Raw genomic sequence first — 56,364 nt, 5'->3', positions numbered from 1 at the left:
GCCTCGGTGCGGTGCAACAACCAAGCCAAAGCTGGGCCACTCACTTTAGGCGCCAAACGGCTACGAACCTCGGCGTGGTAGGCGTTGAGCCAGTCGACTTCGTCTTGTCTGAGCTGGTCTCGCTGCACGCAACGGGTGTCGATCGGACACAAGGTCAGGGTTTCAAACTCCAAAAACTCACCAAACTCGGAGGTTCCGGCTGACACATTGCACACCAGATTTTCGATTCGTATTCCCCAGCGACCCGGACGATAAAGCCCAGGCTCGTTCGAAGTGATCATTCCTGGCTGCATGGCGGTCTGTGGTCCGGGCGACGCGCGATATGAGATCACTTGCGGCCCCTCATGCACGTTGAGGTAGTACCCGACCCCATGCCCTGTTCCATGGCCATACTCGGCGAGTCGCGCCCACAGCGGCGCGCGAGCCACAGCATCTATCATGGGCGATGCCACGCCGCGCGGGAACTTGAGCTTGGACAGAGCGATCATGGCTTGTAAAACAGCCGTGTAGTCGTCTTTCTGGGCTGCGCTTGGTTGCCCCACGGGCACCACACGCGTGATGTCTGTGGTTCCGCCAACATACTGACCCCCTGAGTCAATCAACAGCAGTCCGTCACCCGCAATCTGGGCAAAAGACTCGAGGGTGGCCCGGTAATGCGGCATGGCGCCATTGGCGTTGTAGGCCGCAATCGTGCCAAAACTCCGCGACACAAACCCCGCTTGCTGGCTGCGAAGCGCCAGTAATTGTTCATCAATCATGAGTTCATTGAGGGGGGAGGTATCGCAACATGCGATCGCGTCTTCTAGCCAAGCAAAAAATGCACACAGCGCGACACCATCATCCTCCATCACACGCCTCACGTGACCGAGTTCAAATGCCGTTTTCTGTGATTTGAAAAAAGTACTTGGATTGATCGCCCGCACCAACTGGCAAGACACGCGATCAACCAAGGCGCAGGTCGTGCGGGCAGGGTCAAACAACAAATGTGCACTTGCCTCAAGCTCGGACAGTGCCAGAGCTGCCTCTTGATAAGGCCGAACCTCAATCCCTTGCTGCGCCAGCGTCTGCGTCAGTGCTGCATCAATTTTTTCAGGCAACACAAAGAGAAATACCCGATCAGGCCCGACCAACACATGCGCCAGAAAAACCGGATTAAAACTGACATCTGCACCGCGCAAATTCAGCAACCAGGCAATATCGTCTAGGGTTGAAACGAGATGCCATTGTGCACCGCGCTCAACCATCTCAGCACGTACCCGCGCGAGCTTTTCCTGTCTCGACTGACCCGCGATACTCACGGACAACTCGCGCACCGCCGCAGTCGGCAAGGCAGGACGATCATGCCAACATTGTCCAGGCAGATCCAAAGACAAATCAAGCCTGACCGAACGTGGCGCTAGTTGCTCTTGTAAGGATTCACGCGCGGCTAAACCGAGCGCGCGACCATCCACTGCCACGACGCCCCCTTGAGGGACGTGCGCGCCAAGCCAAGCGGCATGCGCGGGATCAGTGGCGACGCCGATTTTCATCAGAGTCACACCCGAACCCACCAACTCCGCCTCAGCCTGCACCCAATAACGACTATCGACCCAAATTCCGGCAAAGTCCTGTGTCACGACGACCGTACCCACAGAACCCGTAAAACCAGTCAACCAATACCTGATTTGCCAGTATGCAGGAAGGTATTCGGATAGATGAGGGTCGGCCGAGGGGATCAGACAAGCATCGACACTGGCCTGTCGCATCGCGTCGCGCAAGGCGGATAAAGGGTTGTCCTGCGAATGCGTGGGTGAAGTCATGACGCAGGCTTACCCTTTGAACGTCGAGACATCGAGTTTGGCGGAGGTCTTGGACTTGATCTCATCGACGGTCACTCCAGGTGCGAGCTCAAGCAAATTGAGGCCATTGGGTGTCACTTCCATCACGCCTAGGTCGGTGATCACCATGTCGATCACACCCACGCCGGTCAGTGGCAAGGTGCACTTGGGCAGCAGCTTCAAATCAGTCGTACCGTCTTTTTTGGTCGCGACATGCTCCATCAGCACAATGACGCGCTTGACACCCGCGACCAAATCCATCGCGCCGCCCATACCTTTGACCATTTTTCCAGGAATCATCCAATTCGCCAGATCGCCGGTCTCAGAGACCTGCATCGCACCCAAGATCGCAAGATTAATCTTGCCTGCGCGGATCATGCCAAATGATTCTGCGGAGGAAAAAATGGCTGAGCCCGGTAGCGTGGTCACGGTCTGTTTACCCGCATTAATCAAATCAGGATCCACTTCACTGTCAAGCGGATGAGGCCCAATCCCAAGCAAACCATTTTCAGACTGAAGCCAGACTTCGATATCGTCTGGCACATGATTGGCCACCATAGTGGGTAAGCCGATTCCTAAGTTGACGTAAAAACCGTCTTTTAATTCGCGCGCTGCACGCGCGGCCATTTCATCACGAGTCCATGCCATCTTTGTTCTCCTTAGCTTGCCGCGCGAACAATACGTTGCTCAATACGCTTTTCAGGCGTTGCATTGATCACAATGCGATGCACGTAAATGCCGGGTAAATGAATGTTTTCGGGTTCGAGTTCGCCGTTCTCAACGATACGTTCGACCTCGACGACAGTGAGTTTTCCAGCCATCGCGACCGGCGGATTAAAGTTGCGCGCAGTCTTACTAAACATCAGGTTGCCGCTGCGGTCTGCCACTTCGGCTTTAACCAAGGACACTTCGGGCACCAGGGCGCGCTCCATGATGTACTGTTGTCCGTCAAACTCCCGGACCTCTTTGCCCTCAGCGACGATCGTGCCGACGCCGGTTTTAGTAAAAAAGGCAGGGATTCCAGAGCCGCCTGCGCGCAAGCGCTCTGCCAGCGTACCTTGAGGTGTGAACTCAAGTTCAAGCTCACCTGCCAGGTATTGACGCTCAAATTCTTTGTTCTCGCCGACATAAGACGCAATCATGCGACGCACTTGGCGGGACTCGAGCAAAATCCCCAAACCAAAGCCATCCACACCCGCGTTATTACTGATACAGGTCAAATTTTGGACCCCGAGATCCTTGACTGCGGCAATTAAGGCCTCCGGAATCCCACACAGTCCGAAACCACCAACAGCGATGGTCTGTCCATCTTTCAAAATACCGTTTAGCGCGTCTTTTGCACTCGGATACAGCTTGTTCATCAGAACGACTCCTTGAAGGTCACCTACATTCGATTATCGACGATTTATAGAGCTTGCCAACGCCTGTAAGACATCCACAGGCCAGGGGTGCCCACGGTTTAATTCAAAATCCATCCAAACCATGATCGACTTACCCTGGGCGCAGAGCTCAAGCCCATCGGGATGTATCACGGACAGGTCCACAGCATGTTCCATGCTAGAGCGGCCAATGCGCTCCACGCGATGACTCACCCGAATCAAAGCAGGATACGTAATCGGTTTTTTAAAATCACAAGCGCAATGCACCACGACGGGACTAAACCGAGCGCTTTGTTGAACCTTGCCATCGTAGAACATCCTAATCCGCCCCTCTTCCATATAGCGAAAATAATTGGCGTTGTTAAGATGATTGAGCGCATCGGCGTCTGCCCAGCGCATCGGCAGGTCAAAATCAAAAATATCGCCCACCTCGAGCGTACGGCTCAATCCATCGGGTTGCACCAAAGTCTTCTCCATAAAAACAGCGAAAGGGTGCGTTCGCGCCTTTGCAAGACTAACAGCCCCGAAACGCCTCACGCGTGCAATACAATCCTCACAATCAAATATCATACTTGGAAGCAGGGAGACTCTCATGTCCGAACGTGAATCGATGGAATACGACGTTGTCGTCGTGGGTGGCGGTCCTGGAGGACTGGCGACAGCCATCCGGCTTAAACAGCTTGCTGCTGAGCGCAATCACGAGATTTCCGTCTGTGTGCTCGAAAAAGGCAGTGAAATTGGCGCCCATATTTTATCTGGGGCCATCATGGATCCCAAGGCACTCACTGAATTGCTGCCCGACTGGAAATCTACGGGTGCCCCGCTCAATACAGCGGTGACCGAGGACGAATTCCTCTTTTTGTCCCCCACAGGATCACAAAAAACGCCTAACTGGCTGCTGCCAGAGTGTTTTCAAAACCACGGTAACTATATCGTCAGTCTGGGCAGCGTCGCCCGCTGGATGGGCGAGCAAGCCGAAGCCCTTGGCGTCGAGATCTTCCCTGGCTTTGCCGCGGCCGAGGTCCTGTATGACGACAAAGGGGCAGTGCGAGGCGTCGCTACCGGTGACATGGGCGTGGGTCGCGATGGTCAACCCACCGACCAATACCAGCGCGGTATGGAGCTCCATGCCAAATACACGATCTTCGCCGAAGGCGCGCGCGGTCAGCTCGGCCGCCAGCTGATCGAAAAATTCAAGCTTGACCAGAACCGCGACCCGCAAAGCTATGGGATTGGTATCAAAGAACTATGGGAAGTCGAACCCTCCAAGTCGCGCCCAGGACTGGTGGTGCATACCGCCGGCTGGCCGCTAGATGCGGATACCTATGGCGGCTCCTTCCTGTATCACCTCAAGGATAATCTGGTCGCGGTCGGCATGGTGGTCGGTCTGGACTATGCCAACCCTTGGATTTCGCCCTTTGAGGAATTCCAGCGTTATAAAACACACCCTGCTATCCGCGGCACCTTCGAGGGGGGCAAACGGATCGCCTATGGCGCGCGCGCCATTACCGCAGGTGGTTTATTGTCCTTGCCCAAGCTGGTGTTCCCAGGTGGCGCACTCGTCGGCTGCGAAGCAGGTTTCCTGAATGCGTCACGTATCAAAGGCAGTCACGCCGCGATCAAGTCCGGCATGATGGCCGCCGAAGCCGCCTTTGACGCCTTGGTCGCCCAACGCAGCCACGACGAGCTACCCGCCTACCCCGCCGCGTTTGAGAACTCATGGCTGCATACCGAGCTCAATAAGGCTCGCAACTTTAAGCAGTGGTTCAAAAAAGGCCGTTCGATTGGCACGTTGATGACCGGTATCGAACAATGGCTGCTCAAGGGCAACATGCCCTGGACGATCCATCGCGACAAGCCTGACCACGCCTGCCTCAAGCCTGCCGCCGACTGCGTCAAGATCGACTATCCAAAACCCGATGGTGTGCTGACCTTCGATCGCTTAAGCTCGGTGTTTATCTCCAACACCAATCACGAGGAAAATCAGCCGATTCATTTGACGCTCAAAGATGCATCAGTTCCTGTGTCCATCAACTTGGCTAAGTTTGCTGGTCCAGAGGCACGCTACTGCCCGGCAGGGGTCTACGAATACGTCAAGGATGATCAGGGCGCGGATCGTTTGCAAATCAATGCGCAAAATTGCGTACATTGCAAAACCTGCGACATTAAGGACCCTACACAAAACATCATCTGGGTCACACCACAAGGTGGTGAGGGTCCGGTTTACACCGGCATGTAATTTCCACAGGAAACAAAGATCATGACAACACGTCCTCAAGCTACACCCACCACACAGATCGATAACGACCGCGTGATCGTCACTGAGTGGCGCTTCGCTCCTGGTGCCGAGACAGGCTGGCACACCCATGGCCACGATTATGTGGTGGTCCCCACGACCAACGGCCTGCTTCATCTCGAAACACCCGACGGCCACAAAGAGTTTCCCTTGGTGCTTGGTAAGTCCTATACCCGTGGCGCCGGCGTCAACCACAACGTGATCAACGCCAGCGACCACGAAGTTGTCTTTGTCGAGATCGAAATACGCTAAATCTTCTCTCAACCCCTTTTTCGGAAACAATGACATGCTCGATCCACAAGCCAAGGCCCTGATTGATCTCGTTATTGAAAAAGGGATTCCCCCTGTTCACACAACCGAGCCTGTACAAGCCCGGATTTTTTACGCCGAGCGACGCTTTTTTAGCCAGCCCGATGCGCCAGAGGTTGCGCAGGCACTGGATATCCAAATTCCCGGTCCAGCGAGTACGATCACCGTGCGCCACTACCGGCCACTGGGCTCAGCGACGACGGCAACCTTGCCTGCCCTGGTTTATTACCATGGTGGCGGCCATGTGATCGGTGATCTCGAGACACACGATGTGCTGTGTCGCACACTCTCCAATCAAGCCCAATGCGCAGTATTTTCAGTCAACTATCGACTCGCCCCCGAGCACATTTTTCCTGCCGCCGCTGAAGACTGTATCGCCGCTACAAAATGGGTGCACGCCAATGCATCTTTGCTCAAGATCGATGCCGCGCGGATTGCGATCGGTGGCGATAGCGCGGGTGGCCAGCTCGCGGCGGTCGTCGCCCTGGCACTCAAGCAAGACGGTGCCTTCAAACCTGCTTTACAGCTGTTGATCTACCCGGTTACCGATGCGAGCTCCGAGCGCGAATCGATGCGCACCAATGGCCAGGGTTACTTGCTCACCCGAGATTCAATGCATTATTTTTATGGGCATTACATGCCTGAGGCATGGATGCGCCAAGACTGGCGCGCCTCGCCCATGTTGGCCAAAGACCACACAGACTTGCCACCCGCGCTTGTGCTCACCGCTGGGTATGATCCGTTGCGAGATGAGGGCTACGCCTACGCCGACAAGCTATCGTCAGCAGGCGTCCCCACGCAATATGTATGCTTTGAGCGTCAGATCCACGGTTTTGTGCCGTTAGGTCGGATCCTCGACGAAGCCAACACGGCCGTGAAGCTCTGCGCGCAGGCGCTTCGCGACCGTTTTTGAGCGTTTATTTTTTAAACGCAATCACTTCTTGGCGCTGCTCGCCCAGACCCTGGATACCCAACGTCATGACGTCGCCCGCCTTGAGGTAACGCGGCTTGGGCTTAACACCCATGCCGACACCCGGGGGCGTGCCCGTCGTGATGAGGTCACCTGGCATCAGGGTCATGAATTCACTGACATAGCTCACGATCGTGGCCACATCAAAAATCATGGTCTGCGTATTGCCCGTCTGAAAACGCTTACCGTTTACATCGAGCCACATATCGAGCGTTTGTGGATCTTTGATCTCGTCAGTGGTCACCAACCAGGGGCCAACTGGACCAAAGGTATCGCAACCCTTGCCCTTGTCCCAGGTGCCGCCTCGCTCGAGCTGATACTCGCGCTCGGAGACGTCATTGACCAGACAATAGCCTGCAACGTATTTCAGGGCGTCTTTCTTGCTGACGTAACGCGCTTTTTTACCAATCACAAACGCGAGCTCGACTTCCCAGTCTGACTTTTTAGAGTCTTTGGGCAACATCACCTTGTCATTGGGGCCCGACAAACTGGTGTCGGCTTTAAAGAAAATGATGGGTTCTTTTGGGCAAGGCATACCGGCTTCGGCAGCATGGTCTGAGTAGTTCAGACCGATCGCCAGAAACTTACCGACGTTGGCGATGGGTACGCCAAAGCGTGGCTTACCTTTGACCAGTGGCAATGTGCTCGTCTTGATTTTGGCGAGCTTGGCGAGTGCGGCTGAGGACAGTTGCTCGGTTGTGATGTCAGACACGACACCAGACAAGTCGCGTAACTTACCTTCTTTATCGATCAGGCCGGGCTTTTCTTTGCCTTTCGCGCCGTAACGTACGAGTTTCATTGCTTCTCCTTGGTTGAATGCTTTCGCAATTTAACAGCTAACGCGAAGCCAAATCAATCAACCAAGCAAAACCATCCCTCTCATACCGTCAGAAGTAGCGACCGCCCGCGCCGATCACAACTGTGATCAGACCGAGTACAAGATTCGTCAACAACAACATACGGATTTGTCCAAGCGCTTGCGCGCCCACCGGCCAATGCTTGTCCGCGACAGCCGCCTTGAGCTTTTTGAAAGGACTCGCATAGATGTAAGCAAAAATCACGGTCATGATCACAGCAATGAGCAACATGGCATGCACGTGCCCGCCAAGCTTAGCCTGCGCGCCCATGAGAGAAATCAGACCAAAGCCCGTCGCAAACAACACCACAATGGAGACTTTGACCCAAATAAAAAATCGCTTAAACACACCACATAAAAGCGTCAAGCGCTCTGGGGGTTGAAGCACCTCAGCCGCGGTTGGACGCAGAGCACTGTGCGCGAAAAACATTCCGCCCACCCAAATTAACGCAGCCAACAAATGCAGCACAATCAAAATCGCAATTGACATGGTGATCTCCAGAGTAGTCGTACCGCAGTCTACCCCTCATTTGATTTGTGCAACAAAAAAGGGCCTCTTTCGAGACCCTTTAAACCTACACCTCATGTGGCTATTCGGTGTTTATACCGGCGTGGACAACTGATCCAAAATCGCAGGATTTTCCAAAGTAGAGACATCCTGCGTGACCTTTTCTCCCTTTGCCACCACGCGAAGCAAGCGACGCATTATTTTGCCTGAACGCGTCTTGGGTAGGTTGTCACCAAAACGGATTTCTTTTGGTTTGGCGATCGGTCCGATTTCCTTAGCGACCCAGTTGCGTAACTCTTTGCCAAGCGCGATCGCCTCCTCACCTTCGGGACGCGTGCGTTTCAGCACAACAAACGCCACGACAGCTTCGCCAGTTGTGTCATCAGGACGTCCCACGACTGCGGCCTCTGCCACCATCGGATGCGCGACCAAGGCTGACTCGACCTCCATCGTACCGAGTCGGTGTCCTGACACGTTTAACACATCATCAATCCGACCCATGATCCAGAAACAGCCATCCTTGTCGCACTGGGCACCATCGCCCGCCAAGTAATAGCCGCCAAGTTCTGGCGGAAAATAGCTTTTGACAAAGCGGTCTGGATCTCCCCAGATGTTGCGGATCATTGACGGCCAGGGACGCTTGATCACCAGTAAACCACCCTGACCCGCCTCAACATCACCACCGACCTCGTCTACGATCGCAGCCGTAATGCCCGGTAAGCGCGTGGTGCATGAGCCAGGCTTGAGTGGTGTGGCGCCAGGCAGAGGCGTAATCATGTGTCCACCTGTCTCGGTTTGCCACCACGTATCGACAATCGGACAACGACTACCCCCGACATTGGTGTGGTACCACATCCAAGCTTCAGGATTGATGGGCTCACCGACTGAACCAATCAAACGTAGACTGTTTAAGTCGTAGGACTTTGGATGATGCGCTGCAGTGGCTTCAGAGGCCTTGATCAAAGAACGAATCGCCGTAGGTGCCGTGTAGAAAATCGTGGCTTTGTGATCCTGAATCATTTTCCAGAAACGACCCGCATCCGGATAGGTTGGCACACCTTCGAAAACAATCTGGGTCATACCAGCGGCCAACGGACCATAGGCGATATAGGTGTGACCTGTTACCCAGCCCACATCAGCGGTACACCAGAACACATCGTTCGCCTTGGCATCAAAGACCCACTGCATGGTCAATTTTGCCCAAAGCAAGTAGCCACCAGAGGAATGCTGCACACCCTTAGGTTTGCCCGTGGAGCCCGAGGTATACAAAATAAATAGCGGATGCTCGGCATTGACGGGGACGGCCGGACAGTCTTTTGCTTGGTTTTCCGACAACGCATGCATCCAAACATCACGCTTGGCGTCCCAGGCAATCTTGCCACCCGTGCGCTGATAGACAATGACATGTCGCACAGCCTCGCAATTGCCCATTCCAAGGGCCTCATCGACCGCCGGCTTGAGCGGGATCGCGCGGCCACCGCGCATTTGCTCGTCCGCAGTAATGACTAACGTGGCACCTACATCGGTGATACGTTCATGCAAACTCTTGGAGGAAAAACCACCAAATACGACCGAGTGCGTAATTCCGAGTCGGGCGCACGCCTGCATTGCGACAACAGCCTCGACCGACATAGGCAAATAAATAATAGAACGCTCACCAGCCTTGTAGCCGAGGGATTTCAAGCCATTTGCAAACTGACACACGCGTTCATACAGTTGCTGGTAAGTGACTTTTTGAACCTCGCCACTGTCAGACTCAAAAATGATCGCAACCTTGTTGGCATTGCCATTTTTCAGATTGACATCGAGACAGTTGGCAGAGACGTTGAGCTCGCCGTCGCCAAACCACTCATAGAACGGCGCGCGTGTCTCATCCAGCACCTTGGTAAAGGGCTTGTTCCAGTGCAGCTCCTCGCGCGCCAAGCGTCCCCAAAAACCCTCTGGATCCCGATCGGACTCCTCTAGCAATGCCGCATAACCCGCCGCCTGCGGGACATTGGCTTGTTTGGCAAAGTCTGCTGGAGGTGGAAAAACACGCGTCTCGACCAGTGTTGATTCAATTGAATTAGACATAAAAGGGAGTCTCCTCTTTTATCCGTTAGGAAGTGGGGGGGTTAAAAATACGTCTTCATTATGACCATTAAATCTTTAACGCAGCGATTCCGGCAGCGGCAATCTGCGCATCCTGATGGGACTGCACACCCGAGACGCCGACCGCACCGATCGTCACACCGTCTATCAAAATCGGCAACCCGCCCTCAAGCATGCCTTGTAACAACGGCGCGGACAAAAAGGACATGCGGCCCTGATTGATCATGTCTTCGTAAATTTTGGATTCACGGGCACCCATCGCAGCAGTATGCGCCTTTGCCGGCGCAATATAGGCCGAAATCGTATTGGCACCATCTAGACGCTGCATCCCGAGCATGTGGCCACCGTCATCTACCACTGCGATCGTCACAGCCCATTTGTTTTGATGGGCATGGGCCTTGGCAGCCTCGAGAATCAGTGAAACATCCGCATCGGTCAATACAACTTTGGTTTTCATAGTGAATCCTTAATTTGTTCAAGTGCACTGGGGTCTTCAATTGTGGTGAGGTCGCCTGGATCACGTCCTTCGCAAACGGCCACAATAGCTCGGCGGAGAACTTTACCAGAACGCGTTTTAGGCAGCACGGTGACAAAACGAACACGGGCAGGTCGTGCGACAGGACCCAACTGCTCGTCGACCAGCTTCATGATGTCGCCTTCGAGCTTCATATTCGCAGCAACATCGGCATAGAGGGAGGGGTCACGCAAGACCGCAAATCCAACAGCGACTTGCCCTTTAAGTTGATCCGCAATCCCCACGACGGCCGACTCGGCCACCGCGGGGTGACTATTAATGGACTCCTCGATTTCTCGGGTTCCTAAACGGTGCCCCGCCACATTAATCACGTCATCAGTGCGGCCCAAAATGAACCAATAGCCTTCTTTGTCGACCAGTCCCCAATCAAAGGTCGAATACACCTTACGTCCGGGAATGGAGGAAAAATAGGTCTCCACAAAGCGGGCATCATCGCCCCAAATCGTGGTCATGGCACCAGGCGGCAAAGGGGGAACAATCGCCACCACGCCCTTTTCATCGGGTCCCAGCTCTTCACCCGTTTGCTCATTTAGCACACGGACATCAAAACCATAGACGGGAAAAGACGGGCTACCGAACTTTGTCTGGACCTGTTCAATCCCAGGTTGAGCAGCCAAAATCGGCCAACCTGTCTCAGTCTGCCAGTAGTTGTCAATAATCGGTTTGCCCAAACCCTCCGCAATCCACTTGGCTGTCGGCTCGTCTAGAGGCTCGCCCGCCATATACAAAGCACGCAGGCTCGATAGATCATATTTTTTGAGCAGTGCAGGATCTTGCTTTTTCAAAACACGAATCGCGGTCGGAGCCGAAAACATCGTGTTGACTTTATACCGCTCGACCAGACTCCAGAGAATGCCTCCATCCGGGCGTACGGGTGTGCCCTCGTACAAAATCGTGGTTTGACCAGCTATCAACGGTCCATAGACAATATAGGAATGTCCCACCACCCAACCGATATCACTCGTACACAAATAGGTATCACCAGGCTTGCCATTAAAAATGCGTTGCATCGAAGACGCTAACGCGACTGCATAGCCACCCGTATCGCGTTGAACGCCCTTGGGCTTGCCAGTCGTCCCAGAGGTGTACAGCACGTAACTAGGCGAAGACGACTCCAGCCAAGTGACAGGCACCTCAACCCCGTCAAACTCCTGTCGCAAGGTGTCATAGTCCAGATCACGCCCTGCAACAGGCTCGAACGCAAACAGCCCGCGATTGACGACTATCACTTTCTCAGGTGGACGCGTCGACAAGGCGATTGCCCTGTCCATCAGGGGCTTGTAGGGTGTAACTTTGCCACCGCGCGAACCCGCATCCGCGCAAATAATGACCTTTGGAGCGGCATCGTCAATACGTTGTGCCAAATTCACCGAGGCAAAACCACCAAAGACGACGGAGTGAATCGCCCCTAAGCGCGCGCAGGCCAGCATCGCAAAAACCGCTGCGGGCACCATGGGCATATAAATAAGGACTCGATCGCCCTGGCCGACACCCTGAGCGACCAACATCGCAGCCATCGTATTCACTTCTTGGTAGATTTGGCGGCGGGTATAAGTTTGTTCTTGATCGACCTCGGTCGATACCCAGATCAAAGCAGGCTCGTCTGCCCGAGAGTCTAGCCATCGATCGACTGCGTTGAAACATAAATTGGTCTTTCCGCCCACATACCACTTGGCGAAAGGAGGGTTGGAAAAGTCTAAAACCTGCTCAAAGGGTGTTTCCCAATGGACAAGTTCGGCCTCTTTTGACCAAAATAGATCCCTATCATGTAGGGAATTGTGGTGGGTGCGTTTGATGGTCTGCATAACCGTCTCCGACTGCTTTTTTGGAATTTTGAGGCTTTTTGTACTACTATTCTGTCAGGTTTAGCTTTCACGAGCCTTTCCAGAACCTATTTTTTTTTGTGTGTTGAGTCAATATTTATCATTTATTCAACGAATTTTTTTCGTCTTTCGAGTGCACTAAAACGATGATATTCCCAACAACCGCAAGCGCAATGTCAAGAGTCGCCCTGCAGATGCTGCAAAGCACACGCATGGTTTTTGCTTGCTTGGGAGCGGTTTTATTAGTTGGTTGCGCAGGACAAGACGGCTCGGAAAACAGCAAGCGCGCGGGTACTGACTGGCGCAACTCCGCCGACCCAATTGGTGCCTTTGCCGTCGGACCTAAATACGTGGCTGGCTTGGGTGTGATCGATCATCCGCTGGCCAACCAAGCTCTTAATCAACTCGGGATTCGTTATCGTTGGGGTGGCAAATCCCCCGAAATGGGTTTTGACTGTAGTGGGCTGGTTGTGTACTCAGCTCAACGGTCCTTGGGTTTAAAACTGCCCCCGCGTTCTGATGATATCGCCAAGTTTGGTGACAAAATCAACAAAACAGACCTCCAGGTCGGTGATCTGGTCTTTTTTAATACTTTAGGCACGCGCTACTCGCATGTCGGTGTCTATTTAGGTCAAAACAAGTTTGTTCATTCTCCGACACGCGGTTCTGTTGTGCGCGTCGAAGACATGACACTGCGTTATTGGACGGCGCGTTACACTGGTGCTCGTCGCCTAGACCCGACGCTGATCGCAGCGCGCTGATCCCGCGCAATTACATAAGCCACACTGCTCGAGCGCCTGTTGCATCGCACACACGGATCGTCTGCATGCGACCACCCTCACCCCAGACTTTAGCGCTGCATTCCTAAACGTTTTCATGACGTTATGGCCTAAAAAATCCGTCAAAAGAATCACTATTTGCGTTCCACTGGGCAGCGCAAGAGTCTTTTTTTGATGTGCGGGATCCCGGCCACTAATGTGATGCGTAATCGAAATATTGTGTCCGCGCAGTAAGTTCGGGATATTTCCAAGGCGATCTGCCCCCACGATCACCGCGCTAAGCGTTGGATTCGCATACCCAAGACCTGTTTTGCGTACTGTGTTGCTGGGCGTCGAAACGCTTGCGTAAGAAGTATTGGGGATTGGAATCATGTCTGCTCCTAAAAATGGTGACAGACTAAATGATAATGATTCCTATTTAAATATCAAGCGTAATAATACTCATTCGTGTTTATTTTCAATAATATTTCGAACATGTACAGCATCTAACTCTGGGTTTAACATCGAAATAAACGTGTAAACATAATCACGTAAAAACACCCCGGACTTGAGCGCAACCTTGGTCGTTTGCTTGCCAAACAGGTGCCCGGCGGGCAGACTCACAAGATTTCCGTCACGCGCGGGCTCATAGGCCATACCGGCAATAATGCCGATACCCAAGCCAACATCTACATAGGTTTTAATCACGTCCGCATCGATCGCTTCGAGCACCACATCGGGACGGATACTGTGCGCCTCAAAGGCGCGGTCAATCGAGAGCCGCCCTGAAAAAGCTTTGTCATATGTCACGATCGGATAGCTCGCCAAATGCTCAAGCGAGAGCTCAAAGCCTTTTTTATGAGAAAGCTCAGCCAGAGGGTGATCAGGTTTGATGACGACAGAGTGTTCCCAAATGTAGCAAGGCATGGTCTCGAGTCCAGGCGTAAGTGCTAAAGACTCTGTGGCGACCGCGAGATCGGCCTGCCCGCTCAGAACCATTTGTGCGAGTTGCGGCGGACTGCCCTCGGCAAGCGAAAGATGTACTTTGGGAAACTGTTGGCGAAAAGCCGGGATCACTTTGGGCAATACATAGCGAGCCTGCGTATGCGTACACGCAATCACCAAACTTCCCTCGTCGCGCTTAGCAAACTCATCACTCACTTTTTTGAGATTGTCGATCTCTTGCATGATGCGCTCGACAACTTGCGCCACGGCCTTACCGGGCTTGGTTAAGCCCTTGATTCGCTTGCCATGACGCTCAAAAATCTGGACGCCAAGCTCATCCTCAAACTCAAGGATCGCTTTGGACACCCCAGGCTGTGAGGTAAACAAACTGCGAGCCGCCTCTGTGAGGTTGAAATCTCGGCGAATGGTTTCACGGACAAAACGAAACTGCTGCAAATTCATGTTGAATCTCCTATCAACACGATTATAAGTAATATAGAAAATATTCTAAATAACTTTTTTGAATAAGCTAGTATCTATTAGATGGTTTGTATACCACTACCTTTCTTCTGCAGCTGTAAACCCATACGCTGAATCCACCACACAGACAAAACATGCGAGATAATCTACGTATCCGAAAACTTAATCACCTCAAGCTTATCAACAGGCAGGACCTATGGACTTCAGCACGCACGTTACCGTCTCCCCCCATCAAATCAAAACCGCAGCACTCGCGATTGGTGTTTTCTCCGATGGCATTTTGAGCACCACTGCTGACATTATTGATCGCGCCAGCCAGGGCGCTGTTCGTGCGGTGGTAAAAAGCGAATTTCAAGGTCGTTCGGGCTCCACCCTTGTTTTGCGCGACCTGACTGGTGTGACCGCCGCACGTGTTGTCTTGGTGGGGCTCGGTAAGCAAGCTGACTACAGCGCGAAAACTCAAGCGAGCGCTGAACGCGCCTTTGCGAGCCTGTGCGTCCAAGCACGTCTAATCGAAGCCGTATCCAGCATCGCCGGCATCGCTTACGGCTCAAGCACGTCCAGAGACCGCGCCCGCATCGCAGCGAGCTCAGTCGGCGAAGCCACCTATTACTACGATGCGAGTTTCGGAAAACCGGATCTTGAGGCGCGCCCTAAGCTTAAAAAAATCTCCCTCCTCGTCGCCAAAACAGACCAAAGCGCGGCAAACGAAGGGCTCAAAGAAGGCGCAGCACTCGCTCAGGGCATGTCGCTCGCCCGCACGCTAGGCAATATGCCAGGCAACTTGTGTACCCCCACCTACTTGGGTGACACAGCTAAAAAACTAGGACGTGAATTCAAAAGCATCAAGGTCAGTGTGCTCGATCGTAAACAAATCGAAGCGCTCGGCATGGGCTCCTTTTTATCGGTTGCAAAAGGCTCCGCCGAAGCACCTCGCTTTATCGTGATGCACTACAAAGGCAAGGAAGCCACTAAAAAAGCTGGCAAAGTCACCAAAGACAAAGGCCCCGTCGTCCTCGTCGGAAAAGGCATTACGTTTGACTCCGGAGGGATCTCAATCAAGCCTGCTGGCACGATGGATGAAATGAAATTTGATATGTGTGGTGCAGCGAGTGTGCTGGGTACTTTCCGCGCGATCGCCGAGATCGAATTGGCGAGCGAGGTGATCGGACTCATCCCTGCTTGCGAAAATATGCCAAGCGGCACCGCCAACAAACCAGGCGATGTCGTCACCAGCATGTCCGGCCAGACCATCGAGATCCTCAATACAGATGCCGAAGGCCGCTTGGTATTGTGTGACGCGTTGACCTATGCCGAGCGTTACAAGCCCTCAGCCGTGATCGATATCGCGACCTTGACGGGTGCGTGCGTGGTCGCGTTGGGCGGCGTGAACTCAGGCCTATTCTCAACTGATGACAGCTTGGCTGACGCCTTGCTTGCCGCAGGCAAACAGGCGCTCGACCCCGTTTGGCGCATGCCTCTGGACGAGGCCTATCAAGAGCAACTCAAGTCAAACTTTGCAGACATGGCCAATATCGGTGGTCCCCCAGCCGGAGCAGTCACTGCGGCGTGCTTCTTGTCACGTTTTACCAAAGCCTACAGCTGGGCACATCTCGATATCGCTGGAACAGCTTGGCGCGGAGGCAAAGAAAAAGGCTCGACAGCTCGCCCCGTGCCTTTGCTCGTGCAATACCTCCTCAATCAGGCCTAAACCCTGAACATGGCGCGTATTCATTTCGCCTTCGGTGCCTCGGAACGCATCGCCCAAGCCTGCCAGACCACTCTAAAACAGTACCTGGCAGGTCAAAAAATGGTGGTGTACTGCAGCGATGTCGCCCGTTTGCGCCAATATGATCAAAAGCTTTGGGCCGTCGATGAAGCGGCTTTTGTTCCACATGTCTGGGCAGACGACCCTTTAGCGACCAAAACTCCCATCGTGCTGGTCGCCAAAGACTTAGCGCTCGCCCTCGAAGGTGTCTCCCCAGATACCTGGTTGCTCAACCTGGATGACAGCTGTCCACCCACCTGCGGGACGCTTGAGCGGGTCTTGGAGATTGTTTCGGAGCAACCCCAAGATAAAGAGGCTGCGCGACAACGTTGGCGGACCTACCAAACGGCGGGTCATGACCTCAAGTCTTTTTCGCTACAAAGTACAGCACACCCCTGAGACTAAAATATCCCTACTCTTTGCAAGAAATCTAGCCTTTCAGGGAACTGTAAGGTATGCTTTCGGTCATAGACTTTGGACTCAGTCAAGTTGATCGAGTCCTATTTTTGAAAGGAGCTTTAAATGAATGATCCGCGTCCCACACTATCACGCAGTCCCTACGAAACGGGTTCAGCCGAGGTTGTGCGCAACCGGGTTTTGCGCAACACCTATTGGCTGCTGGCGCTTTCACTGATTCCAACCGTCCTCGGCGCTGCTGTAGGCATGTATAGCGGTCTCAACCAAGTCATGGCTGCTAGCCCAGGCATCACAGCGATTGTTTTTCTCGCTGGCGCTTTCGGCTTGATGTTCGCGGTCGAGAAAAACAAGGATAACTCCTTAGGCGTTGGCCTGTTACTGCTCTTTACCTTCTTCATGGGTCTCATGCTCTCGCGCATGTTGGGCTTTGTCTTGGGAATGAGTAATGGCACTTCCTTGGTCATGTTCGCATTTGGCGGCACCGCAGTTGTATTCGGCACAATGGCCACACTCGCCACGTCCATCAAGCGCGATCTCTCTGGCCTGAGCAAGTTCATGTTCATCGGCGTCATCGTGCTGTTGCTCGCAAGCGTTGCAAACATCTTCTTGCAGATTCCTGCACTGATGTTAACGGTCTCCGTTCTGGCCATCGTGGTGTTTTCGGCCTTTATGCTGATCGATCTGCAGCGTGTCGTGAATGGCGGTGAGACGAACTATGTTTCAGCGACCTTGGCGATTTACCTCGACGTCTATAACGTCTTTGCAAACTTGCTTGCTATCCTTGGTATTTTTGGCGGCAGTCGCGACTAATTAAGCAGTCGCAGTCTGTTGTTGGGGCCCACTTCGGTGGGCCTTTTCTTTTTCTGTTTTGTTTTAAAGGGAGGCCTACGGTGTATCAAACCGATGCTGGGTCCGGGCCTTGCCCGGACTTCCCTGCGCCCAAGCTTGAGCACATCGCACAACGCCCAAACTCGCCCCAAGGGGCTCAGACAAGGGCGTTGTTCATGCGATGCGCTCTGCGTTGGGCTTGGCTGCGCTGACGGTTTGATACACCGTTGGCCTCCCTTTAAAACGAAGCGAAGATAAACCGAATACCAACCTTGAATACAAAGCAAAGACACATCTTCACCCGACCAATGCATTACTTCTTTTTATTTAAAAACGCAGCAAACGCCGCTTGCGCTTCTTCTGATTTCAAACGCTCATTGAAATGCGCCCATTCATAATCAAATGCAGCATGAATCTGTGGCCTTAGGCTGTGCTTGAGCATGCGCTTGGATGTTTGAAGCGCTTGGGGTGGGAGCGCGGCAAGCTCATTTGCAACGGCTTGTGCATCCTGCAGTGCCTGACCGTGTGCACTCAGAGCAGTGATGAAGTCCGCGTCCAAGGCCTCTTGTGCACTAAAGGGTCGGCCACGCAGCAACCAGTCCGTGGCACGACGCGACCCGACGATTTGCGCCATCAGCATGCTCGAAGCACCTTCGGGGCATAAACCAAGTGGCACAAAAGGAATTTTAAACGTGACATTTTCAGCCGCATAGATAAAGTCACAATGCTGCAGCAGCGTGACTCCAATACCAATCGCACTCCCTTCAACCGCCACCACAATCGGCAAATCACAATCCGCCAAACTACGAAGGAATTTAATCCCGGCACTATCCCCATCAGGCCGAGGCGCTTGAAAGTCTTTAAGGTCATTACCCGCAGTGAAATAGTTTTCAGCACCCGTTAAAACAATCGCCCGTACGTCCTTAGCCTGTCCAGCTCCCAAAATCTGTTCGGCAAGACCAAGATAAGTCGCAACATCCAAAGCGTTCCGACGCTCGGGGCGATTAATCGTCAGGGTCAACACCCCATTATTTTTTGCAACAAGCACAGTTTGAGTCATCGAAGGCATTCCCAATAAAAATAAACATGAACAATGATTGGACATCAGTAATCATTGACCACTAACAATAAATGAACATAAACAAGTTTGTAGCCCAAAACGCCACAATTTGAGGGCAAACAACTCTTGAGGGTCACTGAAGCGTCCCCACCTCAAAAGAGCCCCCCACAAGATCTCTTGACGCTGCCAACAACCTCATGCAAAGCTAACCCCCTACTTAGGAGAACTTCATGCTGACCTTAAAAACCGACGATGGTGTTGATCTAGTCTACGAAACCTATGGTTCGGGCACCCCAATTGTTTTTGTCCACGAATTTGCCGGACACAAAGAAAGCTGGGAACCCCAAGTGCGTCATTTCGCGCGTCAGTATCAAGTGATTACCTACAACGCACGCGGCTACCCTCCCTCCGCCGTACCACCCAATGTTTCTTCTTACTCACAAAATCGCGCCGTCGCAGACATTATTGCCGTAATGGATCATCTAAACATTCAAAAAGCACACATTGTCGGCTTATCGATGGGTGGCTTTGCCACATTGCATTTTGGTCTACAGCATCCCGACCGCGCCTTGTCCTTATGCGTCGCAGGCTGTGGTTATGGCGCCGAACTCGACCAGCAAGAGCAATTTAAAAAAGAAGCCGAAGCCAGCGCCGACATGCTGCTCAAGCAAGGCATGAAAGCCTTTGTGGACAAATATGCGCATGGACCAACCCGCATTCCTTTTGAACGCGCCGATCCGCATGGCTTTGCTGAATTTAAACAGCAGTTTTATGGGCACTCGGCCCTTGGCTCGGCCAACACTCAGCTCGGTGTACAACGTGAGCGCCCTTCGCTCTACAACCTTAAAGAAAAACTCGCCAAACTCACTGTACCCACACTGATTTTTAACGGTGACGAAGACTGGCCCTGCCTCGCGCCAGGTCTGATGCTCAAGCAAACGATTCCTTCAGCCGCCTTAGCGATTTTGCCCAATTGCGGTCATACGATGAACATCGAAATGCCCAATGAGTTCAACCATGTCTTAGGCAACTTCATTGGACATGCTGAAAGCGGTCGTTGGCCGATGCGCGACCCACGCGCAATGGTCACTTCGATCACTGGTATCAAGGATTAATGCCCTCCGTCATGACACTCACATTGGCTGAAAATTTTAGGGCTATTTTTTATACGCCCTTTTATTTACTCAAATCACTCGGTCTGGCCGAACAGGCCGGGCTAGAGCTGAGATGGTTGCCGCCGGGCTCGCCTGGCGGCGCGATTGATGCGATTAAAAACGGCACCGTAGATTTAACTTGGGGAGGACCCATGCGTGTGATGAAAGATCACGACACGACGCCCTCCAAAGGGCAATCCCTCTTGTGTTTTGGCGAAGTTGTCTCACGCGATCCCTTTTTTTTGCTCGGTAAAAAAAATCTTGGCCGCTTCGAACTTGCTCAGCTCAGGCAGCTTCGCTTGGCCCAAGTCTCAGAGGTCCCGACCCCTTGGCTATGCCTGCAGGCAGATCTGCGGGATCTGGGATTGAATGTTTCAGAAATTGAGGAAGCACTCACGCGCGGTTTGAGCATGCCCGAACAAATTCAGGCACTTAAAGCGGGCACAGTCGATGTCGCTCAACTCTTTGAGCCGCTCGCGAGCGAGTTATTAACCGACCCAGCTTATCAAATCCTTTATGCTGCTCATACACGCGGTCCTACGGTTTACACCACCTTGATTTGCTCTCGCGATGGGTGGAAAAAAAACCATGCTGCCTTTACCGCGCTGAGAGATATTTTGGGTGAGTTGCAGACATGGATGCACACACAGACGCCCGCCAAGATTGCAAGTCACGTACAAAGCTTCTTTCCAGAGCTCAGCGCTCAACAACTCGAAAGCGCGCTTGCACGTTATTTACACCATAATGTCTGGGCTCAGTCGCCAGAGATGTCCAAAGCAGGTTTTGACAGATTATCCTATAGCCTGCAGAGTGGTGGTTTCATTCGTACGCAGATTGACTTTGCCTCTTGCATCACACCTTTAGACACACATAATATCTAGCCTTTTCGGAGTCCTGCACATGAGTACTTTTCGCCTCATTCGATGGTTAGCCGCCTCGGTCGCCAGTCTTGGTTTGCTTCACAGCGCCGCCCAAGCGCAAACAACGGCACCCTATCCAAGTCGTCAACTCCAGTTAATCGTTCCCTTCCCCGCGGGCGGACCCACCGACATCGTGGCGCGGCTCTATGCACAACAACTGTCAAAACTTGCGGGACAGCCCGTCGTTGTTGAAAACACCGCGGGTGCTGCAGGGATGATTGGCACACAAAATGCCGTACGTGCCGAACCCAACGGCTACACCATTCTTTTTAGCACCGCCAGCACCAGCGTGATGAACGAAGTAGTACGTACAAAAGTACCCTATAACTTCCAGAAAGACTTTTCGATGATCGGTTTGATCGCCGATGCGCCTCACCTATTGGTGGTCGGACCCTCCGTTCCGGTTAACAACGTGGCCGAACTCATCGCACTCGCGAAAAAAGAACCCGGCAAACTGAGCTATTCCTCGGCAGGTACAGGCAGCATCGTACAGATGGGTGCCGAACTCTTTCGCACTCAAACCGGTACCGAACTCATGCACGTCCCCTACAAAGGTGGTGCACCCGCGACCTTGGCTGTTTTGCGTGGAGAAGTCACCCTCAACGTGAACGATCTGAGCACTTTTCAGGCTCAAATCGCCGAAGGCAAACTCAAGCCCTTGGCTGTTGCGCATACCAGCCGCCTGAAGCCCTTACCAAATGTGCCGACCTTTACAGAACTCGGCATGCCAGGGATTGTGTCAAGTTCTTGGTGGGGCATTGCTGTTCCCGTCAAAACACCTACTGCGATTCAAACAAAGTTACGCGAGTGGAATCAAAAAATTGTCACAAACCCAGAATATGTTGCCCGTCTGGCTGAAATGGCGTTCGAACCTATCAACATGACACCCGAACAAACAAAAGTCTTTATCGATGCCGAGATCAAAAAATGGCAAGCAGTCGCAAAAGCTGCCAACATTCAATTGGATTAATCATGACGGACACTTCTTCCATTTTGCGTGCTCTAGAGGCGCTAGATACCAATACGGTATCTGACGCACTCGACTTTATGGGCTTGCCTGGCGCAACCTTTGGTTTGAGGCCCTTATGGGATTGCCCTAAAATCGTCGGCCGTGCGGCGACGATTTTGTTGGGTCCCAAACAAGGCACAGCACCCACAGTGCATCTGATCACTCCCGTGATCACCAGCATCACGACCGGCGACAAAATCCTAGTGATCGCGGGCGGCCCCGAAGGTATTTCCTGCTGGGGAGATATTCTGGCAAACGCCTCAAAGATGAAAGGCATCAGGGGCTCTGTCATCGATGGCGTCAGTCGCGACATCGAAGGCAGCGAGTCTATCGGCTACCCCGTCTATGGACGGGGCGTGACAATGATCAGCGCACGCAATCGCATCATTCAGATCGACTCGGGCAACCCTGTACAAATGGCGGGCGTGACCGTTCATGAAAATGATTACGTGATTGCGGATCGCTGTGGCACCGTATTTGTCCCGGCAGCCAAAATCGAGGAAGTGATTGCTTTAGGTCAGCGCATTGCTGCCCGTCAGGACGGCATGGTGCAAGCCGTGCGAGCCGGACAGTCTGTCGAAGAAGTCATGCACGACAAAAAGTTCGAGGCTATCCGGCACGGCTAAACACCTCAAACGGTCAGGCCGACCGTCATCCCGCCGCAGACATACAACAGTTGGCCTGTCAAGAATCCTGCTTTGCGATCTAAAAACATACGGACCACGTGGGCGATTTCCTCAGGTTCGCCAAAGCGTCCCACAGGAATCGATTCTGCAATCTTTTTGGTTTGAGGCAAATCTGGCGGATTGTTAGCTAAAAAAAACTCTGTCGCAATGGGTCCCGGAGCAATCGTATTGACAGTAATGCCGTCGGCCGCTGTCTCTAAAGCCCAGGTGCGCGTCATCCCCGCCAAACCCGCCTTGGTACCCCCATAGATCGTCCGTCCGGACTTTCCGAGTGCGGCACGACTGCCAATATTGACAATGCGCCCAAACTTATTGGCGCGCATCGCCGGCAAGACGGCCTGCGTCATGATCAACGGTGCAATCATGTTGAGCGACATCATGTCCTCGATTTGCTCGACTGTGATGTCCTCGATCTTGCCGAGATGAATCATGCCGGCATTATTGACGAGGTTGAGGATGTCTTTTTTAGCAGCCCAATCAAACGCAGCCTCGCGGGCGCGTTTGGGGTCGCTGAGATCGACGGATTCGAAAATTTCCCCAGGCAACAACTGCGCAGGTGCAGTCCGACTGAAATTGATGACTTCGTAGCCATCTTCAATCAGTGACTGCACCACAGCGCGGCCAATTCCCCGGCTACCGCCGGTCACGAGTGCTGTGGTACCTGTCATTTTATTGCGCCTTAATGTCACGTTCTTTGATGAGCTTGCCCCACTTGGCACGCTCGGCCGCTTCGAATTTGGCCAAATCAGGTCCAAACAAGTTGCCAGGAACCGCCGCCAGACGCTCATACGCCTCAATGACTTTGGGTGACTTCAAGCCGACACGCGCAGCTTCGATCAACTTGTCCATCACAGGCTGTGGTGTGCCCTTTGGAGCGTAGATCGCAAACCAAGCTGTGACATCAAAACCTTTGACACCACCCTCTGCAAAGCTTGGCAAGCTTGGCATCATCGGCGTGCGCTCAAGAGAGGTCACCGCAATACCGCGGATGCGCGAACCATCTTTAATCTGAGCGATCGAGCCTGAAAGGTTGTCAAACAACAAATCAATCTGACCGCCGATCAAAGCAGGCATCGAGGCTGACACACCTTTGAAAGGCACATGAAGTAATTCAACACCCGCCATCGCCTCAAAATATGCACCTGTCAAATGCGGTGACGAACCGATACCGGGCGTGCCGTAGCTCAGTTTTTTATCTCCGGCGGCACGCGCAGCCGCGATCACATCTCCCAGGTTTTTCCATGGGGAAGTGGCAGACACCACCAAGACGTTCGGTGTGGTGGATACCAGGGCAATCGGGACTAAATCTGTCGCTGGATCAAATTGCATTTGGCTATAGATAAACTGATTGATTGCCTGCGTTCCAATCGTACCCAAGCCAATCGTGTAACCATCGGGCTTGCTGCGGGCGACTTGCGTCAAGCCGACATTACCAGCAGCCCCTGGCTTATTCTCAACAATCACGGTCTGCTTAAGCGTCGCTTCCATCGCCTGAGCGATAGAGCGTCCAAAAATGTCTGCGGCACCGGCAGTCGGGTAAGGCACAATCAAGGTCACGGGGCGCGTGGGGTAACTTTGCGCTTGGGCCACACCAAGCGTGGCAGCTCCCAATGCGAAAGCAGCCGTGATGGCGCGGATAACGAAACGCGTTGATTTCATAGTTTCTTGCTCCTTAAGATATGCGCTTTTGGTGAAGCGTTTGTCATTCATAATACTCAAATAAAAAGTGCGTAAATTAGTACTATAGTAATAGTTCAACAAGATCACTATAGCAGCACACAGTCGATCGCTGCATAAAGTCCATTTGAGGCAATCCATGTTTTTTTCTGAACGCATGGCCGCACTGGCCAAGAGCCATGGCCAGCACCCTGCACTGATTGACCAAGATGTCACCACGACCTTTGCTCAGTTGCATGCGCAGTCCTTGCAATTGGCGGGCAACCTCGCGCGACAAGGGATCGGTCCCCAGGACCGCGTCGCAGTCTGGCTGCCTAATTGTCTCGCTTGGCTACAAACATTTCTGGCTTGTGCGCATCTCGGTGCGACAGTTCTGGCTGTCAATACGCGCTTTCGCAGCCAGGAAGTTGCCGATATCATTGGCCGTGGTAAAGCGGACTGGCTGCTGATGTGGCCCGATTTTAAAGGCATCGCATTCGCAGATATTTTGGCAGATATCCCCACAGAAGTACTATCCAGGCTGCGCGCCATCATGACACTTGGCGATACACAGGGCGCGGCCACTCAGGCCATCGCCGCGCGTGGCTATCAGGTCCTTGGCTACAAAGCCTTGCTCGACACGCCTAGCGTGCCACCCCCAGCGTTTGGCAATACTGGCGTGCTGTGTTTTACGACCTCGGGCACCACCTCTTTACCCAAATTTGTCCTGCATGATCAAGCAACCCTGATCAAGCATGGCGAGATGATGCAGCATGCATACGGCTACGACGCGAACAGTCGCATTTTAGCGAGCGCACCCTTTTGCGGTGCCTTTGGCTTTTCCACCCTTACGGGTGGACTCGTGACGGGATGCACGACTGTCAGTGAGCCAGTGTCCGATACACACAGTACGTTGGCTCAAATCCGCAAGCATCACGTGACCCACACTTATGCCAATAATGAATCAATTTTGAAACTCTTCGAGAGTGCCCAGTCTCCCGCAGATTTTAAAAGCTGCAAACTATTCGGCTTCGCTAGTTTTTCACCAGCAATCAATAGCTTGCTAGAACAGGCCGAACGCAATCACGTTGAACTCACAGGTCTCTATGGCTCAAGCGAACTACAAGCACTCGTGGCTGCTCAGCCAACAGACGCTTCACAGGGAGACACGAGCGTCAGATATTTATCGGGCGGTCGTTTGATACACGCTGAGGCCCGTGTTCGGACGTCTGATCCAGAAACAGGGCGCATTCTCAAACAAGGCGAGTCAGGCGAGATCGAAATTTATAGTCCTAGTCGCATGGTGGGCTACCTAGATCAACCCGAAGCCACGAAAAAAGCCCTCACCTCCGATGGCTATTTCAAAACAGGCGATTTAGGGTATGCCGTGAGCGATCGCCAGTTCGTGTTTCAAACACGAATGGGCGACTCGATGCGCCTGTCTGGCTTTCTCGTCAATCCTGCCGAAATCGAACAAGCCATCGAAAAGCTGCCTGGCATCAAAGCATGTCAAGTTGTAGGGGGCACTCTTGGCACCAAAATCTTACCGGTCGCCTTTGTGATTTTGCAAGACGGCGCGCAGCATGATCTGACCGGCTGGACCCAAGCATGCAAACGTATCATGGCGGGCTATAAAGTACCCGCACATTTTGAAGTCGTCACGGTTTTTCCATCGGTCGAAAGCGCAAATGCCGTCAAAATTCAAAAAAATAAATTACGCGATATGGCCGATGCCTTGCTGGTGAAACAGGGATGAAACAAGCCCCCGGCCTCCTCTATGCAAGAAGTCCACAACCCTTGTATTTGCAGGTGGCCGCGATCGTACGGCGCAATATCGAACGCGGAGTCTGGCCGCGCGGTCACCAAGTGCCCGCGCTTGAAGCACTCGTCGATACACTGGGTGTCTCGCGCGCGACGGTCAGGCAAGCCTTTGGACTGCTTGAGCGCGAAGGCCTGATTCATCGCTCCAGAGGCTCTGGCACCTATGTCAACGAGAATATTCCAGAGACGCACAAACTCTCCTTACCCAAAACTTGGGCAGATACCGTCGCGCTATCAAAGGAGCTCGGCACCACGACCCTGATGGAGTCCAACGACGATGTTCCGCTCCCTCTACTCGGCATGGAGTGTCCTTATCAAACGAAGGGGCGCTTCCAGTATTTGAGACGGATTCACACCACATCGTCGGGTCCCTTTTGCTACACCGAAATGTATCTCGAACGCGACATTTACCGTCAACATCCGGCCCGCTATCGCCATTCAACCGTTGCACCTATTTTGCATGAGTTGCATGGTGACAAACTCACCCATGCCGGACAATTACTCACTATTATCGAAGCCGGCGCAGACTCCGCCGAAGCCCTGCACTTGCCATTATCCGCACCCGTCGCCGAAATGCGCAGGTATGCTTGCATCGGCGAGCAGGTGGTGTATTTTGCGCGCTTAGAGATCCCGACGCGCTATGTGCAGATGAAATTTGATCTTCTTGGAAAACAATAAATGTTCAATCCTGATTCGCTCAAGTTACCTTTTTTCGATGAGAGTCATCGCGCGCTTTACGCTGACGTTAAAGCATGGGCGAGCGCTGCCCTGCCAAACCGAGTACACACCGGCAGCATCGATGAACACTGCATCAAGCTCACTCGACAAATGGGCGATGCAGGCTGGCTACGGTATTGCGTACCCGCTGAATATGGTGGCGCGCTCGATGATCTCGACTCACGCAGCGTATGCCTGCTGCGCCAGGTTCTCGGCTATTACGATGGCTTAGCCGACTTCGCATTTGTCATGCAGGGCTTAGGGAGCGGTCCGATCTCCCTGTTTGGTTCTGAGGCCCTCAAGCAAAAGTATCTGCCCCATGTCGCTTCTGGCAAAATGCTGGCCGCCTTTGCGCTCTCGGAGCCTGAGGCAGGTTCCGATGTAGCCGCCATGACCACACGCGCAACGCGAACGACGCAAGGCTATCGACTCAATGGCGTCAAAACCTGGATTTCTAACGCGGATATTGCCGACTTTTATACGGTCTTTGCTCAAGTTGAAAACGACGAGGCCGAGGGCGTCACCGCTTTTGTGGTCGATGCTGATACACCCGGACTGCAAGTCACAGAGCGCTTTGATGTCTGTGCCCCCCACCCGATCGGGACATTGACTTTTACTGATTGTGATATCCCTGTCACACAACGCATTGGCCAGGCGGGTAAAGGCTTCAAAGTTGCAATGCAAAATCTCGACGTCTTTCGTGCTTCGGTCGGCGCCGCAGCCTTAGGCTTTGCCGAAGCCGCACTCGACATGGGAATTGCGCGCGCCACCTCTCGACCCATGTTTGGTGCGACGTTGGCCGATCTGCAAATCACACAGGCAGCGATTGGCGATATGAGTACAGAAATCGATGCGGCAACGTTACTCATTTATCGTGCGGCTTGGGAGCGCGATGTACTCAAACAACGTACGACAAAATCTGCTGCGATGGCCAAAATGTTCGCCACCGAGTCTGCACAACGCGTGATCGACCGCTGTGTGCAGTTGCATGGTGGTTTAGGCGTCAAGGTCGGGCATCCCATGGAAATGTTGTATCGTGAAATCCGAGCATTGCGCATTTACGAGGGCGCGACCGAAGTACAACAGGTCATCATCGCGCGTGAAACAATGAAAAATAAATCAGGAGGAGTCTCAAAATGAACGGTTCAGAAGCTATGGTTCACACCCTGCTCGCAGGTGACGTTGATGTGTGTTTTGCAAATCCCGGCACCTCGGAGATGCACTTCGTCTCAGCCCTGGATCGCGCCCCTGGCATGCGCTGCGTGTTAGGTTTGTTTGAGGGTGTTGCCAGTGGTGCGGCGGATGGCTACTACCGCATGGCGGAAAAGCCGGCAGCAACGCTCTTGCATCTGGGTCCAGGCCTGGGCAATGCGCTTGCAAACATCCACAACGCTAAACGCGCCTACTCCGGTATGGTCAACATCGTCGGTCAACACGCCTGGGATCATATTCACAATAACGCCCCGCTCAATTCCGATGTCGAAGCGGTCGCACGCCCCATGTCCAACTGGGTCAAAACCACCATGTCGTCCGCGGCTGCCCCACTGGACACCGCTGAGGCGATCTCGCAAGCGCGCAGCACACCGGGCCGTATTGCCACACTCGTACTGCCCGCCAACTGTGCCTGGGAGCCCTCCGACCCGGGCCATTATTCGACCGCGCCTGCTCAAACAGCTGCAGCGCCCCTCGCTGAGACGATCGTCGCCCTTGCGCGTCTTTTGTCTGACCGAAAAACCGCAGAGGCCACGACGCTCTTGCTTGGTGGACGGGCCTTGCGTGCACGCGAAGCCACGCTCGCCGGAAAAATCGCCGCGCACACGGGCTGCAAGTTAGCCTCAGAACCTCGCAATCCACGCATGGAGCGAGGTCGTGGTCGTGTCAACATCACACCACTGCCCTTTCCGGTGGATGGAGCGGTCGCAATGCTCAAAGACACTAAACATCTGGTTTTAGTTGGTAGCGCCCCACCCGTGGCATTTTTTGCCTACCCCAATAAGCCTCGTATGATCAAGCAGCCTGACTGCGAAGTCCTGACGCTGGCGACACTGACCCACGATATCGAAGCAAGTTTGCAAGCACTGGTCGATGCACTCGGTGCGCAAAACACAGCACCTGCCCAACAATCGACCGGCCCCATCATCACGGACTTGCCGACAGGCGCGCCCCTCGTCGAACACATCGGCACAATCATCGCCGCTTTATTGCCTGAAAATGCCATCATGGTGGACGAAGCCGTCACGACGGGTCGTCAGTTTGCAAAGGTGATGCCACAGGCCGCCCCGCACGACTGCATAGACATCACGGGCGGCGCGATTGGTTGGGGCATGTCGGCGGCGGTTGGTGCCGCTGTCGCTTGTCCGGATCGCAAGGTCTTTGCCTTTCTCGGTGACGGCAGCGCGATGTACACCGTACAGGGGCTGTGGTCGATGGCTCGTGAAAATCTCGATGTCACGGTCGTGATTTTTGCTAATCGCTCATACAAGATTCTGCGCGGAGAGCTCGCCAACATGGGCGGCCCTGAAGCCGGCGACAACGCCCGTCGGATGCTCGATCTCGATCAGCCGTTTTTGGACTGGGTATCGATCGCGCGCGGGCATGGCGTACCGGGCGTTCAAGTCAACACGCTCGAGGGCTTTGCAGAGGCAATGCGTATTGCTGCCAAAGAAAAAGGTCCCCGCTTAATCGAACTGGTGATGTAACAAGTTCGTCACCACACGCACACTAGGAGCTCAAGACATGAAATGCTATTGCGTGATGAATTTCAAAGAGCCGCTTGGCTTGATGGAAATGGAAACACCCACCCCAACCGGCACCCAGGTACTGGTCGAGGTGCGCGCCGCAGGTGTCTGTCACAGTGACATTCACTTTTGGGAAGGAAGTTATGACCTCGGCAATGGCCGCAGCTTGTTACTCAAGGATCGAGGGATCAAACTGCCTATGACCATGGGTCATGAAACTGCGGGCACGGTCGTCGCCATGGGCCCCGAGGTAACAGGCATCCAACCAGGTCACAACTACCTCGTTTACCCTTGGATTGGCTGCCGTCGATGTCCTGCCTGTCTGGATGGTTTGGAGAATCACTGCTCTAGTCCACAGTACCTCGGCGTTCAGCGGCCTGGCGGTTATGCCGATCACCTTTTGGTGCCGCATCCACGCTATCTCATCGACATCGGTAATATGGACCCAGCCGAAATCGCTCCATATGCCTGCTCTGGGCTCACTACCTATAGCGCGCTGAACAAAGTCGGCGTCAACCTCTATCAGAAGCATCCCATCGTGATTATGGGGGCGGGTGGACTGGGCTTGATGTGTCTGGCTTTGGTCAAAGCCTTAAACGGTGTCGGCGCGATCGTGGTGGATATCGATCCCGCCAAGCGTCAGGCTGCGCTCGAGGCAGGCGCACTGGCGGTCGTGGACGGCGCCGCACCAGACGCCGCACAACAAATCATTGCGGCCAATGGGGGCAAGCTCGTTCAGGCAATGATCGACCTCGTCGGTGCGCCTGCCACAACGTCCCTGGGCTTTGACATCTTGATCAAAGGTGGCAAGCTCGTCATCGTCGGCCTGTTCGGTGGCGGAGCGTCTTGGCCGATTGCCTTTATTCCGATGAAAGCTTTGCAGATTCTTGGCAGCTATACCGGTTCGCTCGACGAACTCAGAGAGTTGTTACAACTGGTCAAGGACAACAAAATCACCCCCATTCCCGTACACAAACATCCTCTTGCGGATGCTGACAAGGTATTAACCTCTTTACGAGAAGGCAAAGTCACAGGGCGCGCTGTGCTGACCGCATAACATCATCAGCCATGACACATACGTTCAGTCATCCTCCTGGTTTGACAGGCTGAAAGCGCTGCAGTGCAACCAAGACCTGACGGGTGGTTAAAGGCCTCCCTGCCAGATGTTCTGACAAGCGCTCACGCAAGTTTGCGCGCAGCGCAGGTTCGCTCTGCAAATCCTCAAAATCTGGCTCTTCGACATCCAGGCCATAGCCCGTTTCTTTGAGCAAAATCCACTCAAAACGACGTAAAGCACCCGCCGCCGCTTGGCCTGCCGCAAGCCGCTGCAATGCGAGCACATAGGCATCAAACAAGCCTGGATGAGGATCTTCGCGAGGCAGCAAACGAAATAACAACTCGTTCATATACCAACATGACATCATGGCGGCGCCTGGCAAGGCATGTACGCCTGCACATTCGGCGCGTGTCAGTGTTTTAATTTCTCCGGAACCCGTCCAGGACATCAATAAGGGCTGAAACACAGACAACGCGGGTCGCAATACGGAGTGGGGACGTTTGGCACCTTTGGCGACCATACTGACCCAGCCGTGGTCTCTAGAAAATGCTTGAACAATCAGAGAGGTTTCTCGCCAGGCTGTCGCATGCAACACATAGCCCGGTGTTTCGAGGACTCGAAGAACGCGTCTACTCATATCCTAAATCGCGCAGGCTGCTTTCTTTTTCAGCCCACCCCTTGCGCACCTTGATGTAAACCTCAAGGTGCACGGGCTTGTCCATCAGCTTGGCCATGTCCTGGCGCGCCTCAGAAGCGATGCGCTTCATATGATTACCGCCCGCACCCAGCAAGATGGGGCGATGGCTATCACGCTCGACGATGACACAGGCGTTGATATGGGCACCCTTGGCCGTTTCTTCCCACTGCTCGATCACCACGGTGCAACCATACGGGAGCTCGTCACCAACCAAACGAAAGATTTTTTCACGGATGAGTTCGGCCGCGATAAAGCGCATGGGCCGATCCGTAAGCGTATCGGCATCAAAGAAGGGTTCATTTTCAGGTAGACGTTTCGCGACTTCGTCGAGCAACTGATCTAACTGATGGCGCTTAGTCGAGCTGACAGGAACGACCGCATCAAACTTGAACTGCGAAGCGATATTCGCGACAAACGGGTAGAGTTCATCACGATTTTTAAGCTGATCGATTTTACTGATCACCAAAATCGTACGCTCTGGATGGTGCAAAAGGGACAACAGCTTGGCATCGCCCGGCGACCACTTGCCCGCCTCGACCAAGAACAACACCACGTCCACATCGGCCAGCGTCTGCGTCACCACGCGATTCATCATCTTGTTCATGGCACCACCATGACGCGTTTGAAAGCCTGGGGTATCCACAAACACAAATTGTTCATGCTCGCGGGTGAGTACACCCTGAATTCTATGACGTGTAGTTTGTGCCTTGCGCGAAACAATCGAAATCTTGCTGCCGATCAGGGCGTTGGTGAGCGTTGATTTGCCAACGTTGGGTCTACCCACTACGGCGACAAAGCCGCAACGATAAGGGACTTCTGGCGTGAAACTTGAGGTCTTGATATCTATATTTTCTGTCATTTAAGTTCCTGAGCAACCGCAACCGGCAGCGTCAATTGTGCCGTTTTGCGCGCTCGGGTTGAACGCTTTTTAACTGGGGCGGGACTCGCAGTCTCCGCAGCCTCAAGTGCGAGTTTGGCGGCTGATTGCTCGGCTGCGCGGCGGCTTGAACCAGGGGCATTGACCTTGATTTCAAGAGAGGGAATCGAGCATTCGACTTCGAATTGTTGGCTATGCGCCGCACCGTGGGTCGCCACCACACTGTAGATTGGCAAGGCCAGCTTGCGACTCTGCAGAAACTCCTGCAAGAGGGTCTTTGCGTCTTTACCCAAGGTCAGCGGGTCCACGCTCGCCAGAATCGGCTTGTACAGTCGCTCGATCAATTCTTGAGCCGCCACAAAACCACCATCGAGATAAACCGCCGCCAAGATCGCTTCGAACGTATCCGCCAAAATAGAGGGGCGTCTGAAACCACCGCTTTTAAGTTCACCCTCTCCCAACCTGAGGTATTTGGACAAGTCGAGTTTTTGTGCAATATCGGCGAGCGATGATTGTTTGACCAGATTGGCACGCACGCGAGACAAGTCGCCCTCATCAAGGGTGCCGTAGTGATTAAAGAGCAAGGCAGCCACTGACATATTCAGCACAGAGTCGCCTAAAAACTCAAGGCGCTCGTTATGGCGAGCACCATGACTACGATGCGTCAGCGCCTGCTCAAGCAGAGCGGGTTTGACGAACTTATATCCAAGCGAAGTCTCAAGAGCGGCCAGAGGCATGAAGCGGGAGTCATAAACGGGTGACAAGGATCTAAAAGAATTAATGGAAAGGTCCGATACGTCCTAGGTTTCCAAAATTCATCCAGATAAAGAAAGCTTTACCAACGATATTCGCCTCGGGGACGAAACCCCAAAATCGACTGTCCAGGCTGTTATCGCGATTGTCACCCATCATAAAGTAAACACCGGTCGGTACGGTACAGCGCAGACCATTTCGGAGATATTCACATTTTTCACGATATGGAAAGCTCGAAGTTGGCCCTAAATCCTGCCATCTCCGCTCATCCAGCAATATTTGATGAGGCTTTTCACCAAGGTACTCCGTAAACTGTGCCGTATATGCCACACGATCTGGTTCGAAATACTCACCGTCACGCTTGCGCGGCACTTCTTTACCGTTGATATAGAGGCGCTTATCGAGGTAAGCCACCTCATCGCCAGGCAAAGCGACTACGCGTTTGATGTAATCGACCGACGGGTCAACGGGGTAACGGAACACCATCACATCACCACGCGCAGGCTCTCCAATTGAAACAACTTTGTTATGGAGCACTGGAAGACGCAAGCCATATGTGAACTTGTTAACCAAAATCAAATCGCCCGATTGCAAGGTCGGCAACATTGAACCGGAGGGAATACGGAAAGGCTCAACGATAAAGGAGCGCAACACGAACACAAACAAAATGACCGGAAAAAAACTGGCGCCGTACTCGACCCACCAGGGCTGCTTACCGAGCTCTGTTCGGATCTGCTCTTCACGGCTCCGCTTTTCCTCAGCAGGAAGGGCTGCCCAACTCGGTCGGGCTAAATCGATCGCTTGCATCATGCGAGCATGACGTTTTTGTCTTAGCGAAAACTTATCAATCGTCCAGATCACACCCGTGACCACAAACGCGATAAATAAAATCAGGGCAAAGTTCCAGCTCATCAGTTCAACCTTGCATCAGTGTTATTTGTCATCGACTTGTAGAATCGCCAAGAAAGCTTCTTGAGGAATTTCTACGCTGCCCACTTGTTTCATCCGCTTTTTACCGGCCTTCTGCTTTTCGAGCAGTTTTTTCTTGCGACTAATATCACCGCCATAACACTTGGCCAGCACGTTTTTACGCAATGCTTTGACGTTTTCACGTGCAATTATTTCGGCACCAATCGCAGCCTGGATCGCCACATCGTACATTTGGCGAGGAATCAATTCGCGCATACGTGACACCACCTCGCGCGCGCGATAACGCGCATTGGAGCGGTGACAAATATTTGACAAGGCGTCGACCTTGTCGGTGTTGATCAGCAGATCAACCTTGACCACATCCGCAGCGCGATACTCTTTGAACTCATAGTCCATCGATGCATAACCGCGGGAAACTGATTTCAGCTTGTCAAAAAAATCGAGCACGATTTCAGCAAGTGGAATTTCGTAGTGAAGGTGGACTTGCCGACCGTGATAACTCATATCGAGCTGCACGCCACGCTTGTTATTGCAAAGCGTCATGACCGTGCCCACATACTCCTGCGGCATAAACAGCGTCACGTTCACAATGGGTTCACGTATCTCGATGTACTTACCAACCTCGGGCATCCGCGATGGACTCTCGATGTGAATCACGGAGTTATCTCTCAGCACAACCTCGTATACCACGGAGGGTGCGGTCGTGATGATATCCATATCGAATTCACGCTCGAGCCGCTCTTGAACAATCTCCATGTGCAAGAGTCCGAGAAAACCGCAACGGAAACCAAAACCAAGTGCTTGCGATACCTCAGGCTCGTACATCAAGGCTGAGTCATTGAGCTTGAGCTTCTCAAGCGAGTCTCGCAATTGATCGTATTCACTACTTTCTACAGGATACAAACCCGCGAACACTTGCGGTTGGACTTCCTTGAAGCCCGGCAAAGGTGCGGCAGCCGGATTGCCCAACAAAGTAATCGTGTCGCCGACCTTGGCATCGGCAAGCTCTTTGATGCCAGCGATCACAAACCCCACCTCTCCTGCGGAGAGAAACTTGCGGGGCTCAGACTTGGGAGTAAAAACACCGACTTGCTCGCACATGTGCACCGCACCTGTCGCCATGAAGGAAATTTTGTCCTTGGGCTTGAGCACGCCATTGATCAAACGAATCAGCATGACCACGCCCACATAGTTATCGAACCAAGAGTCAATAATCAATGCCTGAAGAGGCGACTCGGGATCACCCTTGGGCGCAGGAATACGCGCGACGACGGCTTCGAGAATATCGTCGATGCCCATGCCTGTTTTGGCGCTCGCCAAGATCGCATCCGCCGCGTCGATACCGATGACTTCTTCGACCTCGGCACGCGCGCTCTCTGGGTCTGCTTGAGGCAGATCCATTTTATTAAGAATAGGCACGACCTCGACACCGAGTTCAATCGCCGTATAACAATTGGCGACAGTCTGGGCCTCCACACCCTGGGAAGCATCTACAACCAGTAACGCACCTTCGCATGCGGACAGAGACCGACTCACCTCGTAAGAAAAGTCAACGTGTCCGGGCGTATCAATCAAATTGAGATTGTAGGTTTTGCCATCTTTCGCCTTGTAATGCAGCGCAGCTGTTTGAGCTTTGATGGTGATACCGCGCTCGCGCTCGATATCCATAGAGTCTAGGACTTGCGCGGACATTTCACGATCGGCCAAGCCCCCGCAGCGCTGGATCAGACGATCCGCCAAGGTGGACTTGCCATGGTCGATGTGGGCAATGATGGAGAAATTGCGAATATGCTGCATAACACCTAAAAAGTAAGCGGGCTAGCAAGCAAAAAGGGGCGCTCTGCGCCCCTTTTGCGGCAAACCGCTATTCTAGCCGTTCTTGTCTTTATTTGGCGGCTGGCACGGCGACCCAACGGGTTTGGTCGCCTGTCCGAACCATCAAACCAACAGGACGCGTCTTGTCGAGACCGGCAATCACCTTGGCAAACTGCTCAGGACTCGTAATGTCGGTGTTATTGACCGCCAAAATGAGGTCGCCTTCGGCAATACCCACAGTCGAGGCTGGCGCTGCAACCGCAGTGACCTGAACGCCACCCTTGATCCGCAGCTTTTTCTGAGCCTCAGCGCTGACTGGAACAATCGTCATCCCCAGCACTACACTCTGTGACTCAACAGGCTTTTCCTTTGCAGCAGGCGCCTCCGCCGTCTGCTCGGCCTTTAGTTCTGTCACAGTGACATTGAGCTTGACCGTCTTGCCCTTGCGCCAGACTTCGACTGGAGAAACCGCACCTGGCTTTGTTTGACCCACAAGACGGGGCAAATCAGACATCCTGGTAATGGCTTTACCGTCGAACTTCAAAATCACGTCACCTGGCAAAATACCGCCCTTTTCTGCTGGACCATCAGGCTCAACACCACTGACAAGTGCGCCCTCAGCTTTTGGTAGACCAATGGCTTGCGCCACATCCTTGCTCACCTCACCGATCTGCACACCAATCCGTCCACGCGTGACGCGACCTGAGGACTTGAGCTGATCCACAACCTGCATTGCCTCATCGATCGGAATCGCCAAAGAGATGCCCATAAAACCACCACTGCGGGACACGATCTGTGCATTGATCCCGACCACTTGGCCATCTAGATTGAGCAAAGGACCACCAGAGTTACCTGGATTGACCGCCACATCAGTCTGAATAAAAGGCAGATAGTCACCGGTCTCACGACCCAAGGCACTGATAATGCCCGAAGTCACCGTCGACTCGAGTCCGAAAGGCGAACCAATCGCCAAGACCCATTGACCTTTTTTGAGGGTTTTGGCATTGCCAATCGGCAGTGTTGCCATCCCTTTGGCATCAATCTTGAGCAAGGCGACATCCGTACGTTGATCGCTGCCCACGACTTTCGCCTTGAACTCGCGACCATCCGTCAGCGTGACAAAAATATCCGTTGCATCCACCACCACATGATGGTTGGTGAGCAAGTGTCCATCCTCCGAGATAAAAAATCCCGACCCTACGCCGCGCGGCACAGAGCGCTCTTCGGGCTCGGCACGTCGTCCGCGTGGTGCTGGTTGCGGTCCTTGACGTCCACCGGGTGGCGCGGAGTCAGGGCCAAAAAAGTGACGGAATAATTCATAAGGATCTTGACCGGGCGCACCGCCGCCGCCACCTCCGCCTGCGCGCGAGGAGACTTTAGCGGTTGTGCGGATATTCACCACAGCAGCTTCTGATTTTTCAACAATCGTCGTAAAGTCAGGCAAACCAACATTGCGCGCTTGCGCAAACGAGACTTGCAAGCCACCGAGCACTAAGGCTATGGCAACCATCAACGTTGTCGCGATGCGGCGCATGCGACCAACAGACTGATACAGATATGAGTGTGACTGATCTTGCATCATGAACTCCGATTTAAACGCTCCAACTCAACGCTCGCAGCGCGTTAACGTGCGGGCTTTGACGGAACGTATTGAATTGACTGAGCCAACTGTTCAAGGGTTGCGGCCGGCACTTCACCCAATACAGTCAACCAAAAGTTTTCTACCTTGATCCCGAAGATATTCACTGAGCCACTTCGCGCAGCGCCTTGGGGTTCATACTCAGACCGCTCTGGCTGATAAGGTTCAATAAAAATTGAAATAGTTGCGAGACCATCTGATAATACAAGTTGATTCACGCGCTTATTATTAGAAAAAGTTCTTTCAAGTTGTGACGTTGGCATATAACCGGCTGGGGCTGGAATCCGCCAACCCTGTGCCAACAAATCTACTTTGACATGCTGCGCACGCACGCTTCGCCAATCCGTTGTGATCCACGTCGGTGTCAACATCGCTTCAGTAATGTCAGCGCCAATCGCGACCTGTACGAACGCCACCTGTTCGATGACCACACCATCGTGACCGACCATTTGAGCCTTGAGCAGCAAATGAGTCTCTAGATCCGAGCACAAGCGATAACCGTAGCGATGCTGATCACGCGGCGTCACTTCAATGCCACGACAAGGTCGTCCTGCAATACGCAAAAGCTCGGGTGCAAGTCGCACGGTGTAATTTTTTTCTAACGATTGCGCATGATTGAGTAACAATCCAGGGAAGCGATCCCCGCGCTGTTGCTCAAGCAAAATGAGCTTGCGATCTGGCATCAAGCCTTGTACTTCGTCATTAAAACGTAAATACTCTCTGGGCGCGCCGTCCAGAACCTCGATGCGCTCCTTTTCATTTTTTCCATCGAAAAAATGCGTGATGCGGGATGACTCAAAACGCTCACCCTGTTGAAAAGCAAAGACACCCACGTAGTTCAGGGTCCGTGCAGCATGCTGAATTTGGCGCACAATCTGATTGACTTCAGACTGATCGGAGGAATGCGACGAGGGGGATGCTTGAACCGGCACGGCTTGTGCAGAGGGCGCGACAGGTGATGCCTGACTCAATGCGCTCGCACCCATCACCATGAACGTAAACGCACAATTGACCAAACGCGACATTACCGCATAGCTCCAAATGACACTTGACGCACATTCGCCAGACCAGACATTTCGCGGTGCGTATTCACATAATCACGCACAACGGGAGCATTAAACGCAACCTCAATCGGACGCGCGGATTGCACAGGTGTGACTTCTGCGACTTGTTCGGCAGGCGATGAGTGTTCTGGTAACAAAAATGGCTTGGCGACCCAAATGACCGAAGCCACTGCTGCGGCCATGGCAAAGCCAGGCCAAATCGTTTTACCCCAGAAACGGCCCCCACTCGCTCTCTTGGCGGCATAAGCTGATGTCGACGAAGCAGCAGGCTTTGGGGCAGCCACAATCGCAGGCTCCTGAGTAATCGCCTGGGCGACGCGCTGCTGCAGAGAGTGCTGGGCCGGCAAGGCCAGAGCAGGTGTCCGCAACGTATCCCCGATCAAGTGATAAAGCTCCCAAGTCGACTTCCCTTGAGCGGATAACACGTGCTCAGGCATGTCAGCGCCCGTGTCACCATCCATCCAGGCTGAAATCTCACTCTGGGGTTGTTGGGTTGACTGATTCATGTTTGAGATCTCGTTAGACTGTTTCATCGTTTAAACTCCTCACCAGCGCCGATCGCCGGTATCACCCAGCAAGGGACGCAACTTTATCGCGATGGCTTCACGGGCTCGAAAAATACGAGACCTCACCGTGCCAATCGGACAACTCATACTTTCAGCAATATCTTCGTAACTCATTCCATCAATTTCACGCATCACAATCGCATTGCGTAGATCTTCAGGCAAATCATTCATCGCCTTGTTCACTGTTTCGGCAATTTGACGACTTGCCATCTCAGATTCGGGGTTGCTACTGTCTGTTAGGTTGTCAGTTGCGTCAAAAGTTTCACCATCTTCGTTTTCTTGTGCAGAAGGTGTGCTTGGGCGACGATTATTTTGCGCCAGCCAGTTGCGGGCCGTATTGATCGCAATGCGGTAAAGCCATGTATAAAAAGCACTTTCACCGCGAAACTGGGGTAAAGCACGGTAAGCTTTGATAAAGGATTCCTGAGCTACATCCTCGATTTCACCGGGATCCCGAATCATGCGAGAGAGTAAACGCATGATTTTTCTCTGATATTTCAGTACCAACAGGTCAAACGCCTGTTTGTCTCCGCGTTGTACGCGCGCAACCAACTCGGCGTCTACGTCGCGCTCACTCAAGCTGAATCCCCTTTTGAATGTCGATGAGCACCCTCAATCTGTCGGTTCGCCTCGAGTGCGACCTCGCGAAAGATTGTGGGATGCGTGCACTGTCTCCAGACCACCGCTAGAGCGGTCTTTGACATGTTATGGGGACGATGATGGAATTTCAAACCTAAGCTCAGTCCAAAAAAATGATACCAGCGCTGAGTGACAATAACCTCTATGCTATCAGTCAAACCAGAGACTTCTGAATAAAATGCCAGTTGCCACGGTTTTTCAGAGGAAATCACGAGTACGCGTCCCTCAAAAGCTTTTTGTCTGCGGCGCAGCCCAACATAATGCACCAAAATGGGGATCACCCCAAAAAGGGATGCAATCCACCACGCCAAGCCAACCCACAAGGCAGAAATAAACAAAACAAGGGAGGCCGACATGAGCATTAAAAAAATCAATCCCGCCACCCAGCGAGGCTGGGTTAACGGGACGACAAGATCTGAACGTAATAACGTCTCAGACGGTAAAGTCTCAGACGTCAAATACGGCGAACAGCCATTGAGCCGTTAGTGCCGCCAAATCCAAAAGAGTTGGAGAGTGCGACATCGATTTTTAGTTCACGCGCAGCGTTCGCGCAATAATCCAGATCGCATTCGGGGTCTTGGTTAAAGATATTGATCGTAGGCGGGGAAATCTGGTGATGCACAGCGAGCGTCGTAAACACAGCTTCAATACCACCCGCTGCACCCAACAAATGACCCGTCATCGACTTCGTCGAATTGATCACGAGCTTTTTAGCGTGATCACCGAATGCTAACTTTAGCGCTTCAGTTTCATTTTTGTCGCCAAGCGGGGTCGAGGTCCCGTGTGCATTCACATACTGGACCTGGTCAGCGTTGATCCCACCGTTGCGTAACGCATTCGCAATACCACGGCGAGGCCCATCGCGATCGGGCGCCGTAATGTGATGCGCGTCAGAGCTCATACCAAAGCCAGCGAACTCACCATAAATGCGAGCACCACGCTTTTTAGCATGCTCGTACTCTTCGAGAATCAGCACGCCAGCACCCTCGCCCAAGACAAAACCGTCACGATCACGGTCCCAAGGACGCGAAGCCGTTGTTGGATCATCGTTGCGCTGTGACAAGGCACGCATGGCGGCAAAGCCACCAATACCAAGCGGCGAAACGGTCGACTCGGCACCACCAGCCATCATGACGTCAGCATCGCCGTATTCGATCATACGCGCAGCATCGCCAATGGAATGCAGGCCCGTTGTGCAAGCCGACACCACCGCGTAGGAAGGGCCTTTAAAGCCCAACATAATGGAAATCTGACCCGAAATTAGGTTAATTAATGAGGCGGGGACGAAAAACGGAGAAATACGGCGTGGACCACGCTCGAGGTATTCGGTCTGGGTTTCCTCAATCCGCTGCAGTCCACCGATTCCCGAGCCGACAATGACGCCCACACGATCTGCGTTGGCCTCGGTAATTTCCAACCCAGAGTCTTTCCATGCTTGCAGGCCGGCGGCGATGCCGTAATGGATAAAAGTGTCCATCGTCCGCGCTTCTTTAGCGGGGAGGATCTGGGTGATGTCAAAACCTTTTACTTCGCCTGCGATGTGCGCATTGAACGCGCTGGGATCAAAGCGAGAGATCCGTCCGATACCAGACCGACCGCAAACGATATTGTCCCAAGCCGTGGCAATGTCGTTGCCCACCGGGCTCACAATGCCTAGACCTGTAATTACGACACGTCGTTTCACGGAGCACTCCTCAAATATGCGATACGCGGCCAAGAAAACTGCTGAAAAGAAAACTGACGCAATTGAGCGGGAGCCAAAGGCCCCCGCCGTGCGATACAGAATGCCTTAACCGCCTAAATACCAACAAAAATTACTTGGAATTCGAAGTGATGTAATCCACGGCCTGTTGGACCGTTGTGATTTTTTCAGCTTCTTCATCGGGAATTTCGGTTTCGAACTCGTCTTCAAGTGCCATGACCAGCTCAACCATGTCGAGCGAATCGGCACCGAGGTCGTCAAGAAAGGAAGAGGCGTTCTTGATCTCGGCTTCGTTAACGCCAAGTTGTTCAGCGACAATCTTTTTGACGCGCTGTTCGATGCTTTCCATGCAGATCTCCAAAGGGAAAAGTCCGGTGAATTATAGCCAACCGGGAGAAAAAAAACCTATTACATGTACATGCCGCCATTGACGTGCAATGTTGTGCCTGTGATGTAGCCTGCTTGAGGTGACGCTAAAAACGCCACCGCGTGCGCGATATCGCTGGCCGAACCGAGTCGTCCAAGCGGAATTTGTCCCAAGAGTGCTTTGGTTTGGTCCTCATTAAGAGCACTTGTCATATCTGTTTCTATAAAGCCGGGGGCAATGCAATTGACAGTCACGCCTCGGCTGCCGAGCTCACGCGCCAAAGCGCGACTCATCCCAGCGACACCTGCTTTGGCGGCCGCATAGTTGGCCTGACCGGGATTGCCGCTTGAGCCCACGACCGACGTAATATTAATGATGCGACCCCAACGGGCCTTCATCATGCTGCGCATGACGCCTCGGGACAAACGAAAGACTGCAGTGAGGTTGGTTTGCAACACGGCATCCCAGTCCTCGTCTTTCATGCGCATCGATAAGTTATCGCGCGTGATACCCGCGTTATTAACCAAAATGTGCGGACCACCCGACTCTTTGGCCAACGTATCCAGTAATGCCTCACATCCCTGCACATCTGTGACATTGAGTACAACACCCCGGCCGCCGTGAGGTGCCAGTATCTCAGTCACACCCAGCGCCCCAGCTTCGGTTGTGGCTGTGCCGATCACGCAAGCGCCACGGCCAGCCAATTCGAGTGCAATGGCTCGGCCGATTCCACGCGAAGCACCCGTCACAAGCGCGACTTTATCTTTGAGGTCCATGTCAGTAGTCATCCTTGATCTTCGAATTAAGCGGCAGCAAGCGCAGCCAGCGCAGCCTGCATGGACTCAGGATCGGTAACAGAGAGTGCCACCAACTCCGGATCGATACGTTTTACCATTCCACTCAACACTTTACCTGGGCCACACTCCACCACGTGGGTGATCCCCTGGCCGCGCATCGCCTGAACAATCTCCACCCAGCGCACAGCATGCCAAGCTTGTCGAACCAAGGCATCGCGAATGCCGGCGGGGTCTTGCACAATGGCGACATCGACATTATTGATCACGGGAACCTGCGGAGCCGAGACGTTCACCGCAGAGAGGGCGCCCTGAAGCACGTCAGCTGCGGGTTTGAGCAGACTTGAATGAAACGGTGCAGAGACCGGCAAGAGCATGGCGCGTTTGGCGCCAGCCGCCTTGGCCGTCTGTATAGCACGCTGCACAGCCTCTGCATGACCCGCGATGACCACTTGAGAAGGTGCATTAAAGTTGACCGCCTCGACGACTTGTCCCTGTGCGGCTTCGAGACAGGCTGCACGGACGGCATCGTCCTCAAGACCCAGCACGGCTGCCATGGCGCCTGTGCCGACCGGCACGGCAGCCTGCATCGCATCAGCGCGAATACGCACAAGGCGCACCGCATCGTGTAACGACAACGAACCAGCAGCGGTCAGTGCCGCATACTCACCAAGACTATGACCAGCCATCAATGAAGCCGTCGGGCCACCTGCCGCACGCCAAGCTTCAAACATCGCAACGCCCGCTGTCAACATCGCAGGCTGAGTATTGGTGGTCAGGTTCAGTTGCTCAACAGGTCCCTGGGCCATCAGAGCACCAAGGTCCTCTCCCAGCGCAGCAGAAGCGTCTGCAACGACTTGCATGGCAGCTGGATGCCCAGACCACACATCCATCATCCCGACAGATTGTGAGCCTTGACCTGGAAAAACGAATGCAAATTTCATGATGTCGCGGATAAAGAAATTAAAGAAACATTGAAAGTCGAACCTTACTACATACGTACGAGCACCGAACCCCAGGTGAACCCGCCCCCGACACCCTGCATCAATACAAGTTGACCAGGTTGAATACGACCATCGCGGCGTGCGACATCAAACGCGAGAGGAATGCTCGCTGCCGAGGTATTTGCATGCTGGTCCACGGTGATCACAACCTTTTCGACGGGGATGTCTAATTTTTTGGCTAAAAAAGTCAGGATCCGGAGATTCGCTTGATGGGGAATCAACCAGTCGATATCCGCAAGCGCGACGCCGGACTTCTCTGAGACCGAACGCGCTGAACGATCCAGTACAGTGACCGCCTGTTTAAAGACCGCCTGGCCATCCATGCGCAAAAAGGGGTCGCCCGTCACTTGACCAAAAGCGACATTACCCGCCGCGCAGAGAATATTCATCTGGCTGCCATCGGCGTGGAGTTCAGCCTCTAGGATGCCGGGCGCGTCGCTGGCCTTGAGGACCACCGCACCCGCGCCATCGCCAAACAATACGCAAGTTGAGCGATCGCTCCAGTCAATAATGCTAGAGAACACTTCGGCACCAATGACCAAGGCGCAGCGTGCGCGCCCTGCCCGGATAAAACTATCCGCTGTCGTCAAGCCGTAGACAAAACCACTGCAAACAGCCTGAACATCAAAGGCGGCTGCGCCTTTATTACCAAGATTCGCCTGTACCAGACAGGCCGTACTGGGAAACACAAAATCTGGTGTCGACGTTGCCACAATAATCAGATCGACTTCATCGGCCGTCACGCCCGCGTCCGCGAGCGCGCGACGCGCAGCCTCAGTCGCCAAGACGCTAGTTGTGATACCTGGATCAGCCAAGTGACGCTGACGGATGCCAGTACGCTCATGAATCCATTGGTCTGAGGTTTCGATCTGGCGCGTGGCCAACTCCGCGGCCAACGCTTCGTTGGTGACCACTCGAGGGGGTAAAAATCCGCCTGAACCAATGATGCGCGCAAAAGGCATGACCTGGGTCATTCGGAGTCTCCCGATTGCGTCGAAGACACCACTTCGACTTGTAAATGAGTAAGCTGAGCAATGGCTTCAGCCGTGCGCTTGAGCAATCCTGTGCTGACGGCCTCACGGGCACGTTCCAAGGCACAGCCAAAAGCGAACGCGTCTGCCGAGCCATGGCTCTTTATCACAACACCGCGCAAACCAAGCAAGGCTGCGCCATTGTATTGCCGATTGTCGACACGACGTCGAAATCTGAATAAAACAGGCAAGGCGATTAACCCCAACAATTTGGTGAAAAAATTGCGGCTGAATTCTTCTCGCACGATGACAGACATCATTCTCGCCACACCTTCGGCTGATTTTAGGGCGACGTTGCCCACAAAGCCATCGCAGACGACTACATCTACCGTGCCTTTAAAAATATCATTGCCTTCGACATTACCGTAGAAATTCAGTGAGCTCTGCCTCAGTAACTCACCGGCTTGCTTGACAATATCGTTACCTTTGATGACCTCTTCGCCGATATTGAGCAAACCAACCGAAGGTACATGGCTTGTGTCACCCGCTTGCGCGAGTGCCGTTCCCATGATGGCAAACTGCAACAGGTGCTCTGGCGAACAATCAACGTTCGCTCCCAAATCTAACATCGTGGTCGAGCCACCTTTTTGATTGGGCAAGGCAGAGGCAATAGCGGGCCGATCAATACCAAAAAGTGTTTTGAGTACATAGCGTGAAATCGCCATCCAGGCGCCGGTGTTGCCCGCTGAAATGCAGGCATCGGCGCGCCCGTCTTTGACGGCTTGCGCAGCCACGCGCATGGAGGAGTCTTTTTTGCGACGCAAAGCGACCTCAACAGGGTCGTCCATCGCCACCACCTCAGTGGCTGGCAATATCGTGTAGCGATCTGGCGTGATGTCTGGATAACGCTTTGCACAAGCAGCAACAGCCTGCTCGAGTGCCTCGGGCAGGCCTACTAGTAACAAATGCGTATCGGCAAAGCGTTGCGCAAAGGCAAAAGCTGCAGGGACCGTGACGGGAATGCCCTCGTCACCACCCATGCAGTCGATCGCGATGCGGATTACGGTAGCCACGTGTTGATCGTGCGCAGCGCGTTTGAATAAGACACGCTTAGACCAGGTAAGCCCGTCAACCGCGTATTATTCGTCAGACTTGGTCTTAAGGACCTTACGGCCACGATAAAAGCCTGTTGGGCTAATGTGGTGACGCAGGTGTTGCTCGCCCGTATTTGGCTCAATGGCCGTTGGGGGATTAACTAGAAAGTCGTGCGAGCGGTGCATACCGCGCTTGGACGGGGATTTTTTGTTTTGCTGAACAGCCATGACAACTCCTGTGGATCGGCGAATTGTACGCCAACCGTCTTGATAACAACTACTGACCCTTGGTTTTGAGCTGACTCAACACCGCAAAAGGCGAGAGGGGCTCTTCCCTACCGGCTTGTTCTTCGGCTTGCGCGTCTAGATCAAGCGTTTCCGGACACACTTCGTGTCGCGGGACATAAGGAACTTCTAAAATTAATTCATCTTCAACGAGCACGCACAAATCAAACTTGGGCGATCCAACAATCTTTTCGGGCTGACCTAAATCATCCTCGTCAATCTCATCATCGCCGAGGTCCGACTCACGCCGCACTAACTCAAAAACAGTCTGCCGATCAATCGGCAACACGAGCGGTCCCAAACAACGCTGACACTCGAGCACTAAATTCGCTTGAACAAGAACGACAAGTTGTGACCGGTCGTCTTTTGTTCGCCTACCTTCGATCACGAACCGAACGACCCCAGGCACAGTTGGCGCCGCCTCTAAAACAGTGAGCTCTGCGACCGGCTGCTCTGGCAACCCCTCGAGCAAACGATCTAAGCGGTGCACACTGAATGCGCCTTTTAAAACCTGACCGCGTCGCGCGAAATCAAACGCATCTACGATCGGCGGAGTGCTAAACCTGAATGCGGCGTTAAGATCTTCTGTCAAAATTGCCTGCCTTATAGTGCATACCCTTATAGTGCATACCAAAACGCTCGTGAAAGCGCATACCTACAGACTGCAACAAAAGAGCAACAAAGCGAGAGATAATAGCGTGTTTTCACCAGTATCGTCAATTTCAAACACGGCCAAAACAACATTGACACACCCATTGATCCTCGCTTCGAGCTCCCCATATCGGCGTGAACTCCTCTCAAGACTAAAAATTCCTTTTATTTCGATTGCGCCCGATATTGATGAAACCCCTACTTCCGGCGAAACGCCTAGAACGCTTGCATTGCGCTTGGCGCAAACCAAAGCTCGTGTGATTGCAGCACAATACCCCGGTCATCTCGTGATCGGCGCCGATCAGGTCGCCTCCCTGCACGGCACCCCCCTAGGTAAGCCAGGCGATCATGCAAGCGCGCAACGCCAACTCAGAGCCCTCTCCGGCCAAGCGGTCATTTTTCATAGCGCCATGGCCGTGATGAAAGACCAATACATTCAAACCGTCGAAGTGCCCACGACCTGTGTTTTTCGATCCTTATCAGACACAGCGATCGACAGATATTTACGCCTTGACACGCCCTATGACACCGCAGGCAGCGCCAAAGCCGAGTCTCTTGGGATCGCACTCATGCAAAGCATGGAAAGCTCAGATCCAACCTCGATCATCGGCTTGCCCTTAATCGCGCTGACCCGCCTGCTCACCGAGTTTGGACTCGACCCTCTTGAGCATGCCGGTCTGCCCCCTTTACCCTAACTCTTTTACAGCCCTCAGATGTCCATCCTGCACGCCAACACCGCACCTCAAACCCAAAGTCGCTTGGGTACGCTACACCTGATTCCCGTTGGTCTGGGAGAAGCTCCCATTGACCAATGGCTCCCCGCGCAGGGACAAGCTCAGGCGGGTGCACTTAAAATCTACGTTGCCGAAAATGCCAAAGTCGCTCGTGCTTTTTTAAAGCTCACCCCTCTGGCCTACCCCTTACAAGACATCACGATCCATGAGCTCAATGCCCGAGTCGGGGACGAGGCGCTAGAGCAGTGGCTTGCACCTCTTAAAGCCGGCCAAGATATTGGCTTGGTTTCCGATGCGGGTTGTCCTGCCGTCGCCGATCCAGGTGCCCGTGCGGTCGCGCTCGCCCATCGCTGGGGTGCTCCAGTTAAACCCTGGGTAGGTCCTTCCTCAATTTTACTGGGGCTGATGGCGAGCGGCTTGGATGGGCAGCGCTTCGCTTTTCACGGTTACGCCCCCGTAGAGCCCGCCGAGCGCGCCAAACAACTTAAGGCTTGGGAGCAAATCTCTTCCAAACAAAAACAATCTCAATTGTTTATCGAAACCCCCTACCGCAACCAGGCGATGTTCGCCAGCCTAGTCGAACACCTCAAGGGCAACACCCAGTTATGCATTGCGCGCTCGGTCACGACACAAGACGAGTGGATTCGCACCCTGACGATCGCACAGTGGAAAAACCAACCGAGCCCCGCCCTCGACAAGCACCCGACCCTTTTTATCTTTCAGGCCGCCTGATGCAATCGTTCGCCTCTTTCACACATCGTTCATCGCGTCTTTTTTATCAACGTCTGTGCCTCTGCCTGCTGGTAATTCTCTTGTCAGGCTGCGCCTCTCAAGTCAGCGGCCCCTACCGTTTCGACGACTCAATGAAGTCGCGCGGTCAAAGTGGTCGCATCGATGTGATCGTGCTGCACTACACGGCCTCGACCAAACCTAGCGCGCTCATGACGCTCACCAACCGCGATGTCAGCGCGCACTACGTCGTGACCGATGACAAGCCCCCGGTGGTCTACCGTTTAGTCAACGAGGATAAAAGCGCCTGGCATGCCGGCGACAGTAGTTGGTATGGTCGAACATTTCTCAACCAACGCTCCATTGGGATAGAAATTGTGCACCCAGGTTGGACACGCAATAGCCATGGAGACAAAGGCATGCCCTACTCCGACACACAAATTGCCGCGGTCATCACACTCACAAAAGAGGTCGCTCAGCGCAACAATATCGCACCTGAAAATATTGTCGGACACAGTGATGTCGCACCGATGCGCAAAATTGATCCAGGTCCGTCCTTTCCCTGGAAAAAGCTCGCACAAGCCGGCGTAGGACGCTGGTTTGACGAAGCTGCGGCGGCCAAGCACGAAGCCAACTTTATTCGTATCGGTTATCCAGATGCGGGATGGTTTCAAAAGCAGCTCAAACGGGTGGGCTACCAAGTACCTGAGTCAAATTATTTTGATGCAGGAACCTTTGCGGCTATCGGTGCCTTTCAAATGCACTATCGTCCCGATCGCATCACGAGCCGACCAGACGCCCAAACCGCTGCGCGGCTGCTGGCCTTACCCACCACAGGCTCTGGCCTTTAAAGGCGCTTTGCCTTTAGCCACGCGCGACGTACACGCCACGCTAACAAAAAAGCCAAGACCGCCGCATAGATCAAGACAGTATCAAAATCATTTTTGCCTTGCTTATGCCACCAATAGTGCAAGATCGCTAATACACCGATCAAATAGATGGAACGATGCAACAGCTGCCAGCGCTTACCTAGGCGGCGCATCCAAGCTTGGGTCGAGGTGATCGCCAACAGTGCCATAGTCAAAAATGCCGCAGCACCGACCAGGATGAAAGGACGCTTCCAAACATCCGCGAGCATGGGGACCAATTCAAAACTCTGATCCCACCAGGCCCAAGACAACGCATGCAGGGTGGCATAAAAAAAAGTAAAGAGTCCACACATTCGCCGCCAGCGTAACAGTGCCGGTTGCTTCAACCATTGACGCAAAGGGGAGATCGCTAAGGTGACCAACAAACACACCAAGGTCCAAGTACCGGACGAGCGCGTTAGAAACTCCACGGGGTTCGCCGTCAGTGCATTGTGATATCCGAGCACGACCCATCTGAGCAAAGGATAAAGCCCTGCAATGAACAGCAGAGGCTTGGCTCGATCAAAGGCCTTGGCTGAGAGTGCCTGCACGCCCAGACTCAATAGTTTTTACGCAAATCCATACCCGCGTAAAGCGATCCAACCTCGTTGGCATAACCGTTGAGCATCAGCGTTTTACGCTTGGGGGAAAACACGCCGTCTTCGCCGATTCGTCGTTCGGTCGCCTGGCTCCAGCGCGGATGAGAGACCTCGGGATTGACATTGGAATAAAACCCATACTCGGAAGGCTGTGACTGCTCCCAGCTACCCACAGGCTGCTTTTCAAGCAAACGAATCGTGACAATCGACTTAACAGACTTAAAGCCATATTTCCAAGGAACGACCATACGAACCGGTGCACCATTTTGATTGGGCAAGACTTTGCCATACATTCCCATCACTAGCATGGTCAGCGGGTGCATCGCCTCATCGATCCGCAGACCGTCTCGATAAGGCCAATCCACCGAACGTGTGCGTAAGCCCGGCATATTTTTAGGCTGCATGTCCGTGATGAACTCTACAAACTTCGCATTACCCGTTGGCTGAACTTGCTTGATCAGCTCTGACATGGAATAACCGATCCAAGGAATCGCCATTGACCAGCCTTCGACGCAACGCATACGATAAGTCCGGTCCTCAAGAGGCGAGAGTTTGAGCAAGTCATCCATATCAAAGGTTTTGGGTGCAGCGCACTCGCCCTCTACCCGCAACTTCCAAGGCGTGATCTGCATTTTGTGCGCGTACTTGACCGGGTCTCCTTTGTCCATGCCAAATTCAAAGAAGTTGTTATAGGTCGTCGCGTCTTTTTCAGGCGTGATGGGTTCCATCAAGACAAATTGGGTCGAGCGCTTTGCGTCCAACTTACTCAGGCTCGCGGCTGAGCTCATCTGGGGGAAACCGGCGAGCGTACCTGCAGCAAAGGTCGCGCCAGCCGCTTTCATCCAGGTGCGTCGGCTTTCCCAAATCTCTTCAGGCGTGATTTCACTGGCGCGTATACGTGGGTAGCGATAAACAGGCATCTGGAACTCCGACAATGAACATGGTGCTGAATATTGAAACACACTTCAGCCGCAGGAAACACCTATTATGAGTGGGCTTAACGAATACCTACCGGGCTTAAACGATGCGTTCGCGCAGCCATTTATGCAAACTCGCCACATCCAGGGCAATCGTATGATGAGGGCATGCTCTGAGCTCTTTTTCGGGATGGGCGCCATAGGCAACCCCGATTCCGTGGACGCCGGCATTGGCCGCCATCGTTAAATCGTGCGAGGTATCCCCGACCATCACCATGCGCTCGGGTTCAACCATCAGCTCATCAATGAGTTCAAGCAGCATACCCGGGTGCGGTTTGCCAAACGTCTCGTCCGCGGTGCGTGTGGCCGCAAACGCGCTGTGCAGAGACGTCGCAGCAAGCGCTCGATTCAACCCCACACGACTTTTACCAGTGGCGACCGCAAGCGTCGCACCCGCAGCCTGTAAGTCGCTCAGCATCTCCGGCACACCGTCGAAAAGCTTCAATTGCGTATCTTTAGAGAGGTAGTGGTAACGATAACGCTCGAGAAACAACGGCTCCATCGAAGGCGTCAAATCTGGCACCGCGCGTCGCAAAGCGGGTTCGAGCGACAAACCAATCACCCAAGCCGCCTCCGCGGCGGTCGGCACCCGCAACTCAAGATCACGGCAAGCGCCCTGAATCGCCGCCACAATACTGTGCGTCGAGTCCATGAGGGTGCCATCCCAATCGAACACGATGACTGAATAGGGTTTCATCGCGCCTCCAGCTTTTGGAGGATTTTCTCGCAACTAAGGGGCATGGGTGCTTCGAGCACCATGGGCTCCTGAGTCAAGGGATGGGGCATTTCCAGTCGACAGGCATGCAAAAACATTCTTGTAAATCCCAGCTTGCTGAATATTGCGCGCGTCTCGTCGCGCCCGTATTTATCATCGCCCACGATCGGAAATCCACTTGAGGCCAAATGAACCCTGATCTGATGCGTTCTACCGGTTCGTAACTCGGCATCGACCAAACTATAGCCATTGAAACGACGTTCTGCACTCACAATCGTGTGTGAGACCTGACCTTCGGCCTCGACTTTGACACGCCGCTCCCCTGTCTGAGTGGTCCATTTCACTAACGGCAGCCGGATATGCTGCCTGGCATTGACCCAGTCACCCTCCACCAGCGCTAAATAATGCTTTCTACCACCGCCGGTTCTAAACATTTCGTGCAAAGCCAGCAAGACATTTCTCTTTTTGGCAATCATCAGCAATCCAGAGGTATCCCGATCCAAGCGATGCGCAAGCTCCAGAAATTTGGCCTCAGGCCGTGCCGAGCGTAGCGCTTCGATCACGCCAAACGACACACCGCTTCCGCCATGAACGGCCGTACCGGCTGGCTTATCGATCACCAGCAAGCCATCATCCTCAAAAATAATCGGAAATTCACAACCCGGCACAATTCTTTTTTCATCTGCTGCGGGCAAACGCATTGGAGGCACGCGCACCATATCGCCAAGTTTGATTCGGTCATCAGGCGCGACCCGTCCCTTGTTGACGCGAACTTCTCCTCCCCGGACCGCTTTATAAATATGACTCTTTGGCACGCCTTTGCAAAGACGCATCAGAAAGTTGTCCAACCGTTGACCGTCGTGCTCTTCGGTCACCTCGATCATCCGGACGACGGGCACGACAACAGGGACTTCAGGCGCTGGGGGCAAGTTATTTTTAGTCTCGTGGATTGGAAGCGAACGGGGCGCTGTTTTTCGCGCAGATTTCACGCCAGGTTTAGCAGGATTTTTCAAAGGGGCGATAGAATCTTTGCGCATCAGCAAAAGGGGCTTATAATCGAACAAGCCTTAAAAGGGTTAAGAAAGCCGGGTTTAAAACCCTTCCTTCGTCGAGATGCAACTTTATGTCACGTCTCCGTCTGGATCGCGCACTGCACTTTAATATTGTACCGCTTGCTTTCTTGTCCTCTGGGTTGCTGGTCGTCGGCTAGACTGGGATGCACTTTAGGCGCGATGTTGCGACGTTCTCACGTTTCGCCCGCGCTGGAAATGTTTACCCCCTTCGTGCCGCGCGCAATACTGAATTAAGAGCAAGATTAAAAGCAAGAAACCGTCGTATCCCTGCACCAGGCGTTTGACACATATCCGCCTGATGTTCTCAGCAATTTTTTAGTCAACCACTTTTGTCAAATACTCTTGTGATCCTGACCCTCCTGCTGAATGAACCCCGCGCCTCTGGGCGCACAGTGCTGGTCTAAAGACCTTTTCTTCGTGCGTCCCGACAGGGCGCGCGTCCTCTTTGCCTGCTTCAGTGTTTCGCAGCCAACAACGCGTGGCTGCGCGTCGATTTCCGACGCGCCATTTAAATGGAGAAACTCTCTCATGAAGCGCATGCTGTTTAACGCGACGCACCAGGAAGAACTGCGCGTTGCAATTGTTGATGGGCAAAAGCTCATCGACCTCGATATCGAAATCGCCGGACGCGAACAGCGTAAAGGCAACATCTACAAAGGCGTCATCACCCGCATCGAGCCTGGTCTCGAAGCTTGCTTTGTTAATTACGGCGAAGACCGTCACGGCTTTCTGCCCTTCAAAGAAATCGCACGCAGCTATTTCAAAGAAGGTGTTGACGTCCGGTCAGCGCGTATTCAAGACGCCCTGCGCGAAGGCCAAGAACTGATCGTTCAGGTTGAAAAAGAGGAGCGCGGCAACAAAGGAGCGGCACTCACAACTTTTATCTCCCTAGCGGGTCGTTACTTGGTCTTGATGCCTAACAACCCTCGTGGCGGCGGTGTTTCGCGCCGCGTCGAGGGCGAAGAGCGTCAAGAACTGCGCGAAGCCATGGACCAGTTGACCATCCCGCCCGGCATGAGCATCATCGCTCGCACGGCCGGTATTGGTCGCAATGCCGAAGAACTGCAATGGGACATGTCCTATCTGATGCAGCTTTGGACTGCGATCGATGGCGCCGCCAAAGACAATCCTGCTCCGATTCTGATCTACCTCGAGTCGAGTCTTGTCATTCGTGCGATACGCGATTATTTTTCGCCGGACATCGGTGAGATCCTAATCGATACGGACGATATTGCCGATCAAGCTACTGCTTTCATGAGCGTTGTCATGCCGGACAACGTCGAGCGCGTCAAGCGCTATCGCGACGATGTCCCGCTCTTTTCCCGCTTCCAAATCGAACATCAGATCGAAACCGCCTACTCGCGTACGGTTGAGTTACCTTCTGGCGGCTCGGTCGTGATCGACCACACCGAAGCACTCGTCGCTGTTGACGTCAACTCGGCCCGCGCCACCCGTGGTGCCGACATCGAAGAAACCGCGCTGCGCACCAACCAAGAGGCCGCTGACGAAGTCGCGCGCCAATTGCGTTTACGTGACCTCGGCGGTCTGATCGTGATCGACTTCATCGACATGGAAGACACGAAAAATCAGCGTGCCGTTGAAAATCGACTTCGCGATGCTCTGCACTTTGACCGCGCCCGCGTCCAGATGGGAAAAATTTCCCGCTTTGGTCTGATGGAGCTATCGCGCCAGCGCCTGCGTCCAGCCTTGAACGAAGGCTCACATATCACGTGTCCACGCTGTAACGGCACGGGCGTGATCCGTGACGCCGAGTCCAGCGCGCTGCAAGTATTGCGTCTGCTCCAAGAAGAAGCCATGAAGGAAAATACGGCAGCCGTGCATGCGCAGGTTCCAGTCGATGTCGCGACCTTCTTGCTCAATGAAAAACGCTCAGACATCACCAAGATCGAGACACGCCTCAAGGTCAACTTGATCCTGATCCCAAACCGCCATCTCGAGACGCCGCATCACCATATCGAGCGCTTGCGTCATGATGATCCTCGTCTCGAGGATCTCAAGACAAGCTTTGATTTAGTGGACGCGCCATCGACGGATATGAGCTGGGCTCCTAAAGAGCAGGAAATTAAAGCCAAACCTGAGGCCTTAGTCAAAGGCATCACACCGGCACAACCCGCACCCGTTTCTTCGACCCCCGCTAAAAAAGCCGAAGCCGATCAAACACCTGGCTTGTTCTCCCGTTTCTTTAGCTGGCTCAGTGGCGGATCCTCCTCTGATAAAAAAGAAGAAACACCCAAGCCCACTGACTCACGTGACCGCAGCCGTCCCTCTCAAGGTGACCGTCGTGGTGGTAATCGTGGTGGTCGTGGCCGTCGCCCCGACAATCGCGGCGAAACTCGCTCCGCAACGGGTGAAGCTTCAACCACTTCCGACAATCGTCGTGCGCCCAAGGATGAACTCGACCAGCGTGCGCCTCAAGCACGCACCGAAGCAAACGACTCAGGCGACGATAGCTCACGCGGCAATCGCAACCGCCGCGGGCGTAGTCGTAACCGTCGCGAGGATGGTAGCGATGTTCGTCCAGATCAAGTCGATGCGGTGACCAATACCGCTCAGACAGAGGACTCTGCTTCTTCAGCTGAGCGTCGTCCTCAACTGCCTCGCCCAACACCTGCTGCAAATGCGTTGACAGACAATCAAGCCAATCTGCAACAGGGCTTGAATGCACAAGGTTTGGCAGAGGATGATATCGACCAAACCGATCCAGAGCGCAAGCGTCGTCGCCGACGTAGTCGTCGTGGCCGTCGCGGCTCCGACGAAGGTACAGGCATCGATGGACGCGAAGACCATGCAACAGATAGAGAAGGTTTTGAGCATGCGTCGAGCAACGCGCTTTCTAGTGCGCCCGTTGACTATGTCGAACACGGCGCAAGCGCAACGGTAACGCCTGTCGCATCTTCTGCGCCTAGCACACCTCCTACTGCTCCTGCTGCACCTGTTGCTGTGGCACCTGTTGCTGTGGCACCTGTTGTTGTGGCACCTGTTGCTGTGGCACCTATCGCCGCCGCTCCTGAAGCGCTCGTGGTTGCTCCAACTCCCGTTCTGTCCACCCCCGTAACCTCTCCCGTAACCACTGCCGCACCCACTCCCGCACCGATTCAGGTTGCGACGGTGTCCACGGCACCGACTTTGGCTCAGACCCCACGCGTTGATCAAGCCACTTTGCATGCAATTGTGCAAACAGCAGGATTGCAATGGGTTGAAACCGATCCTGCTCGTGTCGCGCAAGGGATGGCCAGTCAAAACGTCGTGCCTGTTAAGCTCGGGCGTGAACCAAAGCCAAAGGCAGCTGTATCTAGTCAGCCTTTAGTTCAAGTAGAAACTATTCGGTAATTGACTCTCTTGCGCGAAAGCGCAAGTCACACTGGAAAGTTAAAAGCGGTGCATCAACTGAGTTGATGCACCGCTTTTTTATTCACCCAAATTATCTTTTAGGCAGCGACACTGTCCATCGACTGATTGGTCATGAGCGCCATCAGGCGTGCAAGCTCTTCGCGCAACTGACGTCGATCAAGCACCATATCAATGGCGCCTTTTTGTTGCAAGAATTCCGAGCGCTGAAAACCTTCTGGCAACTTTTCACGCACAGTCTGTTCGATCACGCGGGGCCCCGCAAAGCCGATCAAAGCTTTAGGCTCTCCAATCACGACGTCGCCCATAAATGCAAAACTAGCGGAAACGCCACCCATGGTGGGATCCGTCAAAACACTGATGAAGGGCAGCTTAGCCTCTGCGAGTCGACTTAGCATTGCATTGGTTTTAGCCATTTGCATTAAGGAGAACAGACTCTCTTGCATACGCGCACCACCCGAGGCGGCGACACAAATGAAGGGTACTTTATTTTTAATTGCGGCTTGTACGCCCTGAACAAAACGCTCTCCGACAACCGAACCCATCGAGCCGCCCATGAACTCAAACTCAAAACAAGCGAGCACACAGGGAACACTGCGAATAGCGCCGCTCACCACCACAAGCGCATCTGTCTCGCCCGTCTGGCGCACGGCCTCTTGAATGCGCTCAGGGTATTTGCGTGAATCTTTGAACTTGAGCGGGTCCATGGAGCGAGTGTTTGAACCAATCTCCACGCGTCCTTCGATGTCTAGCAGTGACTCAATACGCGCACGTGCACCAATGCGCATGTGATGATCACACTTTGGGCAAACAT

The 56,364-nt window shown here is 53.5% G+C and carries 57 protein-coding genes (2 of these 57 running past the window's edge); 20 read left to right on the top strand and 37 right to left on the bottom strand.

The window, feature by feature from the left end:
- The 4 genes in view from AC8GE9_RS17150 to AC8GE9_RS17135 are tightly spaced (at most 33 nt apart) and all read right to left on the bottom strand, a layout consistent with a single transcriptional unit that may run on beyond the window.
- Positions 1 to 1,799 carry the 5' portion of an aminopeptidase P family protein gene (locus AC8GE9_RS17150; RefSeq protein ID WP_506678392.1) on the bottom strand. 10 nt of this gene lie to the left of the window's left edge, so the window shows 1,799 of its 1,809 coding nt (coding positions 1-1,799); its start codon is at positions 1,797 to 1,799; its stop codon lies off the left edge, out of view.
- Between the two features lie 9 nt (positions 1,800 to 1,808).
- Positions 1,809 to 2,465, bottom strand: a complete 657-nt coding sequence (locus AC8GE9_RS17145) for a CoA transferase subunit B (protein WP_506678391.1) — start codon at positions 2,463 to 2,465, stop codon at positions 1,809 to 1,811.
- A gap of 11 nt (positions 2,466 to 2,476) precedes the next feature.
- Positions 2,477 to 3,178: a CoA transferase subunit A gene (locus AC8GE9_RS17140; protein WP_506678390.1), complete on the bottom strand. Its 702-nt coding sequence runs from the start codon at positions 3,176 to 3,178 to the stop codon at positions 2,477 to 2,479.
- A 33-nt stretch (positions 3,179 to 3,211) separates the two neighbouring features.
- Complete coding sequence (locus AC8GE9_RS17135; RefSeq protein WP_506678438.1) at positions 3,212 to 3,658, bottom strand: acyl-CoA thioesterase; 447 nt, start codon at positions 3,656 to 3,658, stop codon at positions 3,212 to 3,214.
- Positions 3,659 to 3,788: 130 nt separating this feature from the next.
- Between AC8GE9_RS17135 and AC8GE9_RS17130 the strand changes: the two genes are divergently transcribed.
- The 3 genes from AC8GE9_RS17130 to lipP1 are packed head-to-tail and all read left to right on the top strand — an operon-like array spanning position 3,789 to position 6,714.
- Positions 3,789 to 5,435, top strand: a complete 1,647-nt coding sequence (locus tag AC8GE9_RS17130; protein ID WP_506678389.1) for an electron transfer flavoprotein-ubiquinone oxidoreductase — start codon at positions 3,789 to 3,791, stop codon at positions 5,433 to 5,435.
- A gap of 21 nt (positions 5,436 to 5,456) precedes the next feature.
- Positions 5,457 to 5,744 carry a cupin domain-containing protein gene (locus tag AC8GE9_RS17125; protein ID WP_506678388.1) on the top strand — a complete coding sequence of 96 codons (288 nt, stop codon included), beginning with the start codon at positions 5,457 to 5,459 and terminating at the stop codon, positions 5,742 to 5,744.
- Between the two features lie 34 nt (positions 5,745 to 5,778).
- A complete protein-coding gene (lipP1, locus tag AC8GE9_RS17120) occupies positions 5,779 to 6,714 on the top strand; it encodes a LipP1 family hormone-sensitive lipase (RefSeq protein WP_506678387.1) in 936 nt (311 codons plus the stop codon).
- Positions 6,715 to 6,718: 4 nt separating this feature from the next.
- Here the strand turns inward: lipP1 and AC8GE9_RS17115 are convergent, their stop codons facing one another.
- The 5 genes from AC8GE9_RS17115 to AC8GE9_RS17095 form a co-directional block, all read right to left on the bottom strand.
- Positions 6,719 to 7,570: a fumarylacetoacetate hydrolase family protein gene (locus tag AC8GE9_RS17115; protein WP_506678386.1), complete on the bottom strand. Its 852-nt coding sequence runs from the start codon at positions 7,568 to 7,570 to the stop codon at positions 6,719 to 6,721.
- 88 nt (positions 7,571 to 7,658) lie between these two features.
- On the bottom strand, positions 7,659 to 8,117 hold the full coding sequence (locus tag AC8GE9_RS17110) for a CopD family protein (RefSeq protein ID WP_506678385.1): 459 nt from the start codon (positions 8,115 to 8,117) through the stop codon (positions 7,659 to 7,661).
- Positions 8,118 to 8,228: 111 nt separating this feature from the next.
- Positions 8,229 to 10,208: an acetate--CoA ligase gene (gene acs / locus AC8GE9_RS17105; RefSeq protein WP_506678384.1), complete on the bottom strand. Its 1,980-nt coding sequence runs from the start codon at positions 10,206 to 10,208 to the stop codon at positions 8,229 to 8,231.
- A 67-nt stretch (positions 10,209 to 10,275) separates the two neighbouring features.
- Complete coding sequence (locus AC8GE9_RS17100; protein WP_506678383.1) at positions 10,276 to 10,683, bottom strand: heme-binding protein; 408 nt, start codon at positions 10,681 to 10,683, stop codon at positions 10,276 to 10,278.
- Entirely contained in the window at positions 10,680 to 12,566 is a 1,887-nt protein-coding gene (locus tag AC8GE9_RS17095; RefSeq protein ID WP_506678382.1) for a propionate--CoA ligase, read from the bottom strand. Before AC8GE9_RS17095 ends, AC8GE9_RS17100 begins: the two co-directional genes overlap by 4 nt.
- A 212-nt stretch (positions 12,567 to 12,778) precedes the next feature.
- On the opposite strand from AC8GE9_RS17095, the gene AC8GE9_RS17090 reads away from it, so the two are divergent.
- Complete coding sequence (locus tag AC8GE9_RS17090) at positions 12,779 to 13,345, top strand: C40 family peptidase (RefSeq protein ID WP_506678381.1); 567 nt, start codon at positions 12,779 to 12,781, stop codon at positions 13,343 to 13,345.
- On the opposite strand, the gene AC8GE9_RS17085 is transcribed toward AC8GE9_RS17090, so the two are convergent.
- Complete coding sequence (locus AC8GE9_RS17085) at positions 13,316 to 13,633, bottom strand: DUF2325 domain-containing protein (RefSeq protein ID WP_506678437.1); 318 nt, start codon at positions 13,631 to 13,633, stop codon at positions 13,316 to 13,318. The two genes, AC8GE9_RS17090 and AC8GE9_RS17085, sit on opposite strands and share 30 nt — an antisense overlap.
- Before the next feature lie 171 nt (positions 13,634 to 13,804).
- Positions 13,805 to 14,749, bottom strand: a complete 945-nt coding sequence (locus tag AC8GE9_RS17080; RefSeq protein ID WP_506678380.1) for a CysB family HTH-type transcriptional regulator — start codon at positions 14,747 to 14,749, stop codon at positions 13,805 to 13,807.
- Positions 14,750 to 14,963: 214 nt separating this feature from the next.
- Here AC8GE9_RS17080 and AC8GE9_RS17075 point away from each other — a divergent pair, with 214 nt between their 5' ends.
- From AC8GE9_RS17075 to AC8GE9_RS17065, 3 genes are all read left to right on the top strand, one after another.
- On the top strand, positions 14,964 to 16,478 hold the full coding sequence (locus AC8GE9_RS17075) for a leucyl aminopeptidase (protein WP_506678379.1): 1,515 nt from the start codon (positions 14,964 to 14,966) through the stop codon (positions 16,476 to 16,478).
- Positions 16,479 to 16,487: 9 nt separating this feature from the next.
- A complete protein-coding gene (locus AC8GE9_RS17070) occupies positions 16,488 to 16,934 on the top strand; it encodes a DNA polymerase III subunit chi (RefSeq protein WP_506678378.1) in 447 nt (148 codons plus the stop codon).
- A gap of 123 nt (positions 16,935 to 17,057) precedes the next feature.
- Positions 17,058 to 17,762, top strand: coding sequence for a Bax inhibitor-1/YccA family protein (locus AC8GE9_RS17065; protein WP_506678377.1), 705 nt, complete (start codon positions 17,058 to 17,060; stop codon positions 17,760 to 17,762).
- 331 nt (positions 17,763 to 18,093) lie between these two features.
- Here the strand turns inward: AC8GE9_RS17065 and AC8GE9_RS17060 are convergent, their stop codons facing one another.
- On the bottom strand, positions 18,094 to 18,840 hold the full coding sequence (locus AC8GE9_RS17060) for an enoyl-CoA hydratase-related protein (protein WP_506678376.1): 747 nt from the start codon (positions 18,838 to 18,840) through the stop codon (positions 18,094 to 18,096).
- Positions 18,841 to 19,070: 230 nt separating this feature from the next.
- Between AC8GE9_RS17060 and AC8GE9_RS17055 the strand changes: the two genes are divergently transcribed.
- From AC8GE9_RS17055 to AC8GE9_RS17040, 4 genes are read left to right on the top strand one after another with little or no spacing between them, the layout of a single operon-like run.
- On the top strand, positions 19,071 to 19,955 hold the full coding sequence (locus AC8GE9_RS17055; RefSeq protein WP_506678375.1) for an alpha/beta fold hydrolase: 885 nt from the start codon (positions 19,071 to 19,073) through the stop codon (positions 19,953 to 19,955).
- Positions 19,956 to 19,966: 11 nt separating this feature from the next.
- Positions 19,967 to 20,875: an ABC transporter substrate-binding protein gene (locus AC8GE9_RS17050; protein ID WP_506678374.1), complete on the top strand. Its 909-nt coding sequence runs from the start codon at positions 19,967 to 19,969 to the stop codon at positions 20,873 to 20,875.
- Between the two features lie 19 nt (positions 20,876 to 20,894).
- Positions 20,895 to 21,884, top strand: a complete 990-nt coding sequence (locus AC8GE9_RS17045) for a Bug family tripartite tricarboxylate transporter substrate binding protein (protein ID WP_506678373.1) — start codon at positions 20,895 to 20,897, stop codon at positions 21,882 to 21,884.
- Between the two features lie 2 nt (positions 21,885 to 21,886).
- Positions 21,887 to 22,549 (top strand): RraA family protein, encoded by a 663-nt coding sequence (locus AC8GE9_RS17040; RefSeq protein ID WP_506678372.1) that lies wholly within the window; start codon positions 21,887 to 21,889, stop codon positions 22,547 to 22,549.
- A gap of 5 nt (positions 22,550 to 22,554) precedes the next feature.
- On the opposite strand, the gene AC8GE9_RS17035 is transcribed toward AC8GE9_RS17040, so the two are convergent.
- Positions 22,555 to 23,277 carry an SDR family NAD(P)-dependent oxidoreductase gene (locus AC8GE9_RS17035; protein WP_506678371.1) on the bottom strand — a complete coding sequence of 241 codons (723 nt, stop codon included), beginning with the start codon at positions 23,275 to 23,277 and terminating at the stop codon, positions 22,555 to 22,557.
- A 1-nt stretch (position 23,278) separates the two neighbouring features.
- A complete protein-coding gene (locus tag AC8GE9_RS17030; RefSeq protein ID WP_506678370.1) occupies positions 23,279 to 24,268 on the bottom strand; it encodes a Bug family tripartite tricarboxylate transporter substrate binding protein in 990 nt (329 codons plus the stop codon).
- Positions 24,269 to 24,425: 157 nt separating this feature from the next.
- Here AC8GE9_RS17030 and AC8GE9_RS17025 point away from each other — a divergent pair, with 157 nt between their 5' ends.
- From AC8GE9_RS17025 to AC8GE9_RS17005, 5 genes are read left to right on the top strand one after another with little or no spacing between them, the layout of a single operon-like run.
- Entirely contained in the window at positions 24,426 to 26,021 is a 1,596-nt protein-coding gene (locus tag AC8GE9_RS17025) for an AMP-binding protein (protein ID WP_506678368.1), read from the top strand.
- The gene (locus AC8GE9_RS17020) at positions 26,018 to 26,764 is read left to right on the top strand and encodes a GntR family transcriptional regulator (RefSeq protein WP_506678366.1); all 747 of its coding nucleotides are present in this window, start codon (positions 26,018 to 26,020) and stop codon (positions 26,762 to 26,764) included. Before AC8GE9_RS17025 ends, AC8GE9_RS17020 begins: the two co-directional genes overlap by 4 nt.
- Positions 26,765 to 27,943 carry an acyl-CoA dehydrogenase family protein gene (locus AC8GE9_RS17015; protein WP_506678365.1) on the top strand — a complete coding sequence of 393 codons (1,179 nt, stop codon included), beginning with the start codon at positions 26,765 to 26,767 and terminating at the stop codon, positions 27,941 to 27,943.
- Positions 27,940 to 29,502, top strand: a complete 1,563-nt coding sequence (locus AC8GE9_RS17010; protein ID WP_506678364.1) for an acetolactate synthase large subunit — start codon at positions 27,940 to 27,942, stop codon at positions 29,500 to 29,502. The genes AC8GE9_RS17015 and AC8GE9_RS17010 overlap by 4 nt, the downstream gene beginning before the upstream one ends.
- A gap of 37 nt (positions 29,503 to 29,539) precedes the next feature.
- Positions 29,540 to 30,598 carry an alcohol dehydrogenase gene (locus AC8GE9_RS17005; protein ID WP_506678363.1) on the top strand — a complete coding sequence of 353 codons (1,059 nt, stop codon included), beginning with the start codon at positions 29,540 to 29,542 and terminating at the stop codon, positions 30,596 to 30,598.
- A gap of 28 nt (positions 30,599 to 30,626) precedes the next feature.
- Here AC8GE9_RS17005 and recO read toward each other — a convergent pair whose 3' ends face one another.
- The 18 genes from recO to AC8GE9_RS16915 form a co-directional block, all read right to left on the bottom strand.
- Positions 30,627 to 31,235 (bottom strand): DNA repair protein RecO, encoded by a 609-nt coding sequence (recO, locus tag AC8GE9_RS17000; protein ID WP_506678362.1) that lies wholly within the window; start codon positions 31,233 to 31,235, stop codon positions 30,627 to 30,629.
- Positions 31,228 to 32,154 (bottom strand): GTPase Era, encoded by a 927-nt coding sequence (gene era, locus AC8GE9_RS16995; protein WP_506678361.1) that lies wholly within the window; start codon positions 32,152 to 32,154, stop codon positions 31,228 to 31,230. Before era ends, recO begins: the two co-directional genes overlap by 8 nt.
- Positions 32,151 to 32,909 carry a ribonuclease III gene (gene rnc, locus AC8GE9_RS16990; RefSeq protein WP_506678360.1) on the bottom strand — a complete coding sequence of 253 codons (759 nt, stop codon included), beginning with the start codon at positions 32,907 to 32,909 and terminating at the stop codon, positions 32,151 to 32,153. Before rnc ends, era begins: the two co-directional genes overlap by 4 nt.
- A 40-nt stretch (positions 32,910 to 32,949) precedes the next feature.
- Positions 32,950 to 33,837 (bottom strand): signal peptidase I, encoded by an 888-nt coding sequence (gene lepB / locus AC8GE9_RS16985; protein WP_506678359.1) that lies wholly within the window; start codon positions 33,835 to 33,837, stop codon positions 32,950 to 32,952.
- 21 nt (positions 33,838 to 33,858) lie between these two features.
- On the bottom strand, positions 33,859 to 35,652 hold the full coding sequence (lepA, locus tag AC8GE9_RS16980; protein ID WP_506678358.1) for a translation elongation factor 4: 1,794 nt from the start codon (positions 35,650 to 35,652) through the stop codon (positions 33,859 to 33,861).
- Positions 35,653 to 35,740: 88 nt separating this feature from the next.
- On the bottom strand, positions 35,741 to 37,249 hold the full coding sequence (locus AC8GE9_RS16975) for a DegQ family serine endoprotease (protein WP_506678357.1): 1,509 nt from the start codon (positions 37,247 to 37,249) through the stop codon (positions 35,741 to 35,743).
- Positions 37,250 to 37,293: 44 nt separating this feature from the next.
- Positions 37,294 to 38,334, bottom strand: a complete 1,041-nt coding sequence (locus AC8GE9_RS16970) for a MucB/RseB C-terminal domain-containing protein (RefSeq protein ID WP_506678356.1) — start codon at positions 38,332 to 38,334, stop codon at positions 37,294 to 37,296.
- On the bottom strand, positions 38,334 to 38,906 hold the full coding sequence (locus tag AC8GE9_RS16965; protein WP_506678355.1) for a sigma-E factor negative regulatory protein: 573 nt from the start codon (positions 38,904 to 38,906) through the stop codon (positions 38,334 to 38,336). The genes AC8GE9_RS16970 and AC8GE9_RS16965 overlap by 1 nt, the downstream gene beginning before the upstream one ends.
- 12 nt (positions 38,907 to 38,918) lie before the next feature.
- Positions 38,919 to 39,518, bottom strand: coding sequence for an RNA polymerase sigma factor RpoE (gene rpoE, locus AC8GE9_RS16960; RefSeq protein ID WP_506678353.1), 600 nt, complete (start codon positions 39,516 to 39,518; stop codon positions 38,919 to 38,921).
- Entirely contained in the window at positions 39,515 to 40,036 is a 522-nt protein-coding gene (locus tag AC8GE9_RS16955) for a hypothetical protein (RefSeq protein WP_506678352.1), read from the bottom strand. Before AC8GE9_RS16955 ends, rpoE begins: the two co-directional genes overlap by 4 nt.
- On the bottom strand, positions 40,033 to 41,262 hold the full coding sequence (fabF, locus tag AC8GE9_RS16950) for a beta-ketoacyl-ACP synthase II (protein WP_506678351.1): 1,230 nt from the start codon (positions 41,260 to 41,262) through the stop codon (positions 40,033 to 40,035). Before fabF ends, AC8GE9_RS16955 begins: the two co-directional genes overlap by 4 nt.
- A gap of 130 nt (positions 41,263 to 41,392) precedes the next feature.
- Positions 41,393 to 41,629 carry an acyl carrier protein gene (gene acpP / locus AC8GE9_RS16945; protein WP_259661820.1) on the bottom strand — a complete coding sequence of 79 codons (237 nt, stop codon included), beginning with the start codon at positions 41,627 to 41,629 and terminating at the stop codon, positions 41,393 to 41,395.
- A 59-nt stretch (positions 41,630 to 41,688) separates the two neighbouring features.
- Positions 41,689 to 42,435, bottom strand: coding sequence for a 3-oxoacyl-ACP reductase FabG (gene fabG / locus AC8GE9_RS16940; protein ID WP_506678350.1), 747 nt, complete (start codon positions 42,433 to 42,435; stop codon positions 41,689 to 41,691).
- Between the two features lie 14 nt (positions 42,436 to 42,449).
- Positions 42,450 to 43,385: an ACP S-malonyltransferase gene (fabD, locus tag AC8GE9_RS16935; RefSeq protein WP_506678349.1), complete on the bottom strand. Its 936-nt coding sequence runs from the start codon at positions 43,383 to 43,385 to the stop codon at positions 42,450 to 42,452.
- A gap of 47 nt (positions 43,386 to 43,432) precedes the next feature.
- On the bottom strand, positions 43,433 to 44,419 hold the full coding sequence (locus AC8GE9_RS16930; RefSeq protein ID WP_506678347.1) for a beta-ketoacyl-ACP synthase III: 987 nt from the start codon (positions 44,417 to 44,419) through the stop codon (positions 43,433 to 43,435).
- Positions 44,416 to 45,456: a phosphate acyltransferase PlsX gene (gene plsX / locus AC8GE9_RS16925; protein WP_506678436.1), complete on the bottom strand. Its 1,041-nt coding sequence runs from the start codon at positions 45,454 to 45,456 to the stop codon at positions 44,416 to 44,418. The genes AC8GE9_RS16930 and plsX overlap by 4 nt, the downstream gene beginning before the upstream one ends.
- A 99-nt stretch (positions 45,457 to 45,555) precedes the next feature.
- Complete coding sequence (rpmF, locus tag AC8GE9_RS16920; protein ID WP_506678345.1) at positions 45,556 to 45,738, bottom strand: 50S ribosomal protein L32; 183 nt, start codon at positions 45,736 to 45,738, stop codon at positions 45,556 to 45,558.
- A gap of 49 nt (positions 45,739 to 45,787) precedes the next feature.
- Positions 45,788 to 46,387: a YceD family protein gene (locus AC8GE9_RS16915; RefSeq protein WP_506678344.1), complete on the bottom strand. Its 600-nt coding sequence runs from the start codon at positions 46,385 to 46,387 to the stop codon at positions 45,788 to 45,790.
- Positions 46,388 to 46,493: 106 nt separating this feature from the next.
- Between AC8GE9_RS16915 and AC8GE9_RS16910 the strand changes: the two genes are divergently transcribed.
- From AC8GE9_RS16910 to AC8GE9_RS16900, 3 genes are read left to right on the top strand one after another with little or no spacing between them, the layout of a single operon-like run.
- Positions 46,494 to 47,141, top strand: coding sequence for a Maf family nucleotide pyrophosphatase (locus AC8GE9_RS16910; RefSeq protein ID WP_506678343.1), 648 nt, complete (start codon positions 46,494 to 46,496; stop codon positions 47,139 to 47,141).
- Between the two features lie 18 nt (positions 47,142 to 47,159).
- Complete coding sequence (locus AC8GE9_RS16905) at positions 47,160 to 47,912, top strand: SAM-dependent methyltransferase (RefSeq protein WP_506678342.1); 753 nt, start codon at positions 47,160 to 47,162, stop codon at positions 47,910 to 47,912.
- Positions 47,912 to 48,760 carry an N-acetylmuramoyl-L-alanine amidase gene (locus AC8GE9_RS16900; protein WP_506678341.1) on the top strand — a complete coding sequence of 283 codons (849 nt, stop codon included), beginning with the start codon at positions 47,912 to 47,914 and terminating at the stop codon, positions 48,758 to 48,760. The genes AC8GE9_RS16905 and AC8GE9_RS16900 overlap by 1 nt, the downstream gene beginning before the upstream one ends.
- On the opposite strand, the gene msrQ is transcribed toward AC8GE9_RS16900, so the two are convergent.
- The 4 genes from msrQ to AC8GE9_RS16880 form a co-directional block, all read right to left on the bottom strand.
- Positions 48,757 to 49,368 carry a protein-methionine-sulfoxide reductase heme-binding subunit MsrQ gene (msrQ, locus tag AC8GE9_RS16895; protein ID WP_506678339.1) on the bottom strand — a complete coding sequence of 204 codons (612 nt, stop codon included), beginning with the start codon at positions 49,366 to 49,368 and terminating at the stop codon, positions 48,757 to 48,759. The genes AC8GE9_RS16900 and msrQ overlap by 4 nt on opposite strands.
- 8 nt (positions 49,369 to 49,376) lie before the next feature.
- The gene (gene msrP / locus AC8GE9_RS16890; RefSeq protein ID WP_506678338.1) at positions 49,377 to 50,336 is read right to left on the bottom strand and encodes a protein-methionine-sulfoxide reductase catalytic subunit MsrP; all 960 of its coding nucleotides are present in this window, start codon (positions 50,334 to 50,336) and stop codon (positions 49,377 to 49,379) included.
- A gap of 97 nt (positions 50,337 to 50,433) precedes the next feature.
- On the bottom strand, positions 50,434 to 51,090 hold the full coding sequence (locus tag AC8GE9_RS16885; RefSeq protein WP_506678337.1) for an HAD-IIIA family hydrolase: 657 nt from the start codon (positions 51,088 to 51,090) through the stop codon (positions 50,434 to 50,436).
- Entirely contained in the window at positions 51,087 to 51,992 is a 906-nt protein-coding gene (locus tag AC8GE9_RS16880; protein WP_506678435.1) for an RluA family pseudouridine synthase, read from the bottom strand. Before AC8GE9_RS16880 ends, AC8GE9_RS16885 begins: the two co-directional genes overlap by 4 nt.
- 717 nt (positions 51,993 to 52,709) lie before the next feature.
- On the opposite strand from AC8GE9_RS16880, the gene AC8GE9_RS16875 reads away from it, so the two are divergent.
- Complete coding sequence (locus tag AC8GE9_RS16875) at positions 52,710 to 55,532, top strand: Rne/Rng family ribonuclease (protein WP_506678336.1); 2,823 nt, start codon at positions 52,710 to 52,712, stop codon at positions 55,530 to 55,532.
- Between the two features lie 98 nt (positions 55,533 to 55,630).
- Here the strand turns inward: AC8GE9_RS16875 and accD are convergent, their stop codons facing one another.
- Positions 55,631 to 56,364, bottom strand: partial view of an acetyl-CoA carboxylase, carboxyltransferase subunit beta gene (gene accD / locus AC8GE9_RS16870; RefSeq protein ID WP_506678335.1) — the 3' portion only. Its footprint extends 148 nt past the window's final position; the window shows 734 of its 882 coding nt (coding positions 149-882); its start codon lies off the right edge, out of view — the gene reads right to left on this strand; the stop codon is at positions 55,631 to 55,633.

Source organism: Zwartia lucis, from assembly GCF_965234455.1.
GTDB classification, from domain to species: domain Bacteria; phylum Pseudomonadota; class Gammaproteobacteria; order Burkholderiales; family Burkholderiaceae_B; genus Zwartia; species Zwartia lucis.
The sequence above is the reverse complement of the archived record's forward strand: the minus strand, read 5'-3'. Positions and strand labels throughout refer to the sequence as shown.

Excerpts from the sequence above, each read along its gene's own strand:
- fabG (WP_506678350.1), bottom strand. The coding sequence starts at position 42,435 with ATGACTACTGACATGGACCTCAAAGATAAAGTCGCGCTTGTGACGGGT.
- era (WP_506678361.1), bottom strand. The coding sequence starts at position 32,154 with ATGACAGAAAATATAGATATCAAGACCTCAAGTTTCACGCCAGAAGTC.
- AC8GE9_RS17095 (WP_506678382.1), bottom strand. The coding sequence starts at position 12,566 with ATGCAGACCATCAAACGCACCCACCACAATTCCCTACATGATAGGGAT.
- plsX (WP_506678436.1), bottom strand. The coding sequence starts at position 45,456 with ATGGGTGGTGACGAGGGCATTCCCGTCACGGTCCCTGCAGCTTTTGCC.
- AC8GE9_RS17075 (WP_506678379.1), top strand. The coding sequence starts at position 14,964 with ATGGACTTCAGCACGCACGTTACCGTCTCCCCCCATCAAATCAAAACC.
- lepA (WP_506678358.1), bottom strand. The coding sequence starts at position 35,652 with ATGCAGCATATTCGCAATTTCTCCATCATTGCCCACATCGACCATGGC.
- AC8GE9_RS17020 (WP_506678366.1), top strand. The coding sequence starts at position 26,018 with ATGAAACAAGCCCCCGGCCTCCTCTATGCAAGAAGTCCACAACCCTTG.
- AC8GE9_RS16965 (WP_506678355.1), bottom strand. The coding sequence starts at position 38,906 with ATGAAACAGTCTAACGAGATCTCAAACATGAATCAGTCAACCCAACAA.
- AC8GE9_RS17030 (WP_506678370.1), bottom strand. The coding sequence starts at position 24,268 with ATGAAATCAACGCGTTTCGTTATCCGCGCCATCACGGCTGCTTTCGCA.
- AC8GE9_RS17100 (WP_506678383.1), bottom strand. The coding sequence starts at position 10,683 with ATGAAAACCAAAGTTGTATTGACCGATGCGGATGTTTCACTGATTCTC.
- AC8GE9_RS17035 (WP_506678371.1), bottom strand. The coding sequence starts at position 23,277 with ATGACAGGTACCACAGCACTCGTGACCGGCGGTAGCCGGGGAATTGGC.
- acpP (WP_259661820.1), bottom strand. The coding sequence starts at position 41,629 with ATGGAAAGCATCGAACAGCGCGTCAAAAAGATTGTCGCTGAACAACTT.
- AC8GE9_RS17070 (WP_506678378.1), top strand. The coding sequence starts at position 16,488 with ATGGCGCGTATTCATTTCGCCTTCGGTGCCTCGGAACGCATCGCCCAA.
- rnc (WP_506678360.1), bottom strand. The coding sequence starts at position 32,909 with ATGCCTCTGGCCGCTCTTGAGACTTCGCTTGGATATAAGTTCGTCAAA.
- AC8GE9_RS17055 (WP_506678375.1), top strand. The coding sequence starts at position 19,071 with ATGCTGACCTTAAAAACCGACGATGGTGTTGATCTAGTCTACGAAACC.
- AC8GE9_RS17115 (WP_506678386.1), bottom strand. The coding sequence starts at position 7,570 with ATGAAACTCGTACGTTACGGCGCGAAAGGCAAAGAAAAGCCCGGCCTG.
- rpmF (WP_506678345.1), bottom strand. The coding sequence starts at position 45,738 with ATGGCTGTTCAGCAAAACAAAAAATCCCCGTCCAAGCGCGGTATGCAC.
- fabD (WP_506678349.1), bottom strand. The coding sequence starts at position 43,385 with ATGAAATTTGCATTCGTTTTTCCAGGTCAAGGCTCACAATCTGTCGGG.
- AC8GE9_RS16930 (WP_506678347.1), bottom strand. The coding sequence starts at position 44,419 with ATGACCCAGGTCATGCCTTTTGCGCGCATCATTGGTTCAGGCGGATTT.
- AC8GE9_RS17010 (WP_506678364.1), top strand. The coding sequence starts at position 27,940 with ATGAACGGTTCAGAAGCTATGGTTCACACCCTGCTCGCAGGTGACGTT.
- AC8GE9_RS16975 (WP_506678357.1), bottom strand. The coding sequence starts at position 37,249 with ATGCAAGATCAGTCACACTCATATCTGTATCAGTCTGTTGGTCGCATG.
- AC8GE9_RS17060 (WP_506678376.1), bottom strand. The coding sequence starts at position 18,840 with ATGACTCAAACTGTGCTTGTTGCAAAAAATAATGGGGTGTTGACCCTG.
- AC8GE9_RS17090 (WP_506678381.1), top strand. The coding sequence starts at position 12,779 with ATGCTGCAAAGCACACGCATGGTTTTTGCTTGCTTGGGAGCGGTTTTA.
- AC8GE9_RS17080 (WP_506678380.1), bottom strand. The coding sequence starts at position 14,749 with ATGAATTTGCAGCAGTTTCGTTTTGTCCGTGAAACCATTCGCCGAGAT.
- AC8GE9_RS17045 (WP_506678373.1), top strand. The coding sequence starts at position 20,895 with ATGAGTACTTTTCGCCTCATTCGATGGTTAGCCGCCTCGGTCGCCAGT.
- AC8GE9_RS17040 (WP_506678372.1), top strand. The coding sequence starts at position 21,887 with ATGACGGACACTTCTTCCATTTTGCGTGCTCTAGAGGCGCTAGATACC.
- AC8GE9_RS17050 (WP_506678374.1), top strand. The coding sequence starts at position 19,967 with ATGACACTCACATTGGCTGAAAATTTTAGGGCTATTTTTTATACGCCC.
- AC8GE9_RS17005 (WP_506678363.1), top strand. The coding sequence starts at position 29,540 with ATGAAATGCTATTGCGTGATGAATTTCAAAGAGCCGCTTGGCTTGATG.
- AC8GE9_RS16905 (WP_506678342.1), top strand. The coding sequence starts at position 47,160 with ATGTCCATCCTGCACGCCAACACCGCACCTCAAACCCAAAGTCGCTTG.
- AC8GE9_RS17130 (WP_506678389.1), top strand. The coding sequence starts at position 3,789 with ATGTCCGAACGTGAATCGATGGAATACGACGTTGTCGTCGTGGGTGGC.
- AC8GE9_RS16880 (WP_506678435.1), bottom strand. The coding sequence starts at position 51,992 with ATGATCGAGGTGACCGAAGAGCACGACGGTCAACGGTTGGACAACTTT.
- lipP1 (WP_506678387.1), top strand. The coding sequence starts at position 5,779 with ATGCTCGATCCACAAGCCAAGGCCCTGATTGATCTCGTTATTGAAAAA.
- AC8GE9_RS17140 (WP_506678390.1), bottom strand. The coding sequence starts at position 3,178 with ATGAACAAGCTGTATCCGAGTGCAAAAGACGCGCTAAACGGTATTTTG.
- recO (WP_506678362.1), bottom strand. The coding sequence starts at position 31,235 with ATGAGTAGACGCGTTCTTCGAGTCCTCGAAACACCGGGCTATGTGTTG.
- acs (WP_506678384.1), bottom strand. The coding sequence starts at position 10,208 with ATGTCTAATTCAATTGAATCAACACTGGTCGAGACGCGTGTTTTTCCA.
- AC8GE9_RS16900 (WP_506678341.1), top strand. The coding sequence starts at position 47,912 with ATGCAATCGTTCGCCTCTTTCACACATCGTTCATCGCGTCTTTTTTAT.
- AC8GE9_RS17125 (WP_506678388.1), top strand. The coding sequence starts at position 5,457 with ATGACAACACGTCCTCAAGCTACACCCACCACACAGATCGATAACGAC.
- AC8GE9_RS17110 (WP_506678385.1), bottom strand. The coding sequence starts at position 8,117 with ATGTCAATTGCGATTTTGATTGTGCTGCATTTGTTGGCTGCGTTAATT.
- AC8GE9_RS17025 (WP_506678368.1), top strand. The coding sequence starts at position 24,426 with ATGTTTTTTTCTGAACGCATGGCCGCACTGGCCAAGAGCCATGGCCAG.
- AC8GE9_RS17065 (WP_506678377.1), top strand. The coding sequence starts at position 17,058 with ATGAATGATCCGCGTCCCACACTATCACGCAGTCCCTACGAAACGGGT.
- AC8GE9_RS16970 (WP_506678356.1), bottom strand. The coding sequence starts at position 38,334 with ATGTCGCGTTTGGTCAATTGTGCGTTTACGTTCATGGTGATGGGTGCG.
- msrP (WP_506678338.1), bottom strand. The coding sequence starts at position 50,336 with ATGCCTGTTTATCGCTACCCACGTATACGCGCCAGTGAAATCACGCCT.
- AC8GE9_RS16875 (WP_506678336.1), top strand. The coding sequence starts at position 52,710 with ATGAAGCGCATGCTGTTTAACGCGACGCACCAGGAAGAACTGCGCGTT.
- AC8GE9_RS16885 (WP_506678337.1), bottom strand. The coding sequence starts at position 51,090 with ATGAAACCCTATTCAGTCATCGTGTTCGATTGGGATGGCACCCTCATG.
- AC8GE9_RS17015 (WP_506678365.1), top strand. The coding sequence starts at position 26,765 with ATGTTCAATCCTGATTCGCTCAAGTTACCTTTTTTCGATGAGAGTCAT.
- AC8GE9_RS17145 (WP_506678391.1), bottom strand. The coding sequence starts at position 2,465 with ATGGCATGGACTCGTGATGAAATGGCCGCGCGTGCAGCGCGCGAATTA.
- lepB (WP_506678359.1), bottom strand. The coding sequence starts at position 33,837 with ATGAGCTGGAACTTTGCCCTGATTTTATTTATCGCGTTTGTGGTCACG.